Origin of the sequence: Paenibacillus sp. MDMC362 (assembly GCF_003269305.1) — a bacterium.
Taxonomy (GTDB): Bacteria; Bacillota; Bacilli; order Paenibacillales; family Paenibacillaceae; genus Paenibacillus_AQ.
Genome location: NZ_QLYT01000050.1, coordinates 57,672 through 109,406, shown reverse-complemented (window position 1 = coordinate 109,406; position 51,735 = coordinate 57,672). Strand labels below are relative to the sequence as shown.

General features: G+C 51.3%; 38 protein-coding genes and 1 tRNA gene. 9 read left to right on the top strand and 30 right to left on the bottom strand.

What is annotated here, in order from left to right; genetic code table 11:
• The 14 genes from DP091_RS23670 to DP091_RS23600 all read right to left on the bottom strand — a co-directional run.
• The coding region (locus DP091_RS23670) for an isopeptide-forming domain-containing fimbrial protein (protein WP_146747017.1) at nt 1-3,890 on the bottom strand (3,890 nt) is incomplete at its 3' end.
• Nucleotides 3,891-4,948: 1,058 nt separating this feature from the next.
• On the bottom strand, nt 4,949-5,953 hold the full coding sequence (pdxA, locus tag DP091_RS23660) for a 4-hydroxythreonine-4-phosphate dehydrogenase PdxA (protein WP_113060551.1): 1,005 nt from the start codon (nt 5,951-5,953) through the stop codon (nt 4,949-4,951).
• On the bottom strand, nt 5,950-7,251 hold the full coding sequence (locus DP091_RS23655; protein ID WP_113060550.1) for a four-carbon acid sugar kinase family protein: 1,302 nt from the start codon (nt 7,249-7,251) through the stop codon (nt 5,950-5,952). The genes pdxA and DP091_RS23655 overlap by 4 nt, the downstream gene beginning before the upstream one ends.
• 15 nt (nt 7,252-7,266) lie before the next feature.
• Nucleotides 7,267-8,256: a 2-keto-3-deoxygluconate permease gene (locus DP091_RS23650; RefSeq protein ID WP_071219527.1), complete on the bottom strand. Its 990-nt coding sequence runs from the start codon at nt 8,254-8,256 to the stop codon at nt 7,267-7,269.
• Between the two features lie 238 nt (nt 8,257-8,494).
• Nucleotides 8,495-10,207, bottom strand: coding sequence for a sigma-54-dependent transcriptional regulator (locus DP091_RS23645; RefSeq protein ID WP_113060549.1), 1,713 nt, complete (start codon nt 10,205-10,207; stop codon nt 8,495-8,497).
• Nucleotides 10,208-10,384: 177 nt separating this feature from the next.
• Nucleotides 10,385-11,734, bottom strand: coding sequence for a glycoside hydrolase family 30 protein (locus tag DP091_RS23640; protein WP_113060548.1), 1,350 nt, complete (start codon nt 11,732-11,734; stop codon nt 10,385-10,387).
• A 109-nt stretch (nt 11,735-11,843) separates the two neighbouring features.
• Nucleotides 11,844-13,487 (bottom strand): type 2 periplasmic-binding domain-containing protein, encoded by a 1,644-nt coding sequence (locus DP091_RS23635; protein ID WP_113060547.1) that lies wholly within the window; start codon nt 13,485-13,487, stop codon nt 11,844-11,846.
• Between the two features lie 83 nt (nt 13,488-13,570).
• Entirely contained in the window at nt 13,571-14,455 is an 885-nt protein-coding gene (locus tag DP091_RS23630; protein ID WP_113060546.1) for a carbohydrate ABC transporter permease, read from the bottom strand.
• A 24-nt stretch (nt 14,456-14,479) separates the two neighbouring features.
• Nucleotides 14,480-15,469, bottom strand: coding sequence for an ABC transporter permease (locus tag DP091_RS23625; RefSeq protein ID WP_181469904.1), 990 nt, complete (start codon nt 15,467-15,469; stop codon nt 14,480-14,482).
• A gap of 116 nt (nt 15,470-15,585) precedes the next feature.
• Nucleotides 15,586-16,605: a LacI family DNA-binding transcriptional regulator gene (locus DP091_RS23620; RefSeq protein WP_113060545.1), complete on the bottom strand. Its 1,020-nt coding sequence runs from the start codon at nt 16,603-16,605 to the stop codon at nt 15,586-15,588.
• Between the two features lie 172 nt (nt 16,606-16,777).
• Nucleotides 16,778-17,590: a phosphotransferase gene (locus tag DP091_RS23615; protein ID WP_113060544.1), complete on the bottom strand. Its 813-nt coding sequence runs from the start codon at nt 17,588-17,590 to the stop codon at nt 16,778-16,780.
• A complete protein-coding gene (locus tag DP091_RS23610; protein WP_113060543.1) occupies nt 17,583-19,802 on the bottom strand; it encodes a DEAD/DEAH box helicase in 2,220 nt (739 codons plus the stop codon). Before DP091_RS23610 ends, DP091_RS23615 begins: the two co-directional genes overlap by 8 nt.
• Nucleotides 19,799-21,136: an ATP-binding protein gene (locus tag DP091_RS23605; RefSeq protein ID WP_113060542.1), complete on the bottom strand. Its 1,338-nt coding sequence runs from the start codon at nt 21,134-21,136 to the stop codon at nt 19,799-19,801. The genes DP091_RS23610 and DP091_RS23605 overlap by 4 nt, the downstream gene beginning before the upstream one ends.
• Nucleotides 21,137-21,209: 73 nt before the next feature.
• On the bottom strand, nt 21,210-23,189 hold the full coding sequence (locus tag DP091_RS23600; protein ID WP_113060541.1) for a TerB N-terminal domain-containing protein: 1,980 nt from the start codon (nt 23,187-23,189) through the stop codon (nt 21,210-21,212).
• Between the two features lie 138 nt (nt 23,190-23,327).
• On the opposite strand from DP091_RS23600, the gene DP091_RS23595 reads away from it, so the two are divergent.
• Both DP091_RS23595 and DP091_RS23590 read left to right on the top strand, forming a co-directional pair.
• Nucleotides 23,328-23,990 (top strand): M50 family metallopeptidase, encoded by a 663-nt coding sequence (locus DP091_RS23595; RefSeq protein ID WP_113060540.1) that lies wholly within the window; start codon nt 23,328-23,330, stop codon nt 23,988-23,990.
• A gap of 468 nt (nt 23,991-24,458) precedes the next feature.
• A complete protein-coding gene (locus DP091_RS23590) occupies nt 24,459-24,971 on the top strand; it encodes a GNAT family N-acetyltransferase (RefSeq protein ID WP_113060539.1) in 513 nt (170 codons plus the stop codon).
• 116 nt (nt 24,972-25,087) lie between these two features.
• Here DP091_RS23590 and DP091_RS23585 read toward each other — a convergent pair whose 3' ends face one another.
• Nucleotides 25,088-27,877 (bottom strand): glycoside hydrolase family 2 protein, encoded by a 2,790-nt coding sequence (locus DP091_RS23585; RefSeq protein WP_113060538.1) that lies wholly within the window; start codon nt 27,875-27,877, stop codon nt 25,088-25,090.
• A gap of 147 nt (nt 27,878-28,024) precedes the next feature.
• Between DP091_RS23585 and DP091_RS23580 the strand changes: the two genes are divergently transcribed.
• Nucleotides 28,025-28,957 (top strand): ArsR/SmtB family transcription factor, encoded by a 933-nt coding sequence (locus DP091_RS23580; protein WP_113060537.1) that lies wholly within the window; start codon nt 28,025-28,027, stop codon nt 28,955-28,957.
• A 135-nt stretch (nt 28,958-29,092) separates the two neighbouring features.
• Here the strand turns inward: DP091_RS23580 and fhuB are convergent, their stop codons facing one another.
• The gene (gene fhuB, locus DP091_RS23575) at nt 29,093-31,198 is read right to left on the bottom strand and encodes a Fe(3+)-hydroxamate ABC transporter permease FhuB (protein ID WP_113060536.1); all 2,106 of its coding nucleotides are present in this window, start codon (nt 31,196-31,198) and stop codon (nt 29,093-29,095) included.
• Nucleotides 31,195-32,229: an ABC transporter substrate-binding protein gene (locus DP091_RS23570; RefSeq protein ID WP_113060535.1), complete on the bottom strand. Its 1,035-nt coding sequence runs from the start codon at nt 32,227-32,229 to the stop codon at nt 31,195-31,197. The genes fhuB and DP091_RS23570 overlap by 4 nt, the downstream gene beginning before the upstream one ends.
• A gap of 315 nt (nt 32,230-32,544) precedes the next feature.
• Here DP091_RS23570 and DP091_RS23565 point away from each other — a divergent pair, with 315 nt between their 5' ends.
• From DP091_RS23565 to DP091_RS23555, 3 genes are all read left to right on the top strand, one after another.
• On the top strand, nt 32,545-32,763 hold the full coding sequence (locus tag DP091_RS23565) for a helix-hairpin-helix domain-containing protein (RefSeq protein WP_113060534.1): 219 nt from the start codon (nt 32,545-32,547) through the stop codon (nt 32,761-32,763).
• 116 nt (nt 32,764-32,879) lie between these two features.
• The gene (locus tag DP091_RS23560) at nt 32,880-33,191 is read left to right on the top strand and encodes an ArsR/SmtB family transcription factor (RefSeq protein ID WP_009590170.1); all 312 of its coding nucleotides are present in this window, start codon (nt 32,880-32,882) and stop codon (nt 33,189-33,191) included.
• Between the two features lie 117 nt (nt 33,192-33,308).
• Nucleotides 33,309-34,433: an NADH:flavin oxidoreductase gene (locus DP091_RS23555; protein ID WP_113060533.1), complete on the top strand. Its 1,125-nt coding sequence runs from the start codon at nt 33,309-33,311 to the stop codon at nt 34,431-34,433.
• A 296-nt stretch (nt 34,434-34,729) separates the two neighbouring features.
• Here the strand turns inward: DP091_RS23555 and aroC are convergent, their stop codons facing one another.
• On the bottom strand, nt 34,730-35,788 hold the full coding sequence (gene aroC, locus DP091_RS23550) for a chorismate synthase (protein WP_113060532.1): 1,059 nt from the start codon (nt 35,786-35,788) through the stop codon (nt 34,730-34,732).
• Nucleotides 35,789-35,898: 110 nt separating this feature from the next.
• Here aroC and DP091_RS23545 point away from each other — a divergent pair, with 110 nt between their 5' ends.
• Complete coding sequence (locus DP091_RS23545) at nt 35,899-36,783, top strand: LysR family transcriptional regulator (RefSeq protein ID WP_113060531.1); 885 nt, start codon at nt 35,899-35,901, stop codon at nt 36,781-36,783.
• Nucleotides 36,784-37,256: 473 nt separating this feature from the next.
• Here the strand turns inward: DP091_RS23545 and eno are convergent, their stop codons facing one another.
• The 6 genes from eno to DP091_RS23515 all read right to left on the bottom strand — a co-directional run bounded on the left by eno (nt 37,257) and on the right by DP091_RS23515 (nt 44,495).
• A complete protein-coding gene (gene eno / locus DP091_RS23540; RefSeq protein WP_113060530.1) occupies nt 37,257-38,546 on the bottom strand; it encodes a phosphopyruvate hydratase in 1,290 nt (429 codons plus the stop codon).
• 49 nt (nt 38,547-38,595) lie between these two features.
• Entirely contained in the window at nt 38,596-40,140 is a 1,545-nt protein-coding gene (gene gpmI, locus DP091_RS23535; protein WP_071219500.1) for a 2,3-bisphosphoglycerate-independent phosphoglycerate mutase, read from the bottom strand.
• Complete coding sequence (gene tpiA / locus DP091_RS23530; protein WP_113060529.1) at nt 40,141-40,893, bottom strand: triose-phosphate isomerase; 753 nt, start codon at nt 40,891-40,893, stop codon at nt 40,141-40,143.
• 77 nt (nt 40,894-40,970) lie between these two features.
• A complete protein-coding gene (locus tag DP091_RS23525; protein WP_113060528.1) occupies nt 40,971-42,152 on the bottom strand; it encodes a phosphoglycerate kinase in 1,182 nt (393 codons plus the stop codon).
• Between the two features lie 194 nt (nt 42,153-42,346).
• Complete coding sequence (gap, locus tag DP091_RS23520; protein WP_113060527.1) at nt 42,347-43,351, bottom strand: type I glyceraldehyde-3-phosphate dehydrogenase; 1,005 nt, start codon at nt 43,349-43,351, stop codon at nt 42,347-42,349.
• Between the two features lie 100 nt (nt 43,352-43,451).
• Nucleotides 43,452-44,495, bottom strand: a complete 1,044-nt coding sequence (locus tag DP091_RS23515; RefSeq protein ID WP_113060526.1) for a sugar-binding transcriptional regulator — start codon at nt 44,493-44,495, stop codon at nt 43,452-43,454.
• 275 nt (nt 44,496-44,770) lie between these two features.
• Between DP091_RS23515 and DP091_RS23510 the strand changes: the two genes are divergently transcribed.
• Together DP091_RS23510 and clpP are read left to right on the top strand one after the other, a co-directional pair.
• Nucleotides 44,771-44,845 (top strand) — tRNA-Arg (locus tag DP091_RS23510).
• Nucleotides 44,846-45,007: 162 nt separating this feature from the next.
• Nucleotides 45,008-45,604 carry an ATP-dependent Clp endopeptidase proteolytic subunit ClpP gene (gene clpP / locus DP091_RS23505; protein WP_006207581.1) on the top strand — a complete coding sequence of 199 codons (597 nt, stop codon included), beginning with the start codon at nt 45,008-45,010 and terminating at the stop codon, nt 45,602-45,604.
• 530 nt (nt 45,605-46,134) lie between these two features.
• Here clpP and DP091_RS23500 read toward each other — a convergent pair.
• The 6 genes from DP091_RS23500 to DP091_RS23475 all read right to left on the bottom strand — a co-directional run bounded on the left by DP091_RS23500 (nt 46,135) and on the right by DP091_RS23475 (nt 51,567).
• Entirely contained in the window at nt 46,135-47,208 is a 1,074-nt protein-coding gene (locus tag DP091_RS23500) for a PdaC/SigV domain-containing protein (RefSeq protein ID WP_113060525.1), read from the bottom strand.
• Between the two features lie 141 nt (nt 47,209-47,349).
• A complete protein-coding gene (locus DP091_RS23495; protein WP_113060524.1) occupies nt 47,350-47,601 on the bottom strand; it encodes a hypothetical protein in 252 nt (83 codons plus the stop codon).
• Between the two features lie 230 nt (nt 47,602-47,831).
• The gene (locus tag DP091_RS23490) at nt 47,832-48,884 is read right to left on the bottom strand and encodes an ABC transporter substrate-binding protein (protein WP_113060523.1); all 1,053 of its coding nucleotides are present in this window, start codon (nt 48,882-48,884) and stop codon (nt 47,832-47,834) included.
• Nucleotides 48,885-48,943: 59 nt separating this feature from the next.
• On the bottom strand, nt 48,944-49,705 hold the full coding sequence (locus tag DP091_RS23485) for an ABC transporter permease (RefSeq protein WP_181469907.1): 762 nt from the start codon (nt 49,703-49,705) through the stop codon (nt 48,944-48,946).
• Between the two features lie 45 nt (nt 49,706-49,750).
• The gene (locus DP091_RS23480) at nt 49,751-50,599 is read right to left on the bottom strand and encodes an ABC transporter permease (RefSeq protein ID WP_113060521.1); all 849 of its coding nucleotides are present in this window, start codon (nt 50,597-50,599) and stop codon (nt 49,751-49,753) included.
• The gene (locus tag DP091_RS23475) at nt 50,596-51,567 is read right to left on the bottom strand and encodes an ABC transporter ATP-binding protein (RefSeq protein ID WP_113060520.1); all 972 of its coding nucleotides are present in this window, start codon (nt 51,565-51,567) and stop codon (nt 50,596-50,598) included. Before DP091_RS23475 ends, DP091_RS23480 begins: the two co-directional genes overlap by 4 nt.
• Nucleotides 51,568-51,735 lie beyond the last annotated feature (168 nt).

Here is a 51,735-nt window from a genome sequence, read left to right as displayed (position 1 = left end):
GCAAAGACTTTGCCGTTCGCGAAATGACCCGCATCGCCATCCTGATCATCGGTGACTTGCACGTCGTCGACCTTCAGTGTACCCGCTACGTATTCCAGACCCGCTGGAATCACGTCCGAGATGGTCAAGTTGGTTACGAGACTATCTTCGATCGTGTTGTGCGTTTGAATCGTGTATTGCAGCGTGTCTCCGACTTCCGGATGTGCGGCGTCGGTATTGCCGGTAGCTTTTTCAAACAGCTCCGCTGTTTTCGTGGACTCCAGCGAAGTTTCACGCGGATAAACCTCAACCATTTGCTCCGGCGTGCTCGGTGTGGTGACATTGTCGCCATCTACCTCAGCCACATTGCGGATGTCATTGCCGGCTTGCCCTGGCCGCACTTTGACCTGGAACGTCACCTTGTGCCACCCGGTACCGGTCACATCTCCGAACTGACCGAAGATTTTACCGTTAACGAAATGGCCCTTATCGCCATCCTGGTCATCGGTGACTTGCACGTCGTTGACCTTCAGTGTACCTGCTACGTATTCCAGACCCGCCGGAATCACGTCCGAGATGGTCAAGTTAGTTACCAGACTGTCGGAAGCGGTGTTGCGGGTTTGAATTGTGTAGAGCAGCGTGTCCCCGACTTCCGGATGCGCTGCGTCGGTGTTCCCGGTAGCTTTTTCAAACAGTTCAGCTGTTTTATTAGCTTCTAATTTTGGTTCTCTGTACTCTACAGATTTTGTTACTTCATTGGACGGGGTTGTTTTGTCTTCATTTGTGAGTAGGTTTTTATACCCCACATTCGCTTTATTTGAGACGGAGTCGCCCGCACGGTCGGATAATGCTTTGACTTTGAATTGAACCGTTATGCCGTTAGGTAAGTCATTCGTGTTCGGCACATCCCCGAGCCGGATGATCACCTTGCTGCCGTCAAAATGGCCTGCATCTTGGTCAACTGCATCGGTCAAATCACCAGCATTAGGTCCGCTCACGATTTTCATCGATCCCGGAAGGTATTCCGTGCCCGCAGGAATTGCATCCTCGAATACCGTATTGGCGGCAACGTCTCCACCTGCGTTCTTGATGTGGACTTCGTAAGTAATTTCATCCCCGACAAAGGCTTGTCCTGCAGGGGAAACGGACTTTTCGGCTACGACGCACGGCTCGGTTCCAAGGAAAACATCATCAATGAAGTTACCACCGGTGATATTTCCGTTAGCAGACGCTATGGCTTCGAATCCAAATCGTGTTACCGTCTGACCAGCCGGAACGGTATAAGTTCCAGAATAATATTTCCATGCGTCTTTATCGGTTGACATTGTACGAACAGTCGGAAGATCTCCCGGAGCCGTATTGCCTGAACCAATATTTACAGCCATGGTGTCTACGCCGAATCTACCTTTATGAGCTAGGCGCCAATAAATGGTTTGTCCAGGAGTAGTCTCAACATCCTGATATAACGTTGCATTCTCAAAACTATTAATTTCTGCAAACTGCTCACCATGGATTACCTCATGTTTGTTTCCAGCAGGAGTTCCAGGCTCCTCCATTAAGCTCTTAACAAAAATGTCATATCGTCCTGTTGAGTCGGTTGTATGCCATCCCGGCACGTTCTCATCCTGTGGGAATGTATACCCTGGACCTGTAGGGGTCTTCGGATCACCAGGCGTATATGCAGGTTCCTCGAAACTGCCGTTAATTAATGCAACGGGTCTAGTGCAGGCATTAACAACTTCTCTTTCGATAATTTGACTCGTCGTCTCATTCGACTCGGTCGTTTCATCCTTATCTATGAGTAAATTCTTGTAATCAACAGTCGCTTTATTGGTGACCGTCTGGCCAACATGGCTGGATAATGCTTTGACTTTGAATTGAACCGTGATGCCGTCAGGCAAGTCATTGGTATTCCGTAAATCCCCGAGCCTAATGATCACCTTGCTGCCGTCAAAGTGCCCTGCATCTGTATCATCTGCATCGGTTAGATCAACGGCATTGGTCCCGCTCACCATTTTCATGGAGCCTGGAACATACTCCGTGCCCGCTGGAATGGCATCTTCGAATACCGTATTGGCGGCAACGTCTCCACCTGCGTTTTTGATGTTGACTTCGTAAGTAAGCTCATCCCCGACAAATGCCTCTCCAGCAGGGGAAACTGATTTGTCTGCCGTTACGCAAGCTTCAGTACCTAGGAAAACATCGTCCAATAAATTCCCCCAGCGTTGGTCTCCACCAGCTGCATCGATAGAGTTAAAAGCAAATCTTGTTGTTGTTTGGCCTGCTGGTACTGTATAGGAGCCGGAATAATATTTCCACTCCGTATTTCCGGTACTGATTTGCTGGATTACTGGTAGCTGATCTATTGGAACATTTGTTGAACCTATTTGTACAGCCATTGTATCTACACCGAGCCCACCCCTATGAGCTACTCGCCAATAAATCGTTTGGCCCGGCGTCGTTTCAACATCTTGATATAACGCCGATACTTGCTCTGCATTTAACTCTGCGTATTGATTCCCATGAGGTGGGTTAATCTGCATGCCTGCATAAATATACTCATTTTTCATAATTTGAATAAATTTATCAGAGGCCGTTGTTTTCCAACCTGGAACTTCATGCTCCTGAAAATACTGCCATGCATGTTCAGATCCTGGAGAACCAGTATCCCCTGGCATTCTTGCAGGAGGTTCTTCAAAACTTCCATTAATCAAGGCCACTGGTTCTCCACACGCATTAGGCGGTTGCGGAGTCGTTGGAGGAACCGAATCCGATACTTCAACGTTAATCGTAGCTTCGGCAGTGGCGCATTTACCGTCATTGGCGATGACGGTGAAGCTATCGGTACCGATAAAGTCTTGTGCTGGCGTATACGTCCAAGTTCCGTCCGTATTAACCGTCACAGTTCCGTTCTGAGGATCCGTTGCGCCTTTGGCGTACGTCAATGGATCTCCATCCGGGTCCGTGCCGATTACTTGTCCCGAGACCGGCGTATTTACCGCGGTGATTTTTGAATCACCTGGCACAACGGGTGCCTCGTTCACTTTGTAAGTATTATTCGGATTGAGAGTATCAATCGGTGCGTATGCATTCACAAAATACCAGCTGTGGATATCATGCGTCTCGTAATTCGGAGATCCTGTTGATCCCGTAAAACCGGCATGAATCGATTGGCCGCCAAATATCGAACTAAGATCAATGCCATTGACATCTAAAACCTTGCTGGCATTAACCCGATCCGGCGAAGTGCCCAGATATACCTGAACATTCTGAGCTGAACTATTGTAATCGATCCACGTATAGTACTGGGTTCCGTTAGATAATGCATAGTTGGTGTTATTCACCGAATTATATTGGTTCAGATCGGTATACCAGCCTGCTTGATTCACTACGTCTCCATTTACCGCAAGTCCAACGTAGTTTGCAGAAGGATCCTTATAAACATCGTTTTTAAACGTGTCATATTTAACGGCAAAACTCGGACTAATGCCGTAATATCCCAAGCCGCCACCGTTCGTATCCTGACTGGTTGTGCCAGTCTGGAGCGTAAAGGTCAATCCGTCGCTTGCGCCTTGAGCGCTCGGGTTACTCATTTTAAAAGAAAAGGCCGTGCTGAATGAATAATTGTCTCTAGGACACAGCGCAGTATTGTTAAATACGGCTCCGCTTTGTAATGTAGTCGGCGGTGTCAATCGAATAAAATTCTGTCCCTGGGGCACTTGGGCCGATCCATTCTTAGTAAACGATTGAGTGAAAGTATCTTGAGAGAATTCATCAAATTTAAAATTCAGCCAGTTATCCGCAGCCGCCTCAGCCTGTTGAGGGTACAAAGGCAGAAGCTGACCGAACAAAATGATGAAAACAGCCGCCAAATACTTTACACGCCGACTGAATATCGGTTTTCTTTTCATTGTTTCCTCCCTATCTTCAATGGGAAGGCTTTGGAGCCATTCCGATGCTGTCAAATGAATTCATCCGTCGATTAAACCATACATACACTTTCATTTCACGAACCGTGAAAGCTGCTGCATTATGGCGGGTGCGCGGTCAAAGGCACAGTAGTGCTGGTTGCAAGTTAAGAGAAAGACAACTAGCTTCTCGCCTTCATGTTTATACCAAAAATCGCGCACATTCGACGTTTCCACCCCATTCCCTACACAACTAACCTTTTTCAAAAATCCTGCATGATCTCTTTAAGAATCACTTCGCTTGTGTATGTAACGAGGTCTCCTTTTAGCATCATTATGTAACGCGTTAACTGCCATGAAATCAAAACATCAGCCGATGTCCTCGATTCGTTTCAAGCCGTTAGTTGTACAAGGATGATCACCCCTCTCCCTCTGACAGTTAAGCTTGCGAGTTACCATGAAAGGTAAGCCCTTCTGTTGAAACGCTATTCCAAAAAAAGACTTGCCCGCGGTAACCGACTAAGAAAGATATATGGTGTGGGAATACGACATCCTTCTACATATGTCCTTCCCATGCGAAAAAAACAGCCATATTATACCAGTATTGCCCTACGTGCGACCTATCATTTGATTTTGATAATACTAGTTCTCTAAGGTTCTATTTATAAAAAGCATTACTAAAGATACATGTTGAGCTAAACGGACTAAAGGACCATGCATAGCTCAATGAGTCTCAGGCACGATGCTTATTTTGTTGTACAAAAAAGGCCGCGTTTTCTTCGCGGCAGCCTGCTATTTTATTCCCAAACATCACCAAAACATCCTTTCCCTTTATGCTGTTGATCGAGTTTTTCACGTTAGCGAAAAATCATACGGAAACATCTCGGATGAAGTCAAAGGGACGAGTTCGAGCGAATCCCGTTACATCGAAGAAACCTTAGGAACAATAAAAAAGATGACCCCATAGGTGGAGTCATCTTTTTGTTATGACAGCTGATCCAGCAGAATCTTCTGCAGTCACTTCCATTAAAGAATTAGTAGCGGCCGCTATGCCCCGCCAATTACGCTTTAGGCGCCAGCTCCGCAGCCTGACGGATGGCTTCCATCAAGCTTTTCTCATCGGCGATGCCCTGGCCGGCAATGTCGAACGCCGTGCCGTGATCGACACTGGTGCGGATAATCGGAAGGCCAACGGTAATGTTAACGCCTGCGTCCAAGCCGAGCACTTTGACGGGACCATGTCCCTGATCGTGATACATGGCCACTACAATGTCAAAGTCACCGCGTACCGTCCGGAAGAACAGCGTATCGGCCGGCAGCGGGCCTACGACCTCGATTCCTTCCGCCTGCGCCTTTTCGACGCCCGGTATGACTTTCTCTTCCTCTTCGCCATATCCGAACAGTCCGTTCTCGCCCGCATGAGGATTAATTCCGCAAACGGCAATCCGCGGAGCGGCGATGCCGGACTTCTGCAGCGTCTCATGAGCAAGCTTAATGACATGGTATACGCGCTCAGGATTAATCGACCGGACGGCATCGAGGATGCCGACATGGGTCGTCACGTGAATAACCTTCAGATTTGGCGCCGACAGCATCATGGAGTAGTCCGTGGTTCCGGTCAAATCCGCCAGAATCTCCGTATGGCCCGGATATTTGTGACCCCCTTTATGCAGGGCTTCCTTATTCAGCGGAGCGGTGCATATGGCCTGGATTTTATGGTCCTTCGCCAATTCGATGGCTGTCTCCAAAAATTTGAACGCGGCGTGGCCGGCTTCCGGGGCAACTCGTCCAATCGGCAAGTCCGCTGGCAGCAGATCCAGATCAAGCACATGAACCGTGCCAAAACGGTAGTCAACCTGCTCGAGCTCATCGGCAGTAATCGCTTCGATGGTCAAGTCACTGCCCACGAAGGACCTTGCCCGCTCCAGTATCTTCACGTCCCCGATCACAACCGGGTGACTGATATGATACATCTCCTCGTTCATGAGGCTTTTGAGTATAATTTCAGGACCTACGCCTGCGGCGTCTCCCATGGTAATCCCGATAACCGGTTTATGCTGGCTCATGTTCTCACCTTTTTCTTATTTGTTATATAGTGCAAGGAATCTACCAGGGATTCATCATTTCCGAAGCCCCCGGCTTTGGTGACGGTCCAGTACCCTTTTCCCATGCCCTGAAGCCTTCCGAACGGCAGGCCGGGCTCTACTTCCGAATACAGCTGCATTTCTCCCATGCCAAGTTCCATACAGATAGCCTTAGCCGTATCCCCGCCGGTTAATACCAACCCTTGGATCTCAGCGTATGCCTGTAAAATGGCTTGTGTCATTCTTCCGAGTCCCAGCGAGATCGCTTCGCTTACCTCGGTTGAAGATAATCCCCGCTCATCCCCTGCTTCTTTTGCCAGTCTGCGGTTATCTTCCGAAGCGTCGACGTACAGGACCAAATACCGCTTGTCCATATCCTGAGCGATTTGCTGCAGGATATCTTCTGTGTCGTAAGTTTCACGAATCAACGCGGCCGGATCGATCTCCAGCATCAACGAGCCGGGCATGTCCTTGACGGCACGAAGCTGCCGTCGGGTCGTTTGGGACAAGCTCCCTGATACGATCAGCGCTTTATCCGCCCCAGCCCAGTCTTGGCTCCCCTCCTCCACGGAAATCAGGGACAGCGCTTCCGGCAAGTATTCGATTAATCCGGCAGAACCGGCCCAGAGAATCTTCTTGTCAAGCTGTGAAAATAATGCCGATATCGCCTGTAAATCCGCTTCCGTCTCACTATCGCATACAAACCAGGTTTGACCTTCGGCCAGCTTGGATTGGAGCCATGGCAGAAATTGCGCGGCGGGCTGCTTCACTTGACTTGATGAAACCAGCACCGTCTCAGGCTCACCATCCCTATGCAGCAGCTTCGGAATATAACTTTCCATAACGGGCGTTTTGGGATCCTTGGCAAACTCCGTCTCCGTGATCAGTACACCTTGAACATAGTGATGTCCCTGTACCGTTGTGCGGTTCATTTTGGGAAAAGCCGGTGCGATCAGCACCAAGTCCGGCCGGAATACCTTCTGCACCGCCCGCAATTCCTCTGCAACATTCCCGCGCAAGGTCGAATCCAGCTTCTTGTAGATGTGGCGGCAGCCCTGCTCTTCAAGGAATTGAGCGGCTTCGTACGCCGCCTCATAGGCGTCCACGCTGCGTTTCGCCCTGCTATCCGTATCCACGATCAACACTTCGGCACGTGTGTCCTGACGGTAATGGCGATGATCGAAGACGACGGTGGAAACCAGCCCCTTCTTCGCCAATTGTACGCCCGAGTCATTCGCACCGGTCAGATCATCCGCGATGATTCCAATTTGTTTTATCACATTTCATCACACCTTCTATGATTCGGCATCTGCTGTATTTGTATCAAATGAGTGCCCTTTCTTCTCTAGACGCTTCACTAAAAATCCGACATATAAAGGAAGCAGGATGGCGGTCGTTACCACGGACGCCGCAACCTGCACCGTCGCGATATCGGTAAATGCCGCAAAGGAAGCATTCGCCGCCCCGATTGCAGCAGGCGTAGCCACGGCATTACCGGCTGTGGAGCCTTCCGCCGCCCCCACGATCGGATTCCATTTCAACGCTTTAAACACAAAGTATCCTGCGGTACCTGTAACGAAAACCGTCAGCAGTCCAAGAATGATACCCGACAAGCCTCCATCCACGATCGCTCCGAAATCAATGCCCATCCCAAGCGCAAATGCAAAGAACGGAATGAGCATGGAGCTGCCTTTGTCCAAAAACTTGCGCATCTCCTCATCCAAATTACCCAGCACCATCCCCACAATAATCGGAAGAAGAACCGAGATGAAGGATACGAAGGAGAACATGCCGTCCACGAATCCCATGGCGCCGAAGATTGATAAGGCCACCATCGTGAGGAAAGGTCCATCATTCAGGGCAAGCAGCGAATACGCAGCACGGTCTTCCTTACTGCCGTATTGGCCTACTAAAGCTACGAACAATCCCCCATTACTGTTGGTCATTGCCGCAATGACGGCAATCGGCGCCAGACCCAGCCACAATCCGTTTTCTCCGGCAAACAGGTAAGCGATCAGTCCGAACGCTGCACCGACCACCCACTTCGTGACAAGCAGCGTGGCCCCTTTTCCGACGGATACGCCAAAGGACTTGACGTTAATCTGTGCCCCCGTACAGAGCAGGAACAACGCGATCAATGTACTTGAACCGTTTACAAATAAAGACTCCGTAAAATTCCCGATCCGGAGTAGATCCGGTGCAAAGGTATTGATGACTGCTGCAATAAGCAACGGTACCACCATCATACCTCCAGGAATCCGATCCAACGTCGCTTTAATCTTCATTATTGTAACACCCCTTTAATAATTGTTTCAATATTAAACAATGATTCCATATTGAAATCGCTTGCAGGGTTTATTGTAAGTGCATACAATTAAATTTGCAACATATTGAAGATTAATTGTTGCAAATTTAAACAACTATTTGTTGCATTGCCTCTGGTTTATTGAAATATATCCCTCTTCATCCTAATATCTGCCGAAACGGAGGGATCTATTGATCGCATAAACAAAAAAGCTGAAACTATTGTTTCAGCTTTCTCCACAGGGTCGAACGGTTGATACCGAGCCGCTCCGCAACCTTCGTCTGATTAAATTGTTCTTCCTCCATAATCGCGTTGATGATCCTCTTCTCGATCTCATCCAGCGTACCATGAAGAAACTCGGGGCTCATCGCAGCTGACGGATGACCTTCCTTCTTGGCAAGAAGCCGGGAAATGAGCGGCTTGCCGATCACGTAGCCCTTCTCCTCCGTCACTGCGTCCTGGAGCAGGATTTTCAGCTCCGACACGTTCCCCGGCCAATCGTACTGGGTCAGCAGCTGAATCGCTTCATCCTTGATCTTGATCGGTGAAGTCCCAAGCGTGCCATGATAGGACGCAATATAATAAGTGACCAACGGTTTGATATCGTCCTTACGCTCGCGCAGAGCCGGGAGAGCAATCCTTGCCGCCTCCTCATCCAGCAGGAGGGGATGATAATTCGAATCGTCCTTTTCCAGCGAGAGGATCATCGTGAACGCCCTGTTTTTCATCTCGTTCATCCACTGCTTCAAATCCGCCATTTGTTTCGGATCGATCGCATCCAATCCATGGATATATAGCGTGCGGATATCGCTGTCCCAAGCTTCCTTTTCGTGGTTTTCCGACAAAGCCGCAGCCTGCTTTCCGGTAAGCCGGACATACAAGCCCCGGCCTTCGTTCTTTCGGTAATGAATATATCGGGAGAGCAGCTGCTTGCCTGTACCTGCTTCGCCGATGAGAATCATGGCACGGCTGTCCAGATGATCCTCGATCCGCTGCAGGCACCCGCGCATCGCCTCGCTTTGCGATATCAACATCGGCAATTGGGTCACGGCCTCGACATGATAGCCTGCGGCCTCCCCATTTTGCTTCATCTCGGAAAAAGTATACAGGTAGTACCGCTGTCCCTGTATTACTTTCAGTGTCCTTCTCTGTTTAAGCTTCCGGCTTCCGTCATCCTTAATCAGGACAGAGGCTTCCGCCTCCCGGTTTAGCCGCACATCGGCTTGCAAGGCTTCCGTCGGGAGCGGACAGGAGCCATAATCCGGCCACTGTTCATATACAACCTGTCCCTCCGCGTCCAATACGGCAAGGTTCGCAGCCGTTTCCTCCAGCAGTGCTTGCAGAAAGGATATTTCCCACTGCGTCCGTTCATGTAATCGAAACGCGGATTTGGCCTTTTGAAATGCATCGAAGATGGCCTCGCGCCCGGATTGGATCAGAATCCCTTCCAAATGGTGCTTGGCAGCTGCTTCTATCGTTACCACATCGCCCATGATTAATTCAAAGCCCTTCGCCTTCAGATCCTCGAGCAGCCGATCTACCTCTTCGGCCTTCTCTACCGTGAACACGTCAACCTCGATATCCAGCACATCGGTAATTGCTTTGGCTCCAAGCGTAATATTGGAGAAGCCCACAATGGCTTTTCTGCCTGGAAAATGATTGGCTAAGGTGAGCACGCGCAGCATGTCATAGCCTGAAACATGGACATCGATAACGGGAATCCGCACTTCGGGTTCGATCAGCTTGGCTGTACCGCCCCGGCTAATGATCACGTCATATCCCAGGCGTTCGCCTTCCTTGGCCAGAGGAACCGCTTCTAGCAAATTGCCGATCTCGACTCGCACTTCCAGCTCCGGCTCTTCCTTCCGGCATTCTTCTATTAAATGGCTCATTGCGGGATACGGAGCAATAAATAACGTTTTAATGGTCATGATTGTCACCTGTATTTTCTTTGGTAAACCTTATTCTTGTTATTATTCTACCGTTTCTATATGAAATTACCAACTCTATATATGAAAAGGCACCCCCGCCAAGGCAACCATCAACCAAAAAGGCCGACGGCGCCGAACAGGGTGCCTTATATTATTTAACTTATGAAAAATGTTACCTCAAACTAACGCCTCTATTAAAACGGACACGGCGCTTTTCGGCGCAAGGCGGAGGTTAAGGTGTTCCGTTCCTCGCAAGTGCAGTGCAGTACTCTCCTCTTGCTCGCTGTCGTTAAACAACACAACGGCAATCGATCCATCCGTGTTCTTGAATGCTACCGAACGGATGCACTCATTGCTGGTAGAAGCAATGCGAATCGCTTTCGGACGGATCACTTTACTAAAATGCGCCAGCGCATAGTAGTCCAGCGTATAGGTAAGCTCCTTCGTCTGCTGATTTACCGTCACTATGCCGCGGCAGGTGCTTTTGCCAAATCCCGGCACGGTAGGGCCGTTCTTCTCGTCCAGCGCCATATTCCACAGCACATAGGATTTGCTATGATTGCGGAGTATCTCGATTCCGGTTCGCATGACATTGGAGAAGGCCTGTTCAAACGGCGGGATCCACTCCCCGCCCGATCCTTCCGTGAAATGAACCTCTTTCCCCGGGAATGCATCGAACACTTCGGATTGGGCCGACGGCTTGCCGCCGTACCAGTGCCAAGCGACGCCATCCACAGCGTCACCCGCTTGCTCAAAAACGGTCAACGGGTAGTCCGGCTTGTCCCAGTTATGGTCGTAACAAAGGATTTTCGTATCGATACCGCTCTTCACGAATTGCGGCTTCAGATGATTCTTGATGAAATCGCTTTGCGCCTCGGGCAGCATGATCATGCCGGGATAATGACCCGGCGAGTATAATGCCTCATTTTGCGGCGTGATTGCATAGATTGGCAGCCCGTTGGCTTCATACCCCTGAATGTAACGCACAAAATAATTAGCATACACCGAATAGTATTCGGGTTTCAGCTCTCCGCCGATCATTGACCCGCTCGTCTTCATCCAGCCGGGCGGACTCCACGGGGAACCCATCAGCTTCACGTCCGGATTCAATCGCAGCGCTTCCTGCAGGAGAGGAATAACGTCTTCCTCGTCATGCGCAATGGAGAAATGCTCCAGCTCTACATCCGTCTGGCCTTCCGGCAAATCATTGTAACTGTAGAAATCACGCGCGTAATCCGATGCCCCCATCGGCTGGCGGAGTACGGATAACCCGATCCCTTCGTTTGGATCGAACAGCTGCGTCATGAGCTCTGAACGCTGCGTCGCATCCAGCACCTGATGGATCAAATAAGCAGCGGAGTCCGTGAAGGACGCGCCGAAGCCGTCCATCTCCTGAAACGTCTGCTCCTCATCGATGACAACCGTATGCTGCTGTGCACCCGAAGTTTCGGGTGTCAGCTGCGCCTTGTCTTTCTTCACGAATAATTCTTCTTCCCCGTTTGACTGGTAGATGGTGATGTTCAGCATGTTGTTTCCCTCCAGGTATCTTGTGTCTTCCTATCCATGGCCTACCGAAGATAACTTGGAAAGAGCCCCTCTCCTGTCAAAAAGGGGCCCTCCCACCATTACAGCAAAGTTATTTCAGCCCCAGCTTCTCTTTGTTCGCCTTCATCTTTTCGTTGCGGACTTCGACGATTTTATCCCAGTTGTTATCGTCCAGGAACTTTTTATATTCGTTCAAAAGACCATCGAAGGCTGCGTCGTCCTTGGAACGAATCATGCTGACGAGCGTGGAGTTCCATTTCGTATTGATGGCCGTCAGGGATCGTGCTTCCGGTGTTCCCTGATCCGGGTTGATGTTCTCCAAAATAAAGTGCGGCGTCAGCTTGCCTTTGCCCCATTCCTGCATTTGCTTGATCGCATCCGGGAATGCATCCCCGCTCAGCGCTTTATGGCGGTCATGCCCGAAGAACATAAATTCGCCCATGCGGTAATCCTTTTTGAAGGTATCCGGATTGTTCATCTGAAGATCCTTCACTGTAGGGAGGAACTCCACCGTTCCGTCTGCGTTCACTTGGTAAGTCTCGCCTTCGATGCCGTAATTCATCAGCATTTGTCCTTCTTCGCTTAACAGGTAGGTGAAGAGCTGAATCGACTTGGCAGGATCCGCATTATTTTTCGTAATGAAGCTGATCATCCAGCCGGTGATACCGGATTGGTTCAACGTCGGCTTGCGTCCTGCCGTGCTTTGCGGTCCGTCAATTGCGATGTATTCTTTGCCTTTGTTGTTGCTGTAGAAGCTCTGCAGGTTTCCGCCCTGCTGCGGCGTGCCGTCCAGCATGATCGTTGCGTACTTGCCCGCCTTTACCTTCTCTTCAAAAGCCGTTCCGTCATCGGCGAAGCTGTCATCGCTGATCGCGCCGTCCCGATATACGGTATTGAACGCCTTCACCCAAGTCAAATAATCTTCATCCAGATTACGGTTATAGAAACCGCCATTCTCCTCCAGGGGTACGCCGATGAAATCCTGCAGCACGTCGCCAAGCGAGCCTGTTCCTTCGCCGATGGAGTTGAATCCAAGTGGAATCAGAGCAGGGAATTGCTTCTTGATATCAGCGAGAACGGTCCGGAATTCCTCCGGCGTTCCCATAGCAGGCTGACCTAACGCTTCGTAAACATCCTTGCGGATGATAAATGCCGTTTTGGCTGGAATGTTACCGCTGTCATAATCCTCCTGGGTATTGGAGTAGTTCGGATATCCGTACGTCTTGCCATCCTTCAATTGGAACCAGTTGAGGGTATCCTGCGCCGCTACTTTATTGAAGTAAGGGTCGTATTTCTCGGCCAGATCGTTCAGCGGCAGCGCCCATGTCGCCGCCTTCTGCACAACCGGAGAATTGGAGTCAAACGTCGTAATCAGATCCGGCATGTCCCCGCCGGCAAAAAACGTATTCAGCTTGGTGTCGTCACCCGTGATGAATTTGATGTTGATGTTCAGGTCTTCCTTAATCTTTTTAGTTACAACGTCCTTGCCAAAATCCGTATTCCACCAATCCGCATTCACGTACCACGTAAGCTCGGTTGTCTCTTCTTTTTTATCCAGCTGCCAAGCCGGCGTCTCGGCATTCGGTGTATAACGATCCTCGATCGAAACCCAATTCTCCTTCTTGGAGCCGGATTTCCCGCCAGACCCGCCGCAGCCGCTCACAACCAGCACAACCGCCATCAGTGCCGTAATCAGCGTAAGTCCTTTCTTGCCAAAAGCTTTGTTCATCAACATCCTGTAACCCTCCCTTTGAATAAAAGCGCTTACTTTCCAAACCCTGACTTGCTTCTGTTCCACCCCTTTAAAGAGCAGCTTCTCTACTCCTTAACAGCTCCGAGCATCATGCCGGAGATAAAATATTTCTGTAATATTGGATACATCACAACAATCGGCAGCGTCGTCACGACAATTGTTGCTAGTTGGACCCCTTTGGTCGTTGTCTGAATTGCAACCGAACCGATATTTTGCATCGATTGGGTCTGGGACTGCACAATAATCTCATACAGCATCATCTGTAACGGATACAGCGACTGATCGGTGATATACAATTTGGTGGTCATAAAATCATTCCACTGCCCCACCCCGTTAAACAGGGCAATCGTCGCCATAGCCGGCATCGAGAGAGGAATGAAAATGCTCAGGAAGATTCTCCAGTCGCCCCCGCCGTCGATCTTGGCCGACTCTTCCAGCGAATCCGGCACGTTACGGAAGAAATTCATTAGAATAATGACATCGTAAAAGCTTAAGAGGGCTGGGATAATATAAACCCAGAAGCTGTTTAACATCCCCAAGTCTTTGATTAACAAGTACGTCGGAATCATGCCGCCCGAGAAAAACATGGTGACGACACCCATTGCGACGTAGAACTTGCGGCCGCGGACGTATTTTTTACTCAACCCGTAACCCACCATGGCACAGAAGAACACGTGCGTGATGACACCGACTAGGGTTTTGGCCACCGAGATGAAAAAGGCGTTCCATATATTCGCATCCCTGAACACGGCCTGATAATTCTCGAGCGAGAATTCCGTAGGCCAGAAGATGAACCCGCCCTCGGCAAGGGACCTGCCCGAGCTGAAGGACGAAACAACAACGTTCCATAACGGAACCACGATGATGATCGTAAACGTAACCAGTAAAATGATGTTAATCGTATCAAAGATCCGACTGTCGAGATCCCCTTTTGCTGCTTTCAAATTCACCGTAATACCTCCCTTTTGCACGACCTATAGGACGGATTGATTATCATTCAATTTACTGGTCACTTTGTTGGCCGTAACGAGCAGAATGACGGAGATGATGGATACGCCCAAACCAACGGCTGTGGCATAGGAGAAATCGCCCTGCGTCATACCCATCCGGTACACGTACGAGTTAATGACTTCGGCCTTTTCCCGGTTCTGCGAATTCATGAGCACCAGGGTTTGATCCAAATTTGATCCCAATAAACCGCTTACAGTCAAGATCAAATTCAAGCTGATAATCATCTTCATGTTCGGGATCGTGATGTTCCAGATCTGTCTCAAACGGCTGGCCCCGTCGATTCTTGCGGCCTCGTAGTAGGTAGGATCGATCTTCGCCATGATCGCCAGATACAGAATCGTTCCCCAGCCGGCCTCTTTCCAAATATCCGAAAGCGTGGCAATCCACCAATACTTGCTCGGGTCGAGCAAAATGTTTTGCGGCTGCGAGATCAGCCCCAAAGCAAGCAATATTTCGTTGAACAGGCCGGATGTCGAGAACCAGGTAATAAGCATGCCGCCCAATACGATCCAGGACAAGAAGTGGGGCAGGTAGGAGACGGTTTGGACGATTTTTTTGAAGCGCCCCATGCCCACCTCGTAAATCATGATGGCCAGAATGATCGGAATGACAAAGCCGATCGCCAATTTCAAGAAGCTGATGCCCAGCGTGTTGACCACGGAATCCCAAAAATACTTGTCCGACAAAATAATTTTGAAGTTATCCAAGCCAACCCACGGCGCGGAATCCAGCGTATCGATAACGGTGTAATTTTTAAACGCAATCGTCAAACCGTAAATCGGTATGTAGCAGAAGATGAACATGAAGATGACGCCGGGAATGATCATCGATTGAAGCTCCCATTGCCGCTTGTAATCCATAAAGAATTCCTTGATCCTCTGCCCCATCGGCTTTTTCCCGGTGGGTCGAACCGGGCCTGTGCCGGTTGACTGAACTGCAGCTGTTTTGCTCACCTGCTTAGCCTCCTTTGATTCAAACCGTCATAAAAACGTTTTTATTTTCGGCGAAAAAACACCCTGATTTTATTGAATCATTTTAAAAAACGACTGGGTAAGTCTCGTCTCTTCGCTTAACCCGGTTCATTCCGATTCATCTTCACATGACTGGAGCCGCGAACGACCAGCTCTCCCGGAAGCTTCTGAATCTTGCCCTTCTCTTTCTTCTGAATCATGCGCACCAGATGGTCCACGACCAGAATCCCCTGTCTGGCAATCTGATTGCGTACGGTCGATAAAGGCGGCGTAAAATACTGCGCGATATCGATATCGTCGAAGCCTACGACGCTGACGTCCTGCGGAACCTCGTATCCATGGGACTTCAAAGCCCGAATACAGCCGATGGCACTCACGTCATTACCGGCAAGGAAAGCGTCCGGCACTTTACCAGGGTGTAGGTGAAGAAACGATTTGACGGCGTTATAGGAACCTTCTTCCTCGAAATAGCCTTGCAGTATGTAGTCTCCGTCGATCGGGAATTGGCACTCCCGAAGCGCAGCCAGATATCCTTCCTTCCGCTGCACGCTGTCAAACATCGTATCCACGCCGGAAATGTAGGCGATTTTCTTATGCCCCAGGCTGATCAGGTACTTGGTTGCTTCATAACCGGCCACGTAAGAGTCGAATATAATGCTGCCCATCGTCTCACTCTGAACCTCGCGATCCAGGAAAACGGCCTTAATCTTGTCCTTCTCCATTGCGGCGATGTCTCTATCGTCGATCTTCAGCTCTTCAAAGATAATGACGCCATCCACCCGGCCGCCCATAATATTGCTCATGATTACCTGTTTATCCTTCGTCACAAACACGTTCAATCCATAACCCAGACGGTCACATTCGCGTGACATCGACTCCACCAGTGTATAGAAGTAAGGCCCTGACACGCTTGTCGTAAAGAAGCCCAGCATCTTGGTCTTCCCCGACTTCAGCAGCTTCCCGTTCAGGTTAGGCACATAATTGAGTCGCTCCGCCACCTTCAGCACATGGGATTTAGTCTCCGGGTTCAATACATCTACGTCGTTCAATGCATTCGAAACCGTAGAAATGGAGACGCCGGCTTCTCTTGCCACATCCTTGATTGTTACTTTACCCATATAACCATTCCATTCTTCCTTTGCGATAAAAACGTTTTTATGTACATAAGTTACCACATACGTGAAGTGAACACAATGCTTTTTTGGAAGGGGTTACAAATTTTTTTCAGTTATACTCAACGACCCTGGGGGGATAGATATGAAAAAAGCAGGCACTTCAAATCGGTACCCTTCATCGGTACCACTCTTCAAAGTGTGCCTGCAGAAATTGAACCTCTCGTTCGTAATGGGCCACATGTCCCTCATCGATCATGTTCTGGTAAGCCTTGTTGCCTTGTGCCGCACCGGTTGTGAGTGTATCGCATAATGCCTGGATGCGTCTTATAGTCCATTCTTTCAAGTTGGGAGGCGGTGATATGCCATAGGACTTAAAGAACAGCGATACTCTGTGCGTGCGATCCGCAGCATGTATTTCCGATTGATAAGGTATCGATGTCCCTGTAGTGTAATCTATTGCAAAGCTTGCCAGCGGGACTGAGGTGTACAGCATATAAACCATGTCCCAGATTCTTGGACCTGGCGCAACCAAATCAAAATCAATCAGTGCAACCGGCACTTCGTCTTGAAACACGATATTGTATGGCGCGGCATCATTGTGACAGACCACTTCTTCGTCCCATTCCCCCGAAACCTGAGAGTTATTTGCAACTTCCGGTTGGATTGAAGCTGCGGCAAAGCCCTGTACGGCGTCATGATAACGCCGTAACAACGCTGCACTCTGGATAAGGACATGTTCCGACCATATATAGGGTTTAAAATCAGGATATTGGTTTCCCGGCACTTCGCCAGGAATGTAAGACAAGATCTCACGACCGCTGTGATCAATGCCTATGAACTTGGGGGCGCCTTCAAAACCCTGCTTATCCAAGTGTCGAAGCAAGTCATGCACGAAAGAACTCCATTCAGTCGTACGATGAACGGTATTACCGATACGTACGACTTCGTTAACATTGCCACCAGGAAGTATTTCTTCCTTGTCACTCATTCGTAGCTCCCCTTCCCGCTGCTCCACGTGCCATCCCCAGCACCTCGGCCAGTCCTTCCAGATCCAGCCCGTCAGCGGCAAAAGCGGTGCGAACGAGCTTCGGCGGGGCGAACTCGTCATACTTGCCGAGATACGGCGCTTCGTCCGGATCCAGGAGCGCGCTTGCGTCCTCGCAATCCATCAGTTCCTGCTTGATTTCCTCCATCAGCGTCTTATGATCGACCCTACCCGCAACCACCATATAATACGGCTCCATCGGGACGATGGAGCGCAGCGCCAGCCGCTCGGACAGATTATGCTTCAGCAGTCGTTCCAGCGTGCGGAACTGCTTGCTGCCCGCCCAAGGCAGGATGAACAGGGAGTCGCCGCCCGCCGGTAGGACCACCTGCTTCAGCAGTCCGCTTTCCCGGGCGAGACGACGGGCCCGCTCCAGACGATTCACCGCGCCCGGCGCCAGATACGGATAAATGGCGCTGTCCGCCAGCACCTCCCGCATCTTCTGCACCACGCGAGTATGCACATCGCCGCCTGCGCCAAGCCACAAGGTATCGACCTTGCCCTTGGCCGACTTTACATACAGGGCCTTATGCTTCGTATCGACTTCCTCCACCTTCCACAGCTTGCCCGCGAGCGAGAAGCAGTAGCCCGGCGGCGGCACGGTCGTAATCGATCCGATTTCTTCGGACCCGTTATATACGACATGCTCTTCATCGTCCTTAAACACCGCGTAGAAGCGGTAGTTGTTCACGATTTTCTCCCCGCCAAGGCCGATGATCAAGCTTCCTTCCTCCGTACGCTGGATATGGTCCGTCTGCAGCAAATACTGCAAGAACTCCTTGTATTCCTCCGGCTCGATGCCGCGAAAAGCCGGCAGTGTCAGCACCGCTCTCGCCAGATCCGGCGGCTCTGCCTCGCCCATGCTCTTGAGCGTGCTCATCGTCTGATGATAGAGCACGCCCACCGGCTTCTTCCGCAGGGCCAGCGGTTCGACCCACTTCTCGCGAATATACAGCTCGATAACCGCAATAGCCCGGAGCAGCATCCATGGCATGCGCGCAGGCAGCATGGCCTCCTCGTCCTCGTCCTCCGGACAGAGGAACATCATCTCGGAGGCCTGATCCCCCCGCCGGCCGGATCGGCCCAGCCGCTGAACGAAGCTGGAGCAGCTGTACGGCGCGCCCAGCTGGATCACCCGCTCCAGCTCGCCGAGATCGATGCCGAGCTCCAGCGTCAGGGTGGCCGCCGCAACCGCCGGCCCCGGGCCTTCGCGGAGCGCGGCCTCGGCTTCCTCGCGCAGCATGGCGGAGATGCTTCCATGGTGCACATGGAAGACGTCCCGCTGCTCGCGCTTGGCCGCAATCCGGCGCAGCTCGAGCGTCGTCAGCTCGGCATCCGAGCGGCTGTTCGTGAAGACCAGCGCTTTTTTCAGATGCGTATTGTCGTATACGAAATCGTAATAGGCTTTACGGGCAAGCTCCAGCTGCTCCGCCTGCTTCTCATCCCTTGCATCCGGGAAAGAGAAATGCTCGACCGACAGCCGCAGCTTCCGCCCCCCTTGCGGCGAGACGACCTCGACCGCGTTTTTCGTGCCTGCGCCCAGCCAGCCGGCTGCGGTCTCGTAATCGCTAAGCGTAGCCGACAGCCCGATACGGCGAGGCGAACAGGAAGCCATCCGCTCGATCCGGGTCAGCTGGCTCAGCACCTGAATGCCCCGATCCGCTCCCATAAAGGCATGCACCTCGTCAATGATGACATACCGCAAATCCTGGAACAGTGCCGGGATGGCATTCGGCCGGTTCATGAGCAGCCCTTCAAGCGATTCCGGCGTAATCTGCAGCACGCCCGACGGCTTCTGCATCAGCTTCGTTTTCTCGGCTTGGGACACATCGCCATGCCAATGCCATACCGGCACCTGGCCCTCCTTCAACAGATCGGAGATGCGCTCGAATTGGTCGTTTATCAGTGCCTTAAGCGGGCCGATATACAGGATCCCGACCGAACTGGAAGGCGTGTTATACAGCTCCGTCAGCGCCGGGAAGAATGCGGCTTCGGTCTTGCCCGATGCCGTACCGGAAGCGATCAGCAGATGATGGGGCGTGTCGAACAGGACACGGCAGGCTTCCACCTGCGCCTCACGGAGTGTATCCCATCTTTTTTTATAGATAAACTCCTGAATGAACGGGGCCAGTCTGGAAAAAGGGTTCGCACTCATAATTCAAACTCCGCCAGCAGATCGTCCAGATCGTTCGAATCGGCATCATTCGGCCCTTTGCCCTGCGGCTGCGCTGCGGCACGCTCGCCTAGCAGCTCTTCAAACGCGGCCTCCGGATGCTGATGCAGCGTATGCAGCAGATCCATGAAATCCCGTACCACCTCGCGGGTGGTAAGCAGCTCCTCTGCTCCCAACCTATTCACGGCCGTCTGCATGAAGGCGATGAGCTGACCATCCGTCAACTGCGCTTCATATTTGAAGTGCAGGGCGTGAATATCGCGCAGCTTTTGCAGGAGAATCAGAATCTCCTCATACGACAGCATATCCAGCTTGAGGATGGGCGAAGTGTAGGTTCTTAGCGAGCTGCTGCCGTAGCGTCCGTCGATCAGGCGGGAACGCAGCGCGTCATAACTGAAGAGCCCCCGGCGCTCATCCTCGACAAACTGCGGCGTGCCGCCCATATAGATGCCCAGATGCTCCGCTTTGCCCTGCATCGTGTCGTTGAACATGGTCAGCAGCTTCTCGTAGTTGCTCTGGCGGGATACGCTGTTGGTGATTTTGTATAGATTCACCCCTTCGTCAATGAACAGCAGCAATCCCTTATACCCGATGACCGCCGTAAACTCGGACCACAGCTTCATATAATCGTACCAATTGTCATCATCGATAATGACCCCGACGCCAAGGTCCTTACGCGCCTCCGTCTTCGTCGGAACTTCCCCGCGGAGCCAGCGCAGAGCCGCTCCCTTACGGTCATCATCGCCAAGCTTATAGCCGTTCCAGTAGGCAGCCAACACCTTCGCAAAATCAAACCCGTGCACCAGATTCTGCATGCCGTTTGTCACCGCATAGATCTGCAGCTCCACCCGATCATTCAGGGCAGGATCATCTGGCCGCATGCCCGTCTCCTGCATGATGTCCTGCTGGATCGCGGCAATCCATTTCTGCAAAATGGCCTCCAGCGCGCCCCCGTCCGGACGCGTCCTTGTGGACAGATGGGTCATCAGCTCGCGGTATGTGGCAAGCCCTTGCCCTTTGGTGCCCACCAGCCGCCGCTCCGGCGACAGATCCGCATCCGCCACCACGAAATCACGGTCCATCGCGTAGTTGCGGATGATCTGCAGCAGGAAGCTTTTGCCGCTTCCGTAGCGGCCCGTAATCAGGCGGAAGGCGGCGCCGCCTTCGGCGATATTATCCATATCGCGCAGGATGGACTCCACCTCCGGCTTCCGGCCGACGGCGATGAACTCAAGCCCTACCCGCGGCACGACCCCTGCCGTTAAAGAGTTTACGAGGGCCGTTGTGAGCCGTTTCGGTATTTTTAGTTCCGTCATAGTTCCACCTCTTTCAAGCATCTTACAAACATCTCTCAAAACATAAAGAGCCAGTCTATTTCAACACGTCCGGTTACACGGACTTTAATGTTTCCAGCATATCTATATAATCATCCGCAATGGCCTCTCCATCGATCAAAAGATCACCGATGGTATCCATCGCGGCTTCATTGATCTCATCGAGCAGTAACGCTGGCATGGAACCGGCCCTCTCCGCAATTTGCTGCAGCTCCGAGCGGTTCGGTCCCGCTTTGAGGGCGTGGAGAACTTCCAGATGGATAGGATTGAGACGCTCTGCGAGCTCCTGCCATTCCTCATCCTCTACCTCCCATTGCCACAACTGCTCTCCTACTGTAGGCATCCCTATAAGGGCCTCTACATCTACGACGTGCGGGTCTATAACGTGGATGCCCCCAACTTCAGATGAATCCTGTTCTAGAGAGCCCATGGATTCCATCAAGCGATCATCAGCACTCCCTGACGGCTCCATAGACCTTCCGTTCGCTGCTTCTGATTCCGATTCTTCCGTGTTCACGGAATGAACACTGACATTTGCTTCATCAAGCTGATCACGCACCTCTAAAGAATCGAGCTCATAAGGATCCGCATCAAAATCCATCACAGCCTGGAACACATCCGGTTTCTTCGCCGCCGATTTTCGGGAAGACCGACCATTGGAAGGTACAGCCATGTTACTGCTTGCTCCCGAATCTTCGGAGTGACCTGAAGAAGCACCAACAGATGGAGCAGACTCCGGTGCCGGCTGGCTGTTGATTACTTCAGCCTGCCGCCCCGCTTCCTCCGTAAGCAGCATGTCGCGGACCTGGTCCGACTCCTGCTGTAATCGGCGCAGCTTCCCTGTGTCGATCTGAACCTCAGGTATCGCTTGTATGCGCTGGGCCTCTATCTGCTCCTGAATCTCTTTTTTCAAATAACGGGTGATGACCTCTTCCACTTTGGGCTCAACCACATCCGCACCACGGAGCCGTCCCTTGAAACCTCTCAGCTCCCGCAGCTTATTCTCGGTCAAGCGTACCAGCGCCGTTATATAAGAGCGCAGAGGAGCGTACTCGCTTAAGGACACCACCGTCAACACGACGTTTCGCCCGTATAACCCATGATCGTACACCGCACTGCGGAATAAATGCCTTTTCACCTGCCGGGGCCGCGGCTGAAAGCGGTCGATGAAGCGCTGCCCCTTCATTTTGGCTAAGTAACTGTCCACAAGGGCAATCACTTTGGGTGCATATTGTTCCAGATCCTTGCGGCCACTCTCCTGGTAAAAACGGCTCTTCTCCACGTCATAATCCAGCAGGTCCAGCAGCAGGTCCCATGTCAGCTCTATCGGCTGGAGAGAGAACCGTCGCTTCCATTCCCTCTCCTTCAGCTCACTGGATAGAACGCGCGGAAAGCGCTCGTACGTTTCCCGGATCGGCATATCCAGGCTATGCACGATCATAAAATCATATAGCCACTCCCGCAGGTACGTATCCAGCTTGGCATACCGCTTGCGGTAGGCCGCCCATGCCTGCTCCATCAATCCATAGCCCTGCAGGGGATCGCTCCAGCCCACGCCATGGATCAGCTCGTAAAAATAGACAAATAAATAGGATAAGTCCGTATCCGGGTACCGCCCGGACCTGACTTCCTCCCGCCAGTAAAAATACCATTTGAACTGGTCGCTGGCCATCTGGTCGTAAGTCGGCCAATAGCTTTTGAAAGCCACAAAAGGGGCCTCTCCCTCCACATGCCATGCGAGCTCCCTTGCTTTCTGCACGAATTGCTGCTCCTTGGTCACGTAGCGAAATTCCTCGCCCCAGTTCATATCCAGCGGCTGCTGCGGCTTCACAATCAAGGATTTCTTCGTTGGTGCCACAGGATTCATGGGTTCCTGCTCCTGATTCAGCATAACTGACTGCTTGTCCGGCAGCGAAATGTCCTGCTCATCACCGGCCAGCTCGAATTCGGCAAAGCGAATCCCTTGGTCGCTCACGTGCGTAGTTTGTCTTATATGTTTTATGTGATTGTCGTTGTTAGGCTTATCGTTTGTCATCGAACATGAACCTCCGTCACAACTTCAATTATACCATTTAACCTATAGGGACTACCCGGTTTTCACATGTTTCTCATCTGTATTATAATGGACGGAATGACAGTCTAGCGAATGACTTTATGCTGAAAGGACCTTCGAATGAATAAATGGCTGAAAGCATTGTTATTTCTAGTGGGCGCGGCTATTCTGACAAGGCTGATCCCCTTCTCTTCCTGGTTCCGTATCCTGGATACGATGGTCCATGAGCTGGGGCATGCCGTCATGACCCTACTGATGTCGGGGCGGGTGCTCAGCATCGAGCTGAATCCGGATCACAGCGGCGTGACCTATTCCATGCTGGCTTCCGGCGGCTGGAGTCCGATTATCGTCTCGCTTGCAGGTTATATGTCGGCGTCCCTGTTCGCCATTCTGATGTTCTACGGCTATGCCAAGAAAAAACAGGCCACCGGCCTGATCACCATTACCGTGCTTGCCCTCATTATGATCATCTTCTTCGTTCGTGCCGGCTATGGATTATGGTGGCTCATTATTTTTATGATCGTGAATCTGATCTTCTATTTCCTCGGCGAAAAGATCCGCAATTTCTACTACCTGCTGCTTGCCTTTCTCGTGCTGGAAGAGTCCGTGGTCGGTCCGCTAACCCTCCTGACCATGGCGCTGACCCAGCCCAAACAAGCAGGCGACGCTTCCAACCTGGCCAATATGACCGTGCTCCCGGCCTTCGTCTGGGCACTGCTGTTCCTGCTGTTCTCCCTGTGGTGCGCAAGGTTAGCGCTCCAGCTGTTCTGGAAGAAGCGGTGAAACAGGCTCGTCGCAAGACCGGCAAAAGAAGCCAGCGTTATCCAATCTTTGGGATGGCGCTGGCTTTTTTATAAGGACCCGTTCGCAGTTTAGAATGTCCTCAGGCATGGCGTTAACTGATGATATTAATAGTTCAAAGAAGGTGCTTGCATCCTATAACATCGAGTTTTCATTGCAGGATCGTCCCTTTAGTCTACAAGAACGCTTATACGCGTGTTCCTCCTATCGACTTAGAAGGATAAAAATTGAAACACGAAGAATTAAGTTGAAGGTAAACGAAAATGGCAGCAGCTTTATTACATAACAACGTATCCAAGCTGGGGCATTGACCATGGTCTGCCCGAGGCTTTTAGAAGAAGTATTTTAGTAGTTATATTACTCTGTACAAGATAATTCTGATTGGTGGTTGAGTTTAGGGGAGTGGCTTGAGAACTGAATACTAAGCACTAAGGATTTGGGGTGAAATCGATGAAGGAAGTTCAAGAAAACAACCATATTGATGTGTACCGTGCAACAGAAGCTGATAGTCGAATCATACTTGATCTTTGGAAAGGGTCTGCAAGATGGATCCAATCCAAAGGGATTAATCAATGGAACCCGGATCAATTGAGTATGAATCAAGTTTATGAGTGCTTCAATAACGGGTTTGAATTTTATTTGGCGCGATTGAACGAAGAAGTTGTAGGAACATTATATATCTGTTGGTCAGATCCAATTCTATGGGAAGAACTCGATAATCATGAATCAGGATACATACATAGGTTTGCGGTAAGCAGAAATCATACAGGGCATGGAATAGGTAAACAATTGATACATTGGGCTGAAAGATATATTAGAGGTAAAGGCAAAAACCATATAAGACTCGATTGTATGGCCGAGAATACGAGATTAAACCAATATTATCTCGATTTAGGATATAAACATGTACGATTCTTAAATTGGAGTAATGGATGGAAGATTAATTTATATGAGAAGCGCTAAACGAATAATCAGCATAAAAAAATGGGCTGCCCGGCAAGTCGTTGTTCACTACGAATGGACAGCCCGCTTACGATTAAACTTTACTTTAAAGGTTTGGGCTTGTATCTGTCACGATATCACCGACACCGCACCAGTAAATCGATCGGATAGCGGCCTGCATTCCGACCATACAGACTCATGCCGCCTTCCTCGGCCCGCAGCTCCAGTCGGAAGCTGCGCTTGCGATCAAGCTCTGCCGCGAGTCTTCCCGGAACCTGTGCCTGGCACAGGTATCCGTACGAACCGGCCTCTTCCAGAAGGTTGTGGACCGGCTGATAGTGCCACGACAGCACGCCTCGACTATCGGCAGGGTCATCCGCGAGCACAGCCTCGCCGATTTGGACATCGTCCACCCAAACCGATACACGGGATTCATGCAGCTCTTCATCCGTCATATAGTACGTGCTCGGGTTATACTCCACGTCCGCCGACGCCCCGTGCATAAAGTCAATTCCGTGCGTGCGATGCCGCGCCCCCTCGATATTTCTGGCCAATAAGCGTTTTGCGCCAACCTCGAAGAATATCTCGATATCGCGGATCAGCGGCTGTTCGTCATGATCCGGCAGCTGCACGTCATAAACGAATCGTCCCTCTCCGCCGCCATTCACTTTGGAGCCTTGAAGCGCCTCCCACATGTAAGCGAAGCTCTGATCACGGAATGTGTTAACCGGGATGCTTACGGTGCTGCCTTCCGCTCCATCGTTCACCTGACCTTTTCCGCCACGAACATCAAACGTCGTAAAGTTGCGCGTTACCACGCCGCTTCCTTCATTCAAGAGACGAACTCCGAGGATCCCAACCGCATCGGTCTTCGGCATGCGAAGCTTGAGTTCCGTTAGTGGCGCAACACCGTAGCCGTCCCAGACCACATCCAGGGTGCCTTGATCAGCGACAACCTTCGTTCCGAGCTGATCATAGGATAATTCCCAAGCCAGAATAAGCTTCTGTCCATGGTATTGATCCGAATAACTGGAGCGCAGCAGCGGTATGACAGCCTCTGCCCCTTGGTCCAGCGTCTGACAAGGCGGTGCGTCAATAACGATGAAATCCGGCGTGTGCAGATCGGCGATCGTCATGCCCGGCACAAAATCCTCGTACCCGAATTTTTTGTCCGTCCCATCCAGACGGTAGTAGCCGTTAAATTCGTTTGTCACGTCACGGAACTCCGTAAATACGAAGCCGCACAGCTTATCATGGCGCCGGAACTCGTTCAGCATGTAACGGTAATGCCACGCGAGATCGCTGTCCCCGGCTCCTCCGTCAATTCCCCACACGTTTCCGCATTCACTGTTCATGAGCGGAGCGTCGCCTTGTTGGTTGCCGCCGATATAGTTATGTTCGGACCCTGGATAGGTCTTCTGGACAATCTCCTCGATATGATTGCGCAGCGGTTCATAACCGTTGATGTAAAAATGCCAAGTATTGATATCCGTCTCCACATGATCGTAGGCGCATGGAGAATTGTCTTCCACAATCCGAGTCGGGTCCAGCTCCTTGGCCCATCTGTATTTCTCCCTTACCCACTCCTGGGTCTCCGGAAGATAATACCGATGCTGCCCTTCGCCGCCCGTCAGGCCGGCGGACTCGCTATCCGTGCGAAGCCCCCAAGTCTCGTTAAACATGACCCATGAAAAGATTGAAGGATGATTCCGGTCCCGCTCCATCACTTCCAGCGCCTCGCGCTCATAGGCGGAACGCGCCGTTTCATCCGGATTGCCCCAGAAGCACGGCATATCCTCCATCACCAGAATTCCAAGTTTATCCGCCCAATACAGCTTGCGGGGCTCCTCCGGCTTGATATGAATCCGCACGAAGTTCAGTCCCAGCCGTTTCATCAGATAGATCTCGTCCCGCATCTCCGTATCCGTCGGGTAAGTGAAGAATCCCATCTGGTGGTAGGATTGGTCCAGCGTTCCGTTCAAATAGACCGGCTTTCCGTTCAACGTGATCCAGCGGTAATCCCGTCCGTCAAACTTCGCCGTTCCGATCTCGCGTATGCCAAAATAAGTATGGACGACATCTTCGCCGGATGAACCGGCCAGTCGCAGCTCCCCTTCGTATAAATGAGGCGTTTCAGGACTCCACAACCGCGGGTCGTGGACTTGGAACACCGTTGCCCGTTCATTCGTGCCTTCTTGCAGCTCCCACTCCACCTGATGCGTAACCGAGCCCCCCGCAAACGAGAGTTGAAGTGTCACTGTCCCTGCTTCTTGAGCCTGGATCTTGGATTTCAATCCGATCCGACCGTCAATGGAAGTCGTAAAGATAGCTTGCTCCAAGTAGGTTTGCGGCCGGGCCTCCAGCCAAACGGGCTGCCAAATGCCTCGGATCTCGCCGTACCCCTGCTTCCCTCGGGCCTGGTAATTGTGGTCGAAGTCCTCTGCACGCACAACGATCGTATTGTCTTTTACCGAATCCCACACCGTTGTCACGTCAAACTCGAAGGTTCCGTAGCCGCCTTGATGCGAGCCGACATGCTTGCCGTTAACCCATACATCACACAGATAATCGACGGCACCAAACCGCAGAAAGATCCGGGACTGGCTCCCGGTTGGCTCCCACTTCACGGATCGACGATACCAGCCTACCCCCTTCTCGTTACGCTCAATGCCGGACAGGGGACTAACCCAAGAGAAGGGCACCGTAATCTCTGAAGTAAAAAGGCTGGCGTCTCCACCCTCCAGGGCAGCAGCGTATCCATCGGCGCCCGTACCCGCTTGTTGCCGTTCATCATCTGATCCTTCCGTGTCGAGCCGGAACGACCACTGGCCGTTCAAATTCAACCAGTCTTTTCGCTCAAAATCAGGTCTGGGGTACTCCGCCCGCGGAATTTCCGTGTGAATGGAGGGTGCTACAGGAGTCTTCATGAAGCGTACACAACCTTTCCTTTTTCTGAATTTGCCCCTATTCTAGCATCTGTATATAATAAATGCAATGTACATTATACTTTTACAATATAACAAATGTGTTGTACACTTGGAGCTACTACAACTCTTCAGTAAAGGAAGGGGATTATGAACGAATCGAAGCTGGAAACCAACCGTTATCCGGCATCCCGGATCGTGGAAGTGGCCAAGGCCCTATCCAGTGATGTCCGTGTCCGCATCCTTGAAGCGCTCGGCGATAAACCGATGAGTGTCGGTCAATTAGCAGAGGCGCTAGGGATTGCGCAGCCTACGGTGTCCATTAATGTCCAAATGCTGGAGCAAGCGGAGCTGATCGTCTCTTCGCAAGGAGCAAACCGGGAAAAAATTTGCGCCGTCACCTGCCGCTCCATTTTTCTCGAGCTGCCATCAAAGCCGGGCGAGGGGCTGCAGCGTACGGAAGAAATCCACATGCCGATCGGCATGTTCTCCCACTGTTATATCGAGCCAACCTGCGGGATGGCAGCTCGGGACGGATCTCTGATCGGATCCCCTGACGATCCGCGCGCCTTTTACATGCCGGAACGAACGGAGGCTGCGCTGCTCTGGTTCTCGGGATCGGGATATATCGAATATTATTTTGCGAACCCTATGCCGCCCGGAGCGGCCCTCGATGAGCTGCGCATCCGCGCGGAGCTTAGCTCCGAGGCTCCCTCCTTCCAGCAGGATTGGCCATCCGACATCACGGTTAGCATCAACGATCTTCCTGTAGGCACTTGGAGGAGTCCCGGTGATTTTGGTGATCGCAAGGGGAAACTCACCCCGGATAAATGGAGAAGCGGCAGTGAGTACGGTAAGCTGACGGAATGGCGCGTAACCAAACAAGGCAGCCAGGTCAATGGCCACGAGTCCAGCGCCACGACCATCGATTCGCTGGAGCTTGCCTTTAACCGGCCAATCCGCGTCCGCTTTGAAGTGAAGAAAGATGCCGAGCACCCGAACGGCTTGAATCTCTATGGTTCGAGTTTCGGGGATCATCCGCAGGACATCATCCTGTCTTTTGTGCGGTACACGGAAGCCTAACAGGCGGCCACAGCCACAAGAAGCACAACACGGCAAATCTAATAATCAACCGAATGAAGACAAAAAAGGCTATCCCATGCCACCTCTCTTGGCGACTATGGAATAGCCTTTTTGAATATTTAATCATCGCGACGGTTATTTCTTCTTCAGCTTATTGGTTTTTCCCATCAGATATAACAGATACGGCGCACCCAGAAGCGCGGTAACGATACCCGAAGGCAGTTCCTTCGGAATCATGACCACCCTCCCGATCCAGTCTGCCCCAGCCAGCAAAATTCCGCCGAGCAGCGCCGCGATGACCATCGATTGCCGATGGCGAGCCCCAACCAGCATTCTGGCGGCATGCGGCGCAAGCAGTCCGATAAAACCGACCGAGCCGACATTAGCTGCGGCGATCGAAGCCAACAGCACCGCAATGATGGCGACATACACCCGGGTATTCCGCACATGGAGACCGAGGCCGGTTGAGCTTTCTTCGCTGAACGTCAGCAGATCCACCTTCCTCCCGAGCCACGCAGCCAGAGGAAGCAAGATCAGAATAGCGGGAACAATCCGCTGCACCTCCGTCCAGCCCCGGTTATATGTGCTGCCCGCCATCCAGGATAATGCGGGGGCTACGTCGACCTTGGCATGAATGATCATCAGATTGATGATGGCGGAACCAAGCGCGGCAACGGCAATACCGACCAGCGTAAGAATCGTCGGATGAAGTCCTCTTTTCCAGGACACCGCATATACCAAAGCGGCAGCAGCCATCCCTCCAAGAACCGCGCCGACCGGGACCCAGCCTGCCGACAATTGCGGAAAACCGATCATCAGGAGCAGTGCGCCAGCACCGGCTCCGCTGGTCACCCCGATCACCTGGGGATCCCCCAGCGGATTGCGGACCGCATTCTGCAGAAGACTGCCGCTGACGGCCAGCGCCATGCCGGACAGCCCGGCAGTTAACAGCCTGGGCAGGCGGAACTCCAGCAGAATCTGGCGATACATCGACTCGCCGCCTCCCGTAAGCACGGCCAGCACTTCCGTGAAGGGAATGCGCAGACTGCCGCTCATCAGGCTGAATACCCATACGAGCACCAGCAGCACGCTGAACAGTGTTACCAAGGCCGGATAAGGTATCCGGCGCAGGCTCGTGCCCGCCATGATCGATCCGCCGGAAGACCCGCGCCCTCCGATCAACGAGCGGGATACCCGCATTGCAAGCCAGATAAGGCACGGGGCTCCGATCATGGCCGTAATGGCCCCGACCGGAAGCTCACCGTAGGCGTTTATGAACATCCTGGCCACCGTGTCGGCCCCGACAAGCAGAGCCGAGCCCCATAAGGCAGCCAGCGGAATTAACCCCGCATGCCGGACCACGCCGGACAGGCGGACCAGATGGGGAGCGGCCAGCCCGATAAAGCCGATCGGACCGACCACGCTCACGGTCACGCAGGCCAGCACAATGGCTGCCCCCATCGCAAGCAAGCGGGTGGTGCCGACTTTTTGGCCCAGGGAACGTGCCGACTCCTCATTGAGGGTCAGAATGTCCCACTGACGTACCGCCAAACACAGCAGGATCAGCCCGCCAATGATCCACGGCCATGAAAAAGCTACGCCATCCCAGTCATTCTGAATAAGCGAGCCGGAGCCCCACAGAAAAATCCCCTGCGTCGTTTGCTGGTTCAGAAGCACCAGCGCACTCGTAACGGAGGATAAAACCAGGGTGACAATCATACCGGATAATGCAATCCGCAGAGGAGAGCCCTGCGTTTTTCCCGCCAGCGCATAGACGGCGACGGCCGCCAGCGTCCCCCCTGCCACTGCCAGTGGAAGGGCATACTGATGCAGCAGTCCCGGCCAGAAGATCATCCCCGCCACGACGGCCAAATAAGCGCCGGCATTTACGCCAAGCGTCGTCTCCGAGGCCAGCGGGTTGCGCGTGACGGTCTGCATAAGCACGCCCGACACCGCCAAGGCGGCGCCAGCCAACAGGCCCATGACCGTACGCGGAAGGCGCACGCTGCGGATAAGATGGTGATCCGCAATATCCTGCGGAGACACCAGGGCCTGCACGACCGTATTGACGGATATATCGGCCAGCCCTTGCGTCAAGCTGATAAACGTGAGAAATAACAGAGCCACCAGGCCTCCAACCAGCATCCATAACGGCTTCCAGCCCCTACCTGAGGAAACGGGTGGGGCTGGATGGATGCTCACCGGCGCGGAGCCTTGTGCCAGTTTGTTGCCGAGACTCATTTTGTGAGCAGATCAGCTGTCTTCTGGGCCATGGTTTGGGCAGACAATGGGCCGCCGTATGGCCACATGTCACCGCCAAGTGCGTACACGCGGTCTTCTTTAACAAAGTTCAGACCTTTCCACACCGGATTGTCTTTCAATTGGTTCTCGATGATGTTATCGCTCTCCTGGATAATATGCAGGAAATTCGCATCCTGAAGGGCAGGCAATGCCTCTACGTCTGTGGTGGTAAAGCCATAAACCTCAAATTGATCGGGCTTATGGGCATTGGTCAGCCCGATGTGCTCCAGAATTTTGACGGCCAAGGAATTATCCGTCGAAATCCGGAACGTCACCGCATTCTGGTTACTGTATCCCATGGCGAGCGCAAACGGTTTTTCCGTCATGCCGGCTGCTTCAAGCTTGGCTTTGGCATCGGCATAAGTTTGATCCAGATTGCTAAGCACTTTTGCGGCTTCGTCTTTTTTGCCAAGCACGTCAGCAATCGTATTGAAGGTATTAACCATCTCTTCATATTGATCCCCTTGTCCCTCAGTCGGATAAGGATCAAACACCAAGGTAGGCGCGATGCTGTTGTACGTATCATAGCCGGCTTCAAGATTCGATTTCAAACCGATGATCAGGTCCGGCTTCAAGGAAGCGATCAGCTCCAGATTCGGCTCTTGACGGGTGCCGACATCGGTAACGTCCGCCCCAATCTCCACCGGGATGTTCACCCATTGGTTCATCCCTTCGATGTCTGCAATGCCCACAGGCTGAACACCAAGTGCCAGGACATCCTCCGCGTAAAGCCATTCCAGCGCGACAACACGCTTCGGAACGCCCGTAATTTTCGTCTCGCCTAGAGCGTGCTTGATGGTTCGGGTCTCCGGCGTGGCTTCGGTGTTATCCCCGCCCTGTGCGGCCCCTCGATCCGAATTCTTCGCTGCCGTCGAGCTGCCTCCTTCATTGGATGCCGCGTTCCCGCCGCAACCGGCTAAAGCCAAAGCAAATATCAATACGATAAACACGAGACCCTTCATACTGCGCATCGAGTTTCTCCCCCTCATACCCTCTATGTATTGTAGATATTGTTTATTAATAATAATTATTGAGAATAATTATCATTATCAACACTCAGCACAATGATAATTATTCTCATTAAGATTGTCAATAGAATTTATGAAGATTGTCTAAACGATCCATGAATCTGTCCTTCTTTCATGATAATAGGATTCGTTCTTTACAGAACATTAGAGGTATAACATAATCTTACTGAACTGATGATTCCTACAAATTTAGCCTCTACCATTCATTCCTGTACCTTGTGCCCATTGAACAAAACAATCGAAAAGAGAGGGATCTCCATGCCTGACAAAACCCCCACTCCGGCTGTAGAAAGCGACTTTCCCGTTAAGGCCGGCAAACCTGCACGCCAAGCCCTTATCGTTGCAGGCTATCATCAGCTTGCAGACCTCACCCAAGCATCCGAGAAAGAACTGCTGGCGCTTCACGGGGTAGGACCCAAAGCGGTCAGAATACTACGCGAAGCCCTCGCCGAGAAGGGCCTAGCCTTTAAAGAATAAATAAACACGATAGGTCTCCTGAAGCCATAAGGACCAGGGATCTACCGTGTTTATTTTTTTCCCGTTTTTTCAAATTCCATATTTACATTTCTATAAAAATAGATATAATAAAACACATGGATACCTTACAAACCATCAAAGCACTATCAAACGAGTCCCGGTTTAAAATCCTGGAGTGGCTGAAGCATCCGGAGGAACATTTTGATCCGCAGGATCACATGCCTTCCAAATGTGATTTTCATGGCGGTATCTGCGTGGGCTCCATTTCAGAAAAAACAGGACTCGCTCAGTCGGTCGTTTCTGGCTACCTGGTAAAATTGCAAAAGGCCGGTTTACTGGAATCCCATCGAGCGGGCCAGTGGACATATTACAGACGCAATGAGGAGGGCATTAAGCGTTTTATCGAACAACTCAAGGAAGAGCTTTAGGCTTAACAAGCAAATTCAAATTGAAGATTAAGCTTAAAAGCTCTTTCTTTTTATCATATATATCTATTTTTATGAAAATACAGAAAAGCATATTAAACATATTGGAGGATTCCATACATGAGCAATCAAAATCAAAGTGTCCGATCTACAGCATCCCTATTCGAGCCATATACCATCGGTAACCTTACTCTTCCATCCCGCGTGGTGATGGCCCCTATGACGCGCGGGTTCTCTCCGAACGGCGTTCCAGGCCCGGATGTGGCCGCTTACTACCGTCGGCGTGCGGAGAATGGCGTCGGATTGATCATTACCGAGGGAACACTGATAAATCACCCGGCTGCAACCGATAACCCCAATATACCTAACTTCCATGGTGAAGCCGCATTGAACGGCTGGGCCGAGGTGGTCCGTCAGGTCCACGAAGCCGGCGGTAAGATCATGCCGCAAATTTGGCACATCGGCATGACTAGACCAATAGGTGCCGAGCCAAATCCGGAGGCACTTCCGATCGGACCATCCGGACTTGACCTGGACGGCAACGTCGTCACGAAACCGATGACCAAAGATGAAATCGAGCAGGTCGTTCAAGCTTATGCCGATGCCGCCGCGAATGCCAAACGCCTTGGCTTTGACGGCGTAGAAATTCATGGTGCCCATGGATACCTGATCGACCAATTCCTCTGGGAGAGAACAAACCGGCGTACCGATGAATACGGAGGTGACATGCTGAAGCGTGCCCGCTTTGCGGTCGAAGTGGTCAAAGCCGTACGTGAAGCGGTGGGTCCAGACTTCCCAGTTGCCATCCGCCTATCCCAATGGAAGACGACCCAATATAAGGCCAAGCTGGCGGATACGCCTGAAAAGCTGGGTCAGTTGTTGACCGCGCTGTCTGACGCCGGGGTCGATATATTCCACTGCTCGACCCGTCGCTTCTGGGAGCCTGAATTCGAAGGTTCTGACCTGAACTTTGCTGGATGGGCCAAGAAACTGACAGGAAAAACAGTCATCACCGTCGGTTCCGTCGGTCTCGATGAAGTATTCACCAGCCTCTTCACCCAAGGTAAGGGTGCCGGCCAAAGAGACCTCGAAGAGCTGCTGAATCGTCTTGAGGAAAATGAATTTGACCTGGTTGCCGTCGGCCGTGCCCTGTTGGCTGATCCGCAATGGGCCGCTAAGGTTCGAGACGGACGTTTCGACGAGCTGGCCCCATTCACGCCGGAATCCTTGCAAACCCTGGTTTAATGCGATTTCAGCTCCCCAGCCCCCTTGGGACCTGAGAGCCGCATTAGATCTTTAAATAAATCAAAAACCGGAAGAAAGACGTCAGTCTCCTTCCGGTTTTTTTGCTGTATATGAACTTGCTTGCTCTTACCGCTCACCTGGACAGCCGGCCGCTAATGGCACACCCGCTTCCAGCTCCATTCAACGGATTGTTTCCCGAAGAATTGACGTGGCGAAGCATACTTCCAGAATTACCTGATGGCTGATATGAGGCACAGCTGCCACTCTCGGGTCGGCTTCATCCAGATTGTTCCCTGCTATTCGTCCTGCAAGGCGGCTTGACGCTTGTAATGATCCTCGATGACCATGCAAGCCATCGCTTCAATCACCGGTACGACGCGGGGACAGATGCATGGATCGTGCCTGCCGATCGTCGCAATCTCCCGTTCATTGCCGTCTATATCGACAGTCTGTTGAGGGGTAGAAATGGATGAAGTCGGCTTTACGACGACTCGGAACACGATATCCGCCCCGGTGCTGATACCACCGATGATTCCGCCGGCATGGTTCGTCCGGAACCCTCCCGCGTCCATCTGATCGTTGTGTTCGCTTCCCCGCATAGTGGCCGCTTGAAAGCCTGCCCCGAATTCAATGCCTTTAATCGCGCCGACGGACAACATAGCCTTCGCTAACTCAGCGTCAAGCTTGTCAAATACGGGTTCCCCCAGTCCCGCGGCAATGCCGCTAATTCGGCATTCGACAATCCCCCCGCAGCTGTCCCCCTCTTCGGCCAGTCGTTCTATCCTCTCAATCATGCGAACGGCTGCTTCCGGATCACACGCACGAACCGCATTCCGTTCGATAGCATCGGCGTCAAATTGCTCGCATCGGATACCTCCGATCTCGGTCGTATACGCCAGGATGGAGACACCCCGACGTTCCAGAAGCTTCCGCGCCACGGCTCCAGCAGCCACTCGCGCAGCCGTCTCCCTTCCCGAAGCTCTTCCGCTTCCTCGATAGTCGCGAATCTTGTATTTTTTTTCATATGTGAAATCCGCATGCCCGGGCCGGTAGGTCGATTTGATTGTATCGTAAGCCGACGGGCGCATGTCGGTGTTGTTAAGCATGATGCACAGTGGCGTCCCCGTCGTTCTCCCCTCGAAAAGTCCAGATAAAATGCGGATCTTATCGTATTCCTTGCGGGGAGTCGTAACAGAGGATTGCCCCGGCCTTCTGCGATCCATCTGAATCTGAATGTAAGCCTCGTCCAGCTCAACGCCCGGTGTGACACCTTCTAAAATGACGCCCACCGCTTCTCCGTGTGATTCCCCGAACGTAGTCATTTTTAACCGCTCTCCAAACGTACTTCCTGCCATGTTCATACCTCCCGTAAACATTTCGATTCCTTATCCTTCAGTTTAGAGGTATATTTGAAATAAATGAAATCGTAATAATCAACAGTTGCCATAGAGAGGATTGATAACAAATGATCGCCAACACGGAATGGTATCGAGTGTTCCTGCATGCTGCAGAGACTTCCAATCTCACGAAAGCTGCGCATAACCTCCATATGACACAGCCCTCTGTGAGTTATGCCATCAAGCAGTTGGAAGAAGCCCTCGGCGTGGGGCTGTTCGACCGGTTATCCAAGGGCGTCCGCTTAACAACAGAAGGAGAGGCCTTGTATCAGCATGTAAGGCAAGCATTCGACGAACTCGATTCAGCCGAGCGGCGATTGAAGAAGCTAAAGCAGTTTAGCGAAGGCAGGCTGAGGATTGGCGCGAACGGGGCTATCGTCAAGGACTTTCTCCTCTCCTTGCTCGACCGATTCCATGCTCGCTATCCCGACATCCGCATTCAGCTGTCACAGGAGCGAACAAGCAGCATCGTGGAGCGCTTAAAGAAAGGATCGTTGGATCTCGGCTTTGTTCACCTTCCCGTATCGGACGAGGAAATCCATATCATCGACTCCCGTACCTCGCCTTATTGCGCCGTGGTCGGAACGGCCTTCGCAGATTGGGCGCGCAGGCCTCTACGGACGGAAGAATTGACGGAGCTCCCCCTCTTGATGCTGTCCCCCGGCAGCTCGACGCGGTCCTTCATCGAAGGGTGGTTCCGATCGCAAGGGGTGGAAGTGGCAGCCGACTTCGAGTTGAACAGCCTGGACATGTTAGCAGAATTTGCCGAGCGCGGTTATGGAACAGCCTTCTTGCCACGGGCCTTTGTCTCGTCTCAGATCTCGGACGGTTCCTTGCTGGAGCTTCGAACAGACACTCCGTTACCGGATCGATATATTGGCGTCGCCGTTCGGAAGCAGCAGTCGCCCTCGCTGGCCGCAGGGGCATTTTTGGAGATGCTGCAGCAGAATTGATGATCTTCCCGTCGAAAGAAAATTAGCATCATCAACCTTATGAATACATGATCTTGTCTACAGCAATCCACCTTTATGATCCTTTTCGATGACCTCTTACTAAGCGGTTATTTCAAGACGAGACCGGAAATGCTAATGGACCCGCCTCCCATACACCCAAAAGCCCGGCTCATGTGACCTAACATGAGCTGGGATTTCTTTGCACTTCCATGAGTTGCCCACAATAGGCTGCACACCTTCTTCCTGCTTAGGTGCGTATATCGGGGTGGAGAAGCAACGCGTTCGCCTTAAAATTAGGAAGCTTCCTCGGCTTAATCCATTCCAGCTTCCCGATTTTAACAGCGACCGGAGCCGATGTACGCACCGCCCCACAACACGATAACAGAGTGTGCAGCCCTATGCCGCTTCCCCTCAAATTAATGCAAAAAAGCCCAGCTCCCTCAAAAGCAGGAGCCGGGCTTTCTCTTATTTCATTAATTGTGCTTCAAGTTGTAGAACGACTTCAAGCCGTTGTATTGAGCAAGCTCGCCCAATTGATCTTCGATGCGAAGCAATTGGTTGTATTTCGCAACACGGTCGGTACGGGAAGGAGCACCCGTTTTGATCTGACCCGCGTTGGTAGCTACTGCGATATCAGCGATGGTGCTGTCCTCGGACTCACCGGAACGGTGGGAGATAACAGCTGTATATCCTGCACGTTTTGCCATTTCGATCGCATCGAACGTTTCAGTCAAAGTACCGATTTGGTTTACTTTGATCAGGATGGAGTTACCGATGCCTTCGTTGATACCTTTTTCCAGACGCTCGGTGTTGGTAACGAACAGGTCGTCACCCACGAGTTGAATTTTGTTACCCAATTTCTCGGTGAGCAATTTCCAACCTTCCCAATCGTCCTCGGAGCATCCGTCTTCGATGGTTACGATTGGGTATTTGTCTACCCAAGAAGCGAGCAAGTCCACGAATTCTGCCGGCGTGAAGGATTTGCCTTCGCCTTCCAGAACATACTTGCCATCTTTGAAGAACTCGGTGGAAGCAACGTCCATACCCAGCAATACATCTTCACCTGGCTTGTAGCCGGCTTTTTCGATCGCTTCGATGATGGAAGACAGTGCATCTTCGTTAGACGTGAAGTTAGGAGCGAAGCCGCCTTCGTCGCCAACCGCTGTGTTCAGGCCTTTGCCCTTCAGAACGGATTTCAGGTTGTGGAAGATTTCAGCGCCCATGCGAAGCGCTTCTTTGAAGCTAGGTGCACCAACAGGCAATACCATGAACTCTTGAACGTCAACGTTGTTGTCCGCGTGAGCGCCGCCGTTAACGATGTTCATCATAGGTACTGGAAGTTGTTTTGCGTTGAATCCGCCAAGGTAAACATACAGCGGAAGATCCAATGCATCAGCAGCAGCGCGAGCTACAGCCATGGATACGGCCAGAATTGCGTTCGCACCCAATTTGCCTTTGTTCGGCGTACCGTCCAAAGCGATCATCAGTTTGTCGATGCCAAGCTGGTCCAGAGCGTCCATGCCAATCACTTCAGGCGCGATGATTTCGTTCACGTTCTCAACAGCTTTCAGAACGCCTTTGCCCAGGTAACGGGATTTATCGTCGTCGCGAAGCTCAACGGCTTCGTGAACGCCAGTGGAAGCACCGGATGGAACGATGGCGCGACCGATCGCACCGGATTCCAGGTATACTTCAACCTCTACGGTTGGATTCCCGCGGGAGTCAAGGACTTCGCGTGCATATACATCAGAAATAATAGTCATGTGTATAGTCTCCTTTGAAATGTTATGTTTATGTTCCATTATGAACTACTTATTTACGTGCTGCAATCATGGACGTTCCCGTCATTTCATCCGGCTTCGGCAGACCCATCAGGTCGAGAATCGTTGGCGCGATATCGGCAAGAATACCGCCTTCACGCAGCGTTACGTTCTCATCTGTTACGATGAACGGAACCGGGTTTGTGGTATGTGCGGTGAATGGACGTCCATTCTCGTCAAATACCATGTCCGCATTTCCGTGGTCAGCGGTGATCAGAACAACCCCGCCTTTTGCCAAAACAGCTTCAACAACCTTGCCAACACACTCATCCGTCGTCTCAACGGCTTTAATCGTCGGCTCCAGCATACCGGAATGGCCTACCATGTCCGGGTTGGCGAAGTTCAAGATGATCGCGTCATGCTTATCCGCTTCGATTTCTCTCACGCAAGCATCCGCCACTTCATAAGCGCTCATCTCCGGTTTCAGATCGTAGGTCGCCACTTTTGGCGAGTTAATCAGTACGCGCGTTTCACCAGGAAGCTCAACATCGCGTCCACCGCTGAAGAAGAATGTCACGTGCGGGTACTTTTCGGTTTCCGCAATCCGAAGCTGCTTCTTGTTGTGCTGAACCAGCACTTCGCCGAGCGTGTTGTCGAGATTCTTCGGTTTGTAGGCAACAAAGCCTTCCACCGTCTCGCTGAACAGCGTCAAGCATACAAAATGCAGGTTTTGCGGGAACTTCGGTCCCCGTTCAAAACCACGGAAATCATTATTCGTAAACACCTGGGACAGCTGAATCGCACGGTCAGGGCGGTAGTTCAGGAAGATAACGGAATCTCCGCTCTCCACCAGACTAACCGGCTCGCCTTCACCATTGACAATCACGGTCGGTTCTACGAATTCATCGTAAACCGATTTCTCGTAAGATTCGATGATGGCTTTCAGCGGATCCGTATATTTCGGTCCTTCGCCATACACCATGGCACGGTAAGCCTTCTCGACACGATCCCAACGCTTGTCGCGGTCCATCGCATAATAACGACCGGAAAGCGTAGCGATTTGGCCAACGCCTACTTCTTCAATCTTCGCAATCAGGTCCTTAACGAACTGCTTGCCGCTGTCTGGTGCCACGTCGCGTCCATCCATGAAGCCATGGATGTATACGTCATGGAAATCTTCCTTCTTGCAAAGATCCAGCATGGCAAACATATGCTCGATATGACTATGAACGCCACCGTCGGATACCAGCCCGTACAGATGCAGCTTCTTGTTGTTGTTCTTAGCAGCGCGAACGGCTTCCACCAGCGTTTCGTTCTCGAAGAATTCTCCTTCACGAATCGACTTCGTGATGCGGGTCAAGTCCTGATACACGATCCGGCCTGCGCCGATGTTCAAGTGACCCACTTCGGAGTTCCCCATTTGACCTTCCGGCAAGCCTACGGCTTCACCGCAAGCAGTCAACGTTGTGTTCGGGTATTGCTTCAGATACCGGTCGTAGTTAGGCTTGTTCGCTTGAGCGACCGCATTGCCCACCTCGGTGTTGCGAAGCCCGAAACCGTCCATGATGATCAGAGCTACGGGTTTTGGAGCAGACATTTACTTCGCCCCCTCAACGAGTGCGATGTAGGAAGCCGGTTGTAGACTTGCACCACCAACGAGCGCGCCGTCGATGTCGCTTTGTCCCATATACTCCGCTACATTTTCAGGCTTCACGCTGCCGCCGTATTGAATGCGTACTTGCTCTGCAACAGTTTCGCCGTACAGGCCTTTAACGAGTTCACGAATATAAGCAATGACTTCGTTCGCATCCTCTGCTGTAGAGGATTTGCCCGTTCCGATCGCCCAGATTGGCTCGTAAGCAATAACGACATGAACCGCTTGATCAGCAGGAACACCTGCGAACGCAGCTTCCGTTTGTACTTTACACACGTCTTTGGTTTGGCCGGCTTCCCGTTCTTCCAGCTTCTCGCCGACGCATACGATCGGAAGAAGACCATGGCGGAATGCCGCATGTACCTTCTTGTTCACGATCTCATCGGTTTCAGCAAAATACTGACGACGCTCGGAGTGTCCAATAATGACGTAGTCCACACCCAGATCCTTCAGCATCAAACCGCTGATTTCACCCGTAAAAGCGCCGTTATCTTCAAAATGAAGATTTTGTGCACCGATTTTAACATTCGTGCCCTTGACCGCTTCAACCAATGCAGGAAGGTTGGTAAATGGCGCGCAAATCACGCTTTCCACGCCTTCTACTTCCGCTTTGCCTTTCACATCTTCAATAAATGAAGTTGCTTCCGGAACGGTTTTGAACATTTTCCAGTTACCAGCTATGATAGGTGTTCTCACACGATTCACTCCTTTATTCCCCCGAAGAATCGGGGTCCAAACTTCATCCACTTGCTATCCAAATATAGTGCCTATTTCTATTTGTCGTTCAGTGCCACAACACCAGGAAGTGCTTTGCCTTCCATGAACTCAAGAGATGCACCGCCGCCTGTCGAGATGTGGTTCATCTTGTCGGCAAGGCCGAATTTCTCTGCAGCTGCAGCCGAGTCGCCGCCGCCGATAATCGTGTAAGCTTCCGTATCCGCACAAGCTTGTGCCACTTCACGAGTACCGTTGCTGAACGGAGCGATTTCGAATACGCCCATAGGACCGTTCCACACGACAAGCTTGGAGTTCTTGATCACTTCTGCATACTTGGCGCGAGTCTTAGGACCGATGTCAACGCCTTCCCAATCGGCAGGAATGCCGTCGATATCAACGACCTTGGTATTCGCGTCTGCGCTGAACTCGTCCGTAACGACGATATCTTCCGGCAGGTAGAAGTTTTTGCCCAGCTCTTTAGCTTTCTCGATGAAACCGAGAGCAACATCAAGCTTCTCTTTATCAAGCAGAGATTGGCCGATTTCATGGCCTTGAGCTTTGAAGAACGTGTAAGCAAGTCCACCGCCGATGATGACATTGTCAGCAAGCGTAAGCAGGTTGTCGATCACGTCGATTTTGTCCTTAACCTTCGATCCACCGATGATGGCGGTAAAAGGACGGTCCGGATTCGAAAGGGCTTTGCCGAGAACGGACAGCTCTTTCTCCATCAACAATCCCGATACAGCCGGAAGATGATGAGCGATACCTTCTGTCGAAGCGTGCGCACGGTGAGCAGCACCAAACGCGTCATTCACGAACAGGTCAGCCAGTTCGGCGAATTGCTTCGCAAGTTCCGGATCATTCTTCTCTTCACCAGCGTAAAAACGAACATTTTCAAGCACGAGCACATCGCCGTTTTGCAGTTTCTCGACTTGAGCTTTTACAGCTTCTCCTACCGCCTCATCTGCTTTGGCCACCGGTTTGCCGAGCAGCTCGGACAGACGCTGACTTGCCGGAGTCAGGCGCAAAGATTCAACGAACTCTCCTTTTGGACGACCCATGTGGCTGGCCAGGATGACTTTCGCTCCTTGCTCTACCAGATATTTAATGGTCGGCAAAGTCTCGCGAATACGAGTGTCGTCTGTAATTTTACCATCTTCGAGCGGTACATTGAAATCGACGCGGACAAACACCCGTTTGCCGCTTACTTCTACATCACGTACACTTTTCTTGTTCATCTCCACGTTCCTCCTAAGAAAACTATTCTCCTCACCGACAGCATGCAGTTGCTCTCGTTTCTCTCTCTATCGCTAACCAGCGCCCGGATCTTGTCTATTCTTCCCAGTGCTCTGGCATGAAAACAAGTAAAAACCATGAACCAAAGAGGAGACCCGTGGAACGGAACTCCTCTTCGATTGTATGGCTAGATCAATTACAGACCTTTGCTTGCGATGTAAGCAGCGAGGTCAACGACACGGTTGGAGTAGCCCCACTCGTTGTCATACCAAGAAACAACCTTCACCATGTTGTCGCCAACTACCATAGTGGAGAGCGAATCGATAGTGGAAGAAGCTGGGTCGCCATTGTAGTCGCTGGATACAAGCGGCTCTTCGGAGAAGTTCAAGATGCCTTTCAGCGGGCCTTCAGCAGCTGCTTTCAGAGCTCCGTTAACATCTTCAAGAGTTACGTTCTGGGACAGCTCAACTACGAGGTCCGTTACAGAAACGTTCTTCGTAGGTACACGCATTGCCATACCGTTCAATTTGCCTTTCAATTGTGGCAGAACGAGGCTAACCGCTTTAGCAGCACCCGTTGTGGATGGAATGATGTTTTCAGCAGCTGCACGAGCACGACGCAGATCTTTGTGCGGAAGATCAAGCACTTGCTGGTCATTCGTGTAGGAGTGAACCGTAGTCATCATACCCTTAACGATACCGAATTTCTCGTCAAGAACTTTAGCGAAAGGAGCCAAGCAGTTTGTTGTACAAGAAGCGTTGGAGATTACAGTATGGTTAGCCGCATCGTATTTGTCTTCGTTAACGCCCATAACGATGGTGATATCTTCGTCAGTTGCTGGAGCGGAGATGATAACTTTCTTAGCGCCGCCTTTCAAGTGAGCGGAAGCTTTATCTTTCGCTGTGAAAATACCAGTGGATTCTACAACGATTTCAACGCCGTACTCAGCCCAAGGCAATGCTTCAGGGTTACGCTCAGCGAATACTTTCACTTCACGGCCGTTTACAACGAGTGCGCCTTCTTTAGCTTCAACTGTTGCATTAAGTCTTCCGTGAGTTGTGTCATATTTCAAAAGGTGTGCCAGCGTGCTTACGTCCGTCAAATCGTTGATTGCCACGATTTCAACTTCGCTGTTGTTCAGCGCAGCACGGAACACGTTACGTCCAATACGTCCAAAACCGTTAATACCTACTTTAACCATGAGTAGTTCCCTCCATATTTGTAAAATTTATATATTCAAGATTGGCCGTTAAGCCAATCAAGACAACAATAAGGAAAAATCAGTGTGTATGCCCGTGGGTTCAAATCCCGGCGTCAATCTCCTTCTCGACTTCCAGTGCAGCGGCTTCATCGGTAACAAGGATATCCTCATGTCCGAATTTCAGCACCGCGTGAATCGCCTTGCCCTTGCCTTGACCCCCAGCAATGCCGATGATCGTCTCTGTCCGCATGATATCCTCAAGCCGCAGCCCGAGTGTAAGCATTTTGTGGACAACTTCACCATCTTCACTGAAGTAGTAGCCGAAGGATTCCGCGATCGCGCCATCTGCCTGCAAGTTCTGAATAGAGTTTTCATCCAGCTTACGTCTTCTTGCCATCTCCATGGCATCTCCGATGCCGTGAATAATGACTCGGCAGCGCCTGATCACATCGACGATCTCCTGGATATGCTGATCCTGCACCAACGACTGATAGGCATCTTCGCTTAGCAGATCCGGTACGTGAAGCAATCGGTACTCAGCCCCAACGCGCTTTGCCATCTTGGAAGCAATGGTGTTCGCTTGAATCTCCATGCTCTCCCCAAGACCGCCCCGCGCCGGTACAAACCAAGTGCTTGTCAGCGGTTCGCCGCCTGGCAAAGAGGACATCTGCTCGGCCACTTCGGCGAGCGTGGAGCCGCCGGTTACGGCAATCGTATCTCCATCCTGGACAAAGCTTAGCAGCGTTCTTGCTCCGGCCCGGCCAAGCTCACGTTTGACTTCCGGAGATGACTCGCTGTCACCGGGAATAATGACCACTTTACGAAGCCCGTAAGCCTGACGAATCTTCTCTTCCAGTTCAACCAGTCCGAATAACTCATTCATGACCGGCTCCAGCTCCTCCAGCAAGCATATCCCTGAGCTGCTGATGCGCATGCCAAGCGTTTCAATCTCGATCAGCCCCTGCGCTTTCAGAAGATCAGTCTCTGCTCTGAGAACACGCTCGGTCATCGAGAGTGATGAAGCCAATGTTCTTCGGCCAACAATTCCAGACAACTTGATCTGATGAAGGATGGTATACCTTCGTTTAAGAGTGTCCATCAGATCCGGCAGAAGCTGCTCTTGTATTTCTAATAGGTTACGCATGCATTCCACTCCTGCAAACTTCGTCTCGGCTCTCCTCTACCTGGTCGTAAAATGTCCCAGCTAAACTTTTTAAGTCCCACCTTTATTCTAACCAATAATTATGCCGGTTGCAAGTGTCCGAAAGTATATTTCTCTGCCCCGGGCATTCTTATACATTATGGCCAAGTACTGGCTCGTCTATATAATAGGAACAAAGTTTTGTCTGCTATTGTATTTTTTAAATAGATGCGGTATAATCAACTTCGTTGCTAATTTTCGATTGACGTTTTTCTTATGCGCCCGTGGTCCAATGGATATGACGTAGGCCTCCGGAGCCTGAGATCGAGGTTCGATTCCTCGCGGGCGCGCCATTATAACTTTTATTCTCTATACTGATTACCCTAGAGCGCCCATGACGGCTCTTTTTTTTACCCAATAGTTTGACTATCTTTGACTTTTTGATTTAAATTGTTTATCATGTGGGTAATACGGTAACAGTATTTATATGAGGTACTTAAGAGGAGGTTTTCCACGTGAGTTTTATACCTATGGTCGTTGAACAAAGCAACCGCGGCGAGCGGGCGTACGACATCTATTCCAGATTGCTGAAAGACCGCATTATCTTCCTCGGCTCCGACGTAAATGACGTGGTCGCCAATTCCATCATTGCCCAAATGCTGTTCTTGTCGGCTGAGGATCCTGAGAAGGATATTCATCTTTACATCAACAGTCCTGGCGGTTCCATTACCGCAGGTATGGCGATATTCGATACGATGCAGTTCATTAAGCCGGACGTTTCGACGATCTGTGTCGGCATGGCTGCTTCCATGGGCGCATTCCTGCTCAACGCAGGCGCTAAAGGCAAACGTTACGGTCTGCCTAACAGCGAGATTATGATTCACCAGCCGCTCGGCGGCGCACAAGGTCAAGCCACGGATATTGAGATCCGTGCTCGCCGCATCCTCAAAATGCGCGACAAGCTGAACCGCATCCTGTCCGATCGCACTGGCCAACCGCTGGAGCGCATTGAGAAGGATACCGATCGTGACTATTTCATGACGGCTGACGAAGCCAAAGAATACGGTCTGATTGATCAAGTATTAGAGAATACACCACCGCAAGGCTTATAAAAAATGAAGTAAAGGGCAGGCGCCGTTATCCGGTGCCTGCCCTTTCTTATCCTCTGGATCATTGAAAACTTCGAGTACTAAATAGTGAGAGCATCCCCTCCGGTCGCTGTTGAAATCGGGAAACTTGAATGAATGGATAGGGAGGTTTCCCGATTTCAAAGGCGAACGCGTTGCTCCTCCAAGGATACCCTCACTTCGGTACGTTTTTTCAATAAAACAAGGACATCCCCCTCCTAAAAGGCCCGCCTCTAACTTGTGGGGAGGGGAATAGAGGAAGGCCCGTGCAGGATTCCTTTGCACGGGCAATCGGATTGCGTAAGGCCTAATGAAACACGCAAGAAAGCCTCTCGATAAACACAAAAATCCCCTGACCGCAGGAAACGGGAGTACACGCTCCACGCTCACGTGATCAGGGGATTTTTCGTAACTCGTTCCAGTACAGTGTTACATCAGGACAACATCATGTTTCTAGACAAGCTAAGCATGAAAATAAATGATTGCAGTTTACACACACCGCTTAACGTATACTCTTACTTCCACTCTTTCAGCTTCAGTTCAAACTCCGGAAATCCATAAGCATACGCGGTGTACTCATAAAGCTGGAAGTACAGCACCGCAGCGTTATCTTTCACGTAGAAGTCCGCATCGGCAGGCACGCCCTCAAATCCGCCGAGGTAGCCCCCCTCTTTCTTCATCTTGCTCAGCACAAGGTTGTTCAGCTTCTGTTTGTTCTTGCCCTGCATGTTGATGAAATCGCCCAGCTTCATTTGTTTGCCATCCTTCAAGGAGAACGTGAAGCTTTTGCGGAAGGTCATGCCATGAGCGCCACCAGTGTAGGAATAATCGTATGCCGTGATGCTCAGGATATCATCCTGGTTGTAATGGACCACGAAGTCCCCACTGAATTCGTAAGGGAAGCTGGATTCCGATGGCGGGAATTCCTCAGCATTCCCTTCGGCACGGGTGATTACGCCGGACGCATTTTCTTTCAGCACTTGATTGATCTCGGCTTGGGCCTCCGCATTTGCGAGTCCACTGATTACAGGATAATTCACAACGGCATCCGCGCCCTGAATCTTTTTCTTCAGCGCAGCCGATTTGATCGTAATGTCGTTCTGTTTCTTCTGTGTCATGCTGAGTGTTTTCAAGGAAGGGTGCCATTGTCCCTGAACACCCATGTATTCGCTTATCGTTTTGAATGGGACATACAGACGGCCATTAATGATCTGTCCTCCAGGCTCGCCGGCATACGAACCGTTCACCAGAATACCGATTTCAGTTGAATCATATACGATGGCACTCAATTTGTTATAACCGTTGCCCAGTGTATACGTACGTTTTTTTGCATCATATTTAAGAGGCATTCCCAGGCCGTCCCGCAAAGCGGTTGCCGGCACATAAGTTACCCCGTGCAGCGCGAGACCTTTCTGTGACAGGGTCTTGCCATTCCATTTCAGTACGACTTCATTCTTCGACGATTTTTGGCTGGCGGAAACGGGTGCCTTAGCGGCGCTTGCATCGATGACCTGTCCGCTCAAACCCAAACCGCCAAGCAGGACGCTAGTTGCAATTAATGATGCACATACACGTAATTTAGGATTCATATCAGAATTCCACCTTTGTTAAATTAAGTTTCCGTTAGTTGTTAATCTATTACCCTTAATCATTATAAGGAAAGCTTTCAATGTATTGGTAACAAAGTCAATGACAATTTTGATTCCAGGCCTCAGGACCCATACGTTTATCTAATCTTTCTGCATGAATGCTTTTACGCTTAGAAATACACCGAACAAGAGAGCGCATGTACCCATAAACAGCAAGACTTCGCTTCCCTGGACTGCATAACTTAATAGAATTAATCCGATACCGACAAGCGCACTGTGAATACTCAATAACAGCAGATGCAGCGTGCTTTTCCTGAAGATGCTCAGAAACAACGCCGCCGCTGCGCCGGCAACGATTCCTGCAATAACGAGTAAGCCCATTACATCGCTCAAGCCGCTTTCTCCTTTTCCTGATTAAACGCGTAGATACCTGGTTTAAGTTATTTGCGTCCTCCTTTATATATAACAACGAAACAGGCCCCGAAGTTGTGGTGTAATTCGTATAAATCGGCTATTCTCCCCATTCCGGGACTAAGGACCTATTTTTTACCAGTAAAAAAAGAGCCTGCCCACAATGGGACAGACTCTTTTTATTACAAATATATGAAAACGCAAGGCTATAATTAACGCCCGCTCTTCAGTTCGGTCCATAAACGATCATAAATCGAGAGCGAGTCACCGACATTATCTAGCCATTCGGTACGGCCCAGTTCTTCATCTGTCAGGTTGATCATCGTATTGGCACGGTATTCCTCGCTATGGAATTCCATCGCTTTGGTGTTCGGATTGCTGTATCCGATAAATTCATAGTTTTTGGCGCTGACCTCGGGCTCCATCATGAAATTGATGAATTTCTCGGCCAGCTCCTTATTCTTGGCACCCTTAGGAATCGCATAGTTATCAGAGAAGATGGTTGCCCCCTCTTCTGGCACGACATAAGCCACATCCGGATTCTCCGCTGCAATAAAGGCCGCGTCTCCGGACCAGACCGTTGCAATCCAGCCTTCTTCTTGGATCATCTTCTGCTTGATGTTATCCGTATCAAACGCTAGCACATTCGGCAGCAGGGTCTTCAGCTCATCCACAGCTGCGGTGATTTCCGCTTCATCTATGCTGCTGTTGGACTTTCCTTGCTTCTTCAGCGCCATGCCGATCATTTCACGGTTATCGTCCAGAAGCAGGACTTTACCTTTGTATTCCGGGTTCCAGAGATCTTCCCAGCTGTTGATCTCATCCTTCACATACTTCTTGTTATATGCAATTCCCGTTACACCGGACGTGTAGACAATCGAATATTTATTGCCCGGGTCATAAGAAGGATCCTTGAAAGTATCCGTTAGATTGGCGAAGTTCGGGATATTATTCATGTCAAGCGGCTCAAGCAGCTCCGATTCAATCATCGTTTTGACCATATAATCGGATGGCTGAATGAGGTCATACCCACTGCCGCCGGCCTTGATTTTAGCCAGCAGGTCTTCATTGTTTGCATAATTGTCGTAGGTTACCTTTACGTCGAACTTCTCTTCGAAGTCCTTCAGCACCTCGGGATCAAAGTTATCCGCCCAACTGTAAATGTGAAGCGTCTCTTTATCCGAGCCGCAACCGGCCAAGAGTCCTACAGACAATACCGCAACCATGCCTGCCGTCAGCAGGCGGGTCCATCTTGATTTTTTCAATTCAATATCTCCTCTCTTTCCACTTCCATGTTTTATTTCGAAAAAAGCAGTACCTATGCTTAGATCGGTAATGTTTTATGTTTCTTTTCCCCGTTGCCGCGGTTAAGAATATATTGCGCTAGCAGAATCAGCGTGATGCTGACCAGAATGAGCAGCGTACACAGCGCGTTAATCTCTGGCGAGATGCCGCGCTTCACTTGAGCGTAAATATAGATCGGCAGCGTCGTTGAGCTGGGGCCGGCAACAAAAAAGCTGACCATAAAGTCATCCAATGACAGCGTAAAAGCAATCAAGGCGCCGGAGATAATGCCCGGTGCAATCTGCGGCAATGTAACATGCCGGAACGTCTGCCAAGGCGTAGCGCCCAAATCCTGGGCCGCCTCATCCAGCTGTTTGCCCATGCCCGACAGTCTGGCCGTCACTACGACGTACACATACGACAGGCTGAACGTAATATGGGCGATGATCACCGTCGTCTTGCCAAGCGGCATATTCAGCTGACTGAACAATACCAGCAGCGATAGCCCCATAATAATATCCGGGATAATAACCGGAAGATACAGCAGCCCGTTCATGCCGCTGCGACCTCGGCGTCCCAGATTCCGAAGCGAGAGCGCCGCCGCAGTTCCGAGCAGGGTAGAAACGATCGTCGATATGACCGCCACCGTTAAACTGTTCATCAACGCTTCCATCACGTGCCGGTTCTCGAATAGCGACACATACCAATCCAATGTGAATCCTTCCCAATTGCCGCTGAGCCGCGTGTCGTTAAAGGAATAGATGATGATCATGATGATCGGTACATAGATGAAAGCCATCATAAGGAAAGAGTGAATCCCAAGCAGCCGGTGATTCTTCTTCTTCACTTATCTCCCCTCCCCTACGCGTTGATGGCGGGCTTGCATCGCCCGGTTAAAGAGCAGGATCAGCACCAGGGACGTAATCACAAAGATCACCGACAACGCCGCTCCAAAGGGCCAGTTGCGCGCGCCCAGGAACTGCTGTTGAATGATATTACTGATCATGGAGGACTTCGCGCCTCCCAAAATATCCGTAACTACAAACATCCCGGAAGTCGAGACATAGACCAGAACCGCTCCTGTCATGATGCCGGATTTGCTCTGCGGCAAGGTGATGTGCCGGAATGCTTTCCACCTGGAAGCGCCCAGATCGCTGGCCGCATCCAGCAGACGCTTGTCCATCTGCTCCAGAGCCACGTAAATCGGCAGCACCATGAACGGAATGAAGTTATACACCATCCCGAGCAGTACGGCGCCGTACGTATACAGCATCTGAATCGGCTCGTCGATCCATCCCATCCACAGCAGGAGGCTGTTCACCACGCCTTGGGTCCGAAGCAGCAGGACCCAAGCATAGGTGCGGATCAAAAAGTTGATCCAGAACGGGACCGTGATCAGAATTAATCCCCAGGTTTGGATACGCGGGGAAGCGTTGGCTATATAATAGGCCAAAGGATAGCTGACTAACAAGCAGATCACCGTAGTCAGCAGCGACAGTACCAAGGTATCCCAGTAGATCCCCAAATATAATGGATCAAAGAAGGTCTTGTATCCTTCCAGACTGAAGGAAAACACGACGTTCCCCAGCGAATCCCGTGAGAGAAAGGAGATGCCGACCACGATTAGCATCGGAACGATCAGGAACAGGGATAACCACAGCAGGACCGGAGTCAACAGGAACCTTGATTTCCTCATGATCCGATGATCACCTCATCCTTGGCGTTCCAGTTCACTCCAACCCGTTCGCCAACCTCCCATGGCTGATCATCCGAGATATCGAGGGCAATCATGACCTTCATCGGTTCATCATCCAATTGGACCAGCAGTTTATGAACGCTGCCGAGGTACTGCACATCCTCAATCACGCCGCTCTTCTTGGCACCCGATTCCCGCTGGGGAATGAGTTTCTCCGGCCGCACGGCAAAGAGACCCTCTGGCGAAGAAAACACGTTATTCTCCCCTACAAACGTAGCGGCAAACAGCGTTTGCGGCCTTGCATAGATCTCGCGCGGCGTACCGATTTGCTCTACCCGTCCATGGTTCATGATGACAATCCTGTCGGAGAGCATCATGGCTTCTTCTTGGTCGTGCGTTACATACACAAACGTAATCCCGAGCGTCCGCTGCAAATGCTTGAGCTCGGACTGCAGATTCTTTCGCAGCTGCAGATCCAGTGCGCCAAGCGGTTCATCCAGCAGCAGCACCTTCGGTTTGTTGGCAATGGCGCGGGCGATGGCCACGCGCTGCTGCTGTCCGCCGGACAGCTGGTGCGGGAAGCGTTCCCGCAGAGCGGTCAGCTGCGTCATGGCAACGGCTTCGTCCACCCGCTCCTTGATGAGCTGACGCGACATTTTTTTCATTTTCAACCCAAAAGCGATATTATCTTCTACGGTCATATGCGGAAACAGAGCATAGTGTTGGAATACCAGATTCAAATCCCGCTTGTTCGCAGGCATTTCCGTCACATTCTGACCCGCCAGCCAGACCTGTCCTTTGGTTGGCTGTTCGAATCCTGCTATCATTCGGAGAATCGTCGTTTTGCCGCAGCCGCTGGGGCCCAGCAAAGTCAGGAATTCCCCTTCTTTAATGGAGAGCGACAGCGGATGCACGACCGCTTGTCCCTGAAAATGCTTCTCGATCTGGACAAGTTCAATCACATGCATCAACCCCTTCTTCAAAATGTGACCTAATCCATGTGTACATTCCTGCTAACCGGTATGCACAAAAACGTTCCCCACTAAGAAGAAACGGTCCTACTGCCTGTTGTGCTCAGGTTGGCAGAATCCGTTTCTTAAAGGTGGAGGATGCTAAAAGTCTCTACTAAGAAAAAA

Bases quoted from the DNA above. Each gene is read 5' to 3' on its own strand.
- DP091_RS23525 (WP_113060528.1), bottom strand. From the start codon at position 42,152: ATGAACAAGAAAAGTGTACGTGATGTAGAAGTAAGCGGCAAACGGGTG.
- DP091_RS23565 (WP_113060534.1), top strand. From the start codon at position 32,545: ATGCCTGACAAAACCCCCACTCCGGCTGTAGAAAGCGACTTTCCCGTT.
- gap (WP_113060527.1), bottom strand. From the start codon at position 43,351: ATGGTTAAAGTAGGTATTAACGGTTTTGGACGTATTGGACGTAACGTG.
- DP091_RS23635 (WP_113060547.1), bottom strand. From the start codon at position 13,487: ATGTTGATGAACAAAGCTTTTGGCAAGAAAGGACTTACGCTGATTACG.
- DP091_RS23605 (WP_113060542.1), bottom strand. From the start codon at position 21,136: ATGACGGAACTAAAAATACCGAAACGGCTCACAACGGCCCTCGTAAAC.
- DP091_RS23650 (WP_071219527.1), bottom strand. From the start codon at position 8,256: ATGAAGATTAAAGCGACGTTGGATCGGATTCCTGGAGGTATGATGGTG.
- DP091_RS23500 (WP_113060525.1), bottom strand. From the start codon at position 47,208: ATGAATCCTAAATTACGTGTATGTGCATCATTAATTGCAACTAGCGTC.
- DP091_RS23610 (WP_113060543.1), bottom strand. From the start codon at position 19,802: ATGAGTGCGAACCCTTTTTCCAGACTGGCCCCGTTCATTCAGGAGTTT.
- pdxA (WP_113060551.1), bottom strand. From the start codon at position 5,953: ATGAGCCAGCATAAACCGGTTATCGGGATTACCATGGGAGACGCCGCA.
- DP091_RS23480 (WP_113060521.1), bottom strand. From the start codon at position 50,599: ATGAGGAAATCAAGGTTCCTGTTGACTCCGGTCCTGCTGTGGTTATCC.
- DP091_RS23645 (WP_113060549.1), bottom strand. From the start codon at position 10,207: ATGACCATTAAAACGTTATTTATTGCTCCGTATCCCGCAATGAGCCAT.
- DP091_RS23570 (WP_113060535.1), bottom strand. From the start codon at position 32,229: ATGCGCAGTATGAAGGGTCTCGTGTTTATCGTATTGATATTTGCTTTG.
- DP091_RS23515 (WP_113060526.1), bottom strand. From the start codon at position 44,495: ATGCGTAACCTATTAGAAATACAAGAGCAGCTTCTGCCGGATCTGATG.
- DP091_RS23595 (WP_113060540.1), top strand. From the start codon at position 23,328: ATGAATAAATGGCTGAAAGCATTGTTATTTCTAGTGGGCGCGGCTATT.
- DP091_RS23580 (WP_113060537.1), top strand. From the start codon at position 28,025: ATGAACGAATCGAAGCTGGAAACCAACCGTTATCCGGCATCCCGGATC.
- gpmI (WP_071219500.1), bottom strand. From the start codon at position 40,140: ATGTCTGCTCCAAAACCCGTAGCTCTGATCATCATGGACGGTTTCGGG.
- DP091_RS23640 (WP_113060548.1), bottom strand. From the start codon at position 11,734: ATGCTGAACATCACCATCTACCAGTCAAACGGGGAAGAAGAATTATTC.
- DP091_RS23485 (WP_181469907.1), bottom strand. From the start codon at position 49,705: ATGATGGCTTTCATCTATGTACCGATCATCATGATCATCATCTATTCC.
- DP091_RS23475 (WP_113060520.1), bottom strand. From the start codon at position 51,567: ATGCATGTGATTGAACTTGTCCAGATCGAGAAGCATTTTCAGGGACAA.
- DP091_RS23545 (WP_113060531.1), top strand. From the start codon at position 35,899: ATGATCGCCAACACGGAATGGTATCGAGTGTTCCTGCATGCTGCAGAG.
- DP091_RS23615 (WP_113060544.1), bottom strand. From the start codon at position 17,590: ATGAGTGACAAGGAAGAAATACTTCCTGGTGGCAATGTTAACGAAGTC.
- DP091_RS23555 (WP_113060533.1), top strand. From the start codon at position 33,309: ATGAGCAATCAAAATCAAAGTGTCCGATCTACAGCATCCCTATTCGAG.
- eno (WP_113060530.1), bottom strand. From the start codon at position 38,546: ATGACTATTATTTCTGATGTATATGCACGCGAAGTCCTTGACTCCCGC.
- DP091_RS23600 (WP_113060541.1), bottom strand. From the start codon at position 23,189: ATGACAAACGATAAGCCTAACAACGACAATCACATAAAACATATAAGA.
- aroC (WP_113060532.1), bottom strand. From the start codon at position 35,788: ATGGCAGGAAGTACGTTTGGAGAGCGGTTAAAAATGACTACGTTCGGG.
- fhuB (WP_113060536.1), bottom strand. From the start codon at position 31,198: ATGAGTCTCGGCAACAAACTGGCACAAGGCTCCGCGCCGGTGAGCATC.
- DP091_RS23590 (WP_113060539.1), top strand. From the start codon at position 24,459: ATGAAGGAAGTTCAAGAAAACAACCATATTGATGTGTACCGTGCAACA.
- DP091_RS23560 (WP_009590170.1), top strand. From the start codon at position 32,880: ATGGATACCTTACAAACCATCAAAGCACTATCAAACGAGTCCCGGTTT.
- DP091_RS23585 (WP_113060538.1), bottom strand. From the start codon at position 27,877: ATGAAGACTCCTGTAGCACCCTCCATTCACACGGAAATTCCGCGGGCG.
- DP091_RS23620 (WP_113060545.1), bottom strand. From the start codon at position 16,605: ATGGGTAAAGTAACAATCAAGGATGTGGCAAGAGAAGCCGGCGTCTCC.